A 56318-nucleotide genomic window follows, 5' to 3' on the forward strand; every position below is an offset into this window, starting at 1 on the left:
TGAGCGAGGGAAAGACGGGCAGCTTCGAATTCGCGAATCCCGTCATGGGCGACAAGCGGATTGCCGGCCGTTGCCGCGCTTTATTTGACGCCATGACGAAGGGTGATGAAGCGACCACCTCGGTGCAGCGTGAGGAACTGATGCTCATCCTGCTTGCGACCTTGCGGCCGAAAGCCATCGACACGAGCCGGGCGGTTCCCGATGCCATCCTTGCGGCGAAGAGCATGATCGATGACGATCCGGCGCGTCCGGTGACCCTGGCAGAGCTGGCGCGGGCGGCGGGCTTGAGCAAGTTCCAGCTTCTGCGCGGCTTCTTCCGCAATACCGGCTTCACCCCGCATGCCTATCTGATGCAGCGCCGCATCGACCGCGCCCGCCGGCTGATCACCGGGCAACTAACCCTCGCCGAGGCCGCATTGGCGAGCGGTTTTGCCGATCAAAGCCACATGACCCGCATCTTCGTGCGCAAATACGGCCTGTCGCCGGGGCTTTATGCCCAGGCCATGACCGGGCCAAAGCGGGTTCCACTCGGAAGACAAGTCGGTTGATAAGAATTTTATCTTACAAATAATCTTGTGAGATCTCTCATCCGAGAGGTCCATACAGCTTGCATATGCTGATTTACGCTTCCTTAGAGTCTGCCGGGCGAAATGAGACCTGACAGAACGGCAAGTCTTGCTTGGCCGGTGGGACGCGACATGACAAAGCTCATTATCCAGATTCCCTGCCTCAATGAGGCGCAAGATCTGCCCCGCACGCTGGCGGCGCTTCCCCGCAAGATAGCGGGTGTCGACAAGATCGAGATCCTCGTGATCGACGACGGCAGCACCGACAACACCGCGCAGGTCGCGCGGATGTGGGGCGTTCAGCATGTCGTGCGTCACCGCACCAATCGCGGGCTCGCCGCGGCATTCCAGTCGGGCCTCGATGAGGCCTTGAGGGCGGGTGCGGATATTATCGTCAACACCGACGCCGACGGCCAATATGCCGGAGAGGACATCGAAAAGATCGTCGCCCCGATTGTGGAGGGCCGGGCGGACATCGTGGTCGGCGACCGGGGCGTCGCCGACAATGCGCATTTCGGTCCGGTGAAGCGCCGGCTGCAGAGACTGGGCAGCGCGGTCGTCCAGCGACTTTCCAACCTGCGCGTGACCGACGCCGTCAGCGGCTTTCGCGCCATCAGCCGCGAGGCGGCCCAGCGCATCAACATCACGACCGAATTCAGCTACACCACCGACATGCTAATCCAGGCCGGCCGCAAGCGTCTCGCCGTCATCAGCGTGCCGATCAGGACCAATGAGACCAACCGGCCCTCGCGCCTGTTCAAGTCGATACCGCGCTTCATCATGAACACCGGCATTACGATGGCGCGCGCCTACGCAACCTACAATCCGCTGCGCACCTTCGTCACCCTGGGCGTTGCCATCACCCTTCTCGGCCTCTTGCCGATCCTCCGCTTCCTGCTGTTTTACGTGCAGGGTCATGGCGACGGGCATATCCAGTCGCTGGTGATTGGCGGCGCGCTCCTGGTTCTGGGCACGATCGTCGCCGTGATGGGAGTGCTCGCGGACCTCATCTCGTCGAACCGCAAGCTGATCGAGGCGAGTCTCGCCCGTCTCCGCCGGATCGAGGACCGGCTGGAAGCGATGGATCACCCGGGGCAGGCGCAGTTCTCCGAAGAAAAGAAGCCGGCGCCGAGGCGCGCCGTTTGAGCCAGGCCGCGACGATCTCCGTTCCGAAGCTGGAGCGGCTGAGCTGGCTGGCGGCCGCCTTTGCTTTCGCGGTCCTGCTCCAGCTCGAGCTGGTCATCAACCGGCCGATCAACTGGGATGAATTCTTCCACCTCAGCGAGGCGCATGCCTTCCATGAGGGACGCCTTGCCGAAGTGCTGCAGGTATTCTACGCCCGCGCCTTCTTCTGGCTGCCGATGCTTCCGGTCGACGCGGTCGACCAGATTCGCATCGCCCGCCTCTTCATGTTCGGCTGCGAGCTGTTCACGACCTATGCCATCTATGCGATGGCCGGCCGCTTTGTCGGAAGAATGCCCGCCGCTCTGGCCGCACTCGCTTATCTCACCGGCGGCTATGTCTTCCAGCACGGCTTCTCCTACCGTGCCGATCCGATGGCCGCGGCCTTCCTGATGGGCGCGCTGTGGATAATCCTGGCGAGCCGGCTCGACACCAGGGCCATTCTGCTCGCCGCGATACTTGCGGGACTTGCCGTGCTGACCACGATCAAGGTCGTGTTCTATGCCCCGGCCTTCGCCGGGATCGCCTGGCTGCGCTGGAGCGAGGCAGCGGACCGTAAAGGAATGTTGCTGCGCCTCGCCGCCTTCGCCGGCGCGGCGGTGGCATTCGCGTTGCTGCTGATCGGCGCCACGATCCTGACCCTGCCGGATGCAAATGGCGGCAGTGCGGCTAGGACCGTATCGACGTCAGTCACGATGATGTTCGACCAGGGCCTGTTCCCGACCGGCATCTACGCGCTCAGGGGCATGCTGTTTGCGCCGTTCATGGCGTTGCTGGTGCTGGCCACGCCTTTCGTGCTGGCCCGGGCGCAGCTGTCACGACCGCAATGCGTTGCGCTCATTGCGCTCCTGATGCCGCTGGTGAGCATCGTTTTCTATCGCAACAGCTATCCCTATTTCTACGCCTATATCCTGCCTCCGGTGATGGTCGGCGCGGCCATCGCGGTGAAAGCGGTGCAGGCTCACATCTCGGCCGGCATCCTCTCCCTGGCGCTTCTTGCCAATGCCGCGACCATCAGCCTGACCACGTCGCGCCCGGTGCTCCCGGCGCAGAAGCAGGTGCTCGCCGCCGCAGGCGAGATCTTCCCCGAGCCGGTTGCCTATTTCGACTATCCGGGGATGCTTGCGGACTTCCCCAAGGCGAATTTCTTCATGACCAACTGGGGCATGCGGAAGTACCGCATCGGGCAGGAGGCGTCTTTCGTCGATGCCATGTCGCGCGAGACGGTGCCGTTGCTTGTGGTCAACCACGTCATACTCGCAAGCAACCAGACCGGCCCCGCGCCGTCCGAGGCTTTGTTGCCGGAAGACGGCAGGGCGCTGCGGGAGGCCTTCATCCCGCATTGGGGCCCGCTCTGGGTCGCGGGACGGCGCTTCTCCGCCGCGACGAAGGAGCAGACTTTCTTCATTCATGCGCCTGGCATCTATACGCTCGAGAAGACGTCCGCCCGCATCGATGGCCATGTCTATGCGCCCGGCCAGACGCTCACGCTGGCGCGGGGCGCGCATCGCTTCGAGCAGAACAGTGCGGGTGAGGCCGTCTTGCGTTGGGGAAGCCACCTCACGAGGCCGTCCTGGAGCTTTGCGGACGGACCGATCTTCGAAGGCTTCTGACAGAGCGCCGATCAGGCCGATCGGGACATGAGCGCGACAAGACCGTAAGCCAGATCTCCGGCGATGGAGGCGACCCGCAAAGCGAGCGTCGCCGCCAGGATGCTTGCGGCAGGCAGGCCGGCGCCGGCCAGCGCCAGCAGTGCTGCCTCGCGCACACCAAGGCCGCCCGGAGCCACCGGGACGACGAATCCGGCGAGCCAGGCCAGCAGGAACAGGGCTGAGAAGTGGGCGAGGTTGCTGTCGGCGGGCAGGATCGCCGCGCCGATCAAGGCCGCGGCCAACGCAAAGGCGCCAAAGGCGACGATCTGGAGCGCGAGCGAGATCGACACGGGACGGCGAGCCATCAGGCATCCGCCGATCAGCACGGCCGCGGCGAGCGCCGCGGCGGAGGGCGAGCGCTCGAAAAGCAGGCAGAGGCCCGCGACAGCCAGGCTGCTGACGAGGTGCAGGCCGACCTCGACCATGCTCGAACGAGCGAGGCGCATATGCGCGAGGCCCGCTTTCCTTCCCCCGATATGACGGCTGACATACTGGAATACCGACCCCGGCAGGTACTTCGTCAGGACGCCGCGGCCGTAGATGTGCAACACCTCGGATTTGGAAAGTCTGCCTTCGGGATCGACCGTCGCGGCCCAGGCCCTTGCGAGCGCATGGTCGGCGGCGGCGAACAATGCCAGAGCGGCAATCAGCGCGCCGGACAGGCTCCAGGAGGCATGCGGCTGGAGCGCCGACCAGTCCAGGCGCCAGAGCCGCTCGCCGATGAAAGCGAGGCTGCCGGCCAGCACCACGAACCCGCCCCATTGGCCCAATCTGCGAAGGAATAGCTGACGCGGCGCAGTGACCGGATCAGCCATGGAGGATGCTGCTGAAGTCGGGATAGGGCACGCAATAGGAACGGCCGAAGAAGCGACGCTCTTTCAGGCCGCAGCCTTTGATCCCGGAGCGATAGCGGCGGCGGCCGGAATCGTCGAACAGGATGATGCCGCCCGCCGCGAGATGCGGGATGGCCCGCTCCAGGCAGTCTATCCGTCGGCGCCCGTCGATCACGATCAGGTCGAACTTGCCGCCGGCTTCATCGATCGCGCCCACATAGTTTTCGCCGGCCAGGTCCCGCTGCCAGAGGCTTGCATTGGCGAAGCCCCGCACCATGGGCGAGATCCGCTCGTGCCAGTCGGGATGATGCTCGACCGAGACGACCGTGCCCGCGCGCCTGGCAAGCCATGCCGTGCTGGCCCCCGCGCCATACTCGAACACCCGCGGGCTGCGGCGCGACGCGAGGTGCTTTTCGACCTCGCGCGTGGCCGACACGTTCCACCAGGGCAGCCCGAGCGCGATCATCCGCTCGACATCATGGATCGCCAGAAGCGACGCGCCCCAGCGCCGCCAGCCATAGGGCTCGCTCGCCCGCGCGTCCTCGGTCAGCCTTTGCAGCGGGCCGAATTCGGCAATGACATGCATACACCCGGCATAGAATCGCTTGACCAACTGCATGCTCCCTCCCGCATTGGAACGGACGATGGGATTTACTAGCCGAAGGATACCTGTCGAAAGGTTAATTCCGCCGGCGCGGCAGGCTCGGAGACAGCCGGCGGAACGGGTTGCGAAGGATTCAGGGCTGTCCAGGCCTGCTCCGGCAGGACTCCCGCAATTCCGTTCAAGACGCCCCTGCCGCGATCAGCTGTCCTGCGGCCATGTCACGCAAGCTTCAGGGCTATGTTCTGCTCGCCGCCGCCATGGTCCTTGTCGGCAGCACCGTCATCGCGAGCAAGATCATCGGCGGCGGGTTGCCGCCATTCACCGCCGCGGCCTTGCGCTTCGCCATGGCGCTGCCGCTCTTCATCATCCTCATGCGGATGAGCGCCGTGCCCTGGCCGCGCCCGGGGCGGCGCGATTGGCTCCTGCTCGTCATTCAGTCGGCGGCCGGCAGCGTGGGCTACACGACCTTGCTCATCTCAGGACTGCGCTTCACATCGGCTGCCGATGCCGGCGTCATCATCGGCACCTTGCCGGTGGTCTCGGCGGCGATCGCCATCCTCATCCTGGGCGAGCGGCCGCGTCCTTCGGTGCTCTTGGCGATCGCGCTCGCGGCCATGGGCGTCGTCATCATCGCCTTCCAACCCGATGCGGCGGCAGCCGGGTCCCTGCTCGGCAATGCGCTGATCTTCGCCGCCGTCCTGTGCGAAGGCCTCTTCATCCTTCTCAACAAGAGGCTCGCCGTGCCGATCGCGCCCCTGGCGCAATCGGCGCTGATGACCGCCATTGGCCTTGCTGTCGCGGCAATACCGGCGGTCTTCGAATGGCCGTGGACCGGCGGCATCGCGTTCAATTCGCTTTTAGCCGTGCTCTACTATGCGCTGGTTCCGACGGTGGGCGGCTATCTTCTGTGGTATGGCGGGCTGGCGCGGGTCTCGGGCTCAGAGGCTGCCCCCTTCACCGCCATGGCGCCGGTCTCGGCGGTCCTGCTCGCCTTCCTCTTTCTCGGCGAGGCGGTGAGCCTTCATCAGATGGCCGGCATCGGCTGCGTGCTGGTCGCCGTGCTGAGCCTTGGCGTCACGCGCCGGTGACTTATTTCAACAGCCCCTTCTGTTTCAAGACTGCCCGCGAAACGCAGCCGCCGAAATTGCGGCCCGGCTGGACGACTCGGGCGAAGCACTTGCCGCCGCCGAGCCTGACCCGGATGCGGCCCTTGACGCGGATCGACCCACCACCCTCATTGAAGCCGAAGGTCGGCTTGGGCACATCGCCCGTGACCGGGAAGCCCACGCTCGCCAGATGGTTGCGCACCCTCTTGCAATAGTTGACGGATTTGACCGAGAAGCGCGTCTCGCCATGGCCGGCGCGATACTTCATCACCGTGGTGCAGATGTCCTGGCCCGACAGCCGCCAGGCTTCCGCCAGATATTGCGTGCCAAAGGCGATATTGGTCTCCGGCTGCGAAAGAGCCGAGGCCGGTCCCTTGAAGCCCATCATGTCGGCGGTTGAGGGCAGGATCTGCATCAGTCCCACTTCGCCGACATCGCCCCGCGCCTGCGGGTTGTAGCCGCTCTCGACCCGCATCACCGCATCGACGATCGCGAAAGGGATGTTGTTGCGCTGCGCCTCGGCCTTGCCGATGCGCTGATAGAGCGCCTTGCCGTTCTCGAGCTCGTCCAGCGGCGGGCGCGCCCGCGCGGCATCGGCGCAGGCGAGTGCGATGGCAACTGTCATGATTCTGAAAGCCCAGTTCCGCATCATGGCATGTTCCGGCCTCGGTCCGGCTCTGTCATCGTCTTTCGGGGAGACCTGCTTATGCCTGGTCTGTTGAAAATCAAGGGGTTTATCGATCTCGAGCAATTCTGGCCGGCCGGCAGCTCGGATGCCGATACGTCCAAGGTCAAGGTCACCGTCGCACCCGATTCGTTCGAATTTGCGGCCGATCGCAAGACCTTCAAGCGCACCAGGGTTTTTAATGAAGCCTATGTGAGGGGCGCCAGCCACAGGAAGTTGATCGACGCGCAAAGCCGCATCACCGTGCGCCTGCAGGGCATCGATGCGCCCGAGCTGCATTACCGCGCCAGTCCGCTCGATCGCAACCGCCCGGAAGTCACCGAGGCCAGGCGGCAGAAATACAACGAGCTCAATCGCACCGAGCGTCGGCAGTATCTGGCCGAATCCGCCACTATCGCCTTGTCCAAAAAGCTCAAATCCATCCACAAGAAAACGGTCGAATGCCGCGTCTATTCGCTGGTCGATCGCCCCTATGAGGTGGTCGACACCTATGGCCGCTTCGTCGCCAATATCATGGTCGGCAAGGGCTTCAGGCTCGACGTCAATATCTGGCTCACGGAGGCGGGCTGGGTCTATCCGACTTTCTATTCCTCGATGGAAAAGGAAGAGATCGAGGCGCTGCTGACGGCGATGAAGGAGGGCCAGAAGGCCAAGCGGGTATGGAAATATTATTCGCTCGATACCGGCAAGTTCGAGGCGAGGCTCATCTATCGCGGCGAAGGCGCCGAGCCGGATCCAGCTGCCGACAAGGGGCCGGTCCTGATGCCGAAATTATTCCGCCGCCAGGTCGGCTTCCAGATGGAGAAGAGGGCCCAGGTCTCATCTGGCGCCTTTGTCGACTTCCTCAGGCGATCACCGGATGACTGCTACACGCTGGCGGATTTTCTCAAGGCCGGGCCGAATTCCGCCGCGACGCGCAAATTGCATGAGTTCATGAAGGGCACGAAATTCACCCTCAAGCCGCATGAGCTGGTGTTCCGCGAGAAATTCTCGACCGTCGTGACCGAGACCGGCAAGGTGATCGAGGCGTTCTGACGGTTTGATTCAGGCTGGCCGTCAGTTCTCGTCCATCTTGAGGGCGGCAATGAAGGCCTCCTGCGGGATCTCGACCTTGCCGAACTGGCGCATCTTCTTCTTGCCTTCCTTCTGCTTGTCGAGCAGCTTGCGCTTGCGCGTGATGTCGCCGCCATAGCATTTGGCGGTGACGTCCTTGCGCAGCGCCGACAATGTCTCGCGCGCCACGATCTTGCCGCCGATCGCCGCCTGGATCGGGATCTGGAACATGTGGCGCGGGATGAGCTCCTTGAGCTTCTCGCACATCACCCGTCCGCGCTGCTCGGCGCGGCCCCGGTGCACGATCATCGCCAATGCGTCGACCGCCTCGGCATTGACCAATATGCCCATGCGGACGAGGTCGCCCTCCTCATAGCCGACCATCTTGTAGTCGAAGCTCGCATAGCCGCGGCTCACCGATTTGAGCCGGTCATAGAAGTCGAACACCACCTCGTTGAGCGGCAGGTCATAGACGACCATGGCGCGCGTGCCGGCATAGGTGAGCTGCTTCTGCCGCCCGCGCCGGTCCTCGCACAGTTTCAGGATCGAGCCCAGATATTCGTCCGGCACCAGGATGGTCGCCTCGATCCACGGTTCCTCGATCGAGGTGATGTGGTTGGCGTCCGGCAGATCGACCGGATTGTGCAATTCGATCTGGCTGCCGTCATTGAGATTGACCTTGTAGATCACCGATGGCGCCGTGGTGATCACGTCGACATTGAATTCGCGCTCGATGCGCTCGCGGATGATCTCGAGATGGAGGAGGCCCAGAAAGCCGCAGCGGAAGCCGAAGCCGAGCGCTGCCGAGGTTTCCATCTCGAAGGAGAAGCTCGCATCGTTGAGCCTGAGCTTGCCCATCGCATCGCGCAAATCCTCGAAACGCGCCGCATCGACCGGGAAGAAGCCGGCGAAGACGACGGGCTGCGCCGGCTTGAAGCCGGGAAGCGGCGTGGTGGCTGGATTGCGCTCATCCGTCACCGTGTCGCCGACGCGCGTGTCGGCCACCTGCTTGATCGCGGCGGTGAAGAAGCCGATCTCGCCGGGACCGAGCTTGTCGACCATCTCGCGCTTGGGCCTCGATATGCCGACGCGCTCCACCTGGTAGGAGGCGCCCGTCGACATCAGCTTGATCTTCTGGCCCTTGCGGATCTCGCCGTCGACGATGCGCAGCAGCACGACGACGCCCAGATAGGGGTCATACCAGCTGTCGACGAGGAGGGCCTTGAGCGGCGCCGAACGGTCGCCCTTGGGCGCGGGCAGGCGATTGACGATCGCCTCCAGCACATCCGGCACGCCGAGCCCGGTCTTGGCCGAGATCTCGACCGCGTCCGAGGCATCGAGGCCGATCACATCCTCGATCTGCTGGCGGATGCGCGCCGGTTCCGCAGCGGGAAGATCGACCTTGTTGAGGACGGGGATGATCTCGTGGTTGTTGTTGATCGCCTGATAGACATTGGCGAGCGTCTGGGCTTCCACCCCCTGGCTCGCATCGACGACGAGGAGCGAGCCCTCGCAGGCGGCGAGCGAGCGCGACACCTCATAGGCGAAGTCGACATGGCCCGGCGTGTCGATGAGGTTCAACACGTATTTCTCGCCCGATTTCGCGGTGTAATCGAGGCGCACGGTATTGGCCTTGATGGTGATGCCGCGCTCGCGCTCGAGATCCATGGAATCGAGGATCTGGTCGACCATTTCGCGGTCGGAAACGGCGCCGCAGAGCTGGATCAGCCGGTCGGCGAGGGTGGACTTGCCATGGTCGATATGGGCGATGATGGAGAAATTGCGGATATGGCGGAGATCGGTCATTTGGGGCGCTTGATGGCAGGCGCACCCCGCCCCGTCAAGCGTCCGCGATGCCCTGTCTGGCGCGGTCCCAGCGGACGAGCCAGCCCGCCACATACCAGCCGACGAGCGCCACCGCGGCCCCGGCATAGCCGTCTATGGCATAGTGCCAGGCGAGGTGGATGGACCCCAGGAAGATGACGGCCGTGAATGCCGAAAGACACCAGCCCAGCCGGCGCTTGCCGGCGGCGAAGGCGATGATGACGAGCAGCACCGAGCTCCCTACATGCATGGACGGCATCGCCGAAATGCCGGCGACCAGGCCTTGCCCGGCGATATAGCTTTCCCACAGCGCGTCCTGGGTATCGACCGCCCACAGGGGGAAGAGCTGCGCCGTCTCGCGCAGATAGGTCATCAGCGGCAGAAAGGGATCGGGCTCGCCCAGCAGGCGGCCGTAGAAGGTCGGGCCGACGGAAGAGAAGATGGTGCCGAGCACATTGGTGCCCAGGAACCAGGTGATGATGAAGGCGACGAGGAAACGCTGCCTGAGCGCGCTGTCCTCTTTGGCGAAGCACTGCCACATCCACACCGACAGCATCACGAAATACCAGAGATTATAGACGAAATTGACGCCGAAGGTGATCTGCGGGTGGCCGAGAAGCGGCTGCAGGATATCGTAGGGATGGACGCCGAAATGGACCAGCCGGTCCCATTCCATGAAGGTCGGGTCCCACTGGAAGGGGTTGAGTATCGGGATGAGGACTTTGAGCGTGTTGAACGCCGACATGAAGATGCTGAGCAGCATGGCGGCGTGGAATATGTTGGCGAGGCGTTGCGGCGCCACAAGATCGCTGGCGATCCGCCGCCCGAGCTCCCGGGTGGGACTGCCCTGATAGCCTGTCCACCACAGCAGGAACAATTCGCGGATGACGAACCAGAAGGCGCCCACCCCCATCAGGAAGATGACCGGAAGGGTGAACAAGAGCATCCACTTGGTGTCGAACAGCCGCCCGACGAGTGCTGCCGCGGCGACCGCAATGATGAGGGCGCCGGTCGCCAGCGCGTAAGCGAGCGCATGCAGCCGGAAGCCGGCCGTCACCGCGCGGCCAATGCCTGCCAGGTAACCCGAAAGCGGGCCGCGGCCGAGGCGCAGGGCAGTTGTATTCATGACGCTCTCCGGAGCCCGGATACGAGATTGGCTTTATAGGGTCCCGCTCCCTGGGAGGTCGCAATCTAGGCGGCAAGCCTTAATGAAGGGTTCTGTAAAATTGTAGGGATTTCGGGGTGGAAATCAGTTTAGAATTATTCTAAACGAGATTCCATGAAAGCATTCGCGGATCTCACGGAACAGGAAATCCTCGCCCTTGCCATTTCGAGCGAGGAGGATGATTCCAGAACTTATCTCACCTTCGCCCACCAGCTCATGGACAAGTTCCCGGCCTCGGCCAGGGTCTTTGTCGAGATGGCCGAGGAGGAGCAGTCGCATCGCCGCGCGCTCACCGATGCCTATCAGAAGAAATTCGGCGATTTCATTCCCCTGATCAGGCGCAGCGACATCAGGGGCTTCGTGCGCCACCCGCCGGTCTGGCTCATGAAACAGATGACGCTCGAAACCATGCGCCAGCGCGCCGAGGTGCTCGAGCTCGAGAATATGCGCTTCTATTCCAGGGCGGCCGAACAGGCGGGCGATCCCGCCATTCAGAAGCTATTGCGCGATCTGGCCGAGGCGGAGAAGGACCACACTTCGCTCGCCGATCGGCTCGGCCTCAAGCATCTGACCCCTGATGCGAAAGCCGAGGAAGCCGACGCCAGGCAGAAGCTGTTTCTGCTCCAGGTGATCCAGCCGGGCCTCGTCGGCCTGATGGATGGATCTGTCTCGACGCTGGCGCCGCTCTTTGCCGCGGCCTTCGCCACCCATGACACCTGGCAGACTTTCCTCGTCGGCCTCGCCGCCTCGCTCGGCGCCGGCATCTCGATGGGGCTTGCCGAAGCGCTCTCCGACGACGGCAAGCTCACCGGGCGTGGGCGGCCGCTCATCCGCGGCATCGCCTCCGGCCTCATGACGATGCTGGGCGGCCTCGGCCATGCGCTGCCTTATCTGATCCCCGATTTCTGGACCGCCACCTTCATCGCCATGATCGTGGTGTTCTTCGAATTATGGGCGATCTCCTGGATCCGCTGGAAATACATGGACACGCCCTTCCTGCGCGCCGCCTTCCAGGTGGCGGTCGGGGGCGCCCTGGTGTTCCTGACCGGCATCTTCATAGGAAGTGCATAGGCTTAGACCGAGCGCATTGATATAGTACGCTTCATCTTGATCCGGCTGCTCTCACTTTGTTGCTGAAATGATCACGCGGCTTGCCATATCCGGCTACCGGTCGCTGCGCGACGTCACGCTGGCCCTCGGCCGGGTGAATATCGTCACGGGCGCCAATGGCAGCGGCAAGTCGAGCCTCTATCGGGCGTTGCGCCTCCTGTCGGATGTGGCGCAAGGGCGCGTGGTCGCCTCGCTCGCCGCCGAGGGCGGCCTATCATCGACGCTCTGGGCCGGACCTGAGAAATTCAGCCGCGAGATGAAAAGCGGCCAGCATCCGGTTCAGGGAACGCGCCGCTCTGGCCCCGTCAGTCTCAAGCTCGGCTTCTCCGCGGAAGACTACGGCTATGCCATCGACCTCGGTCTGCCCCCGCCGTCGTCCTCGCGTTTCGCGCTCGATCCCGTGATCAAGGTCGAAGCAGTATGGACCGGTGAACTTCTCGGCCGCGCCAATGTCATCGCCGAGCGCCACGGCGCTCACAGCCGCTTGCGAGAGGGAAAATCCGGCGCCTGGCGCGACTGCACCGAACATTTGTCGCATTTCGACAGCATGATGACTCACCGCGCCGATCCTCTCGACGGCTGGGAGCTTCTTCTGCTGCGCGAGCGGATGCGCCGGTGGCGCTTCTACGATCATCTGCGCACCGACCGTGACGCGCCGGCGCGCCGGCCGCAGATAGGAACCTTCACGCCGATACTTGCCGCAGACGGCAGTGATATCGGCGCCGCCCTGCAGACGATCATCGAGATGGGTGACCGGGCCGCCCTCGACGCGGCGGTCGCCGACGCCTTCGACGGCGCCACGCTCGGCGTGAACGACCGTTTCGAGGTCGAGATGAAGCAGCACGGGCTCCTGCGCGAATTGAATGTCGCCGAGCTCTCCGAGGGGACGCTCAGATATATCCTGCTGATCGCGGCCCTTCTGTCGCCGCGCCCGCCCGAGCTCATGATCCTCAATGAGCCCGAAGCGAGCCTGCATCCGGATCTCCTGGGTCCGCTCGCCCGCCTGGTGACCAAGGCGGCCGAGCACTGCCAGATCGTCATCGTCTCGCATTCTTCCGAGCTCGTCGCCGCGCTCGACCGTCACCCGGAGAGTTTGCTGGTCCGCCTCGAAAAGGAGCTGGGCGAGACGATCCTGCCGGACCGCTCGGCGTCACCCTGGAAGTGGCCCACGCGATGAGGAATGTCCTGTTCGTCTGCAGCCAGAATCGCCTGCGCAGCCCGACGGCCGAGCAGGTCTTCGCGAAGCGTCCGGATATCGAAGTGGATTCGGCCGGCACCAACAACGGTGCCGACAACCCGCTCACCGCCGAGCTGGTCGAATGGGCCGACATCATCTTCGTGATGGAGAAGACGCATCGCAACAAGCTGCAGCAGCGCTTCCGCTCGTCACTGAAGCGGGCGCGCGTCATCTGCCTCGACATACCGGACGAGTATGGGTTCATGGACCCGATGCTCATCCGTCTGCTCGAGACGAAGGTGTCGCGCTTTTTGCCGTAACTCCGCCCACTCAATTTATCGTCATCCCGGCGAAAGCCGGGACCCAATGAATAAGCGAAATCTGGGCGGCGCTGCTCGCGTGGAAAGAATTTAATGGGTCCCGGCTTTCGCCGGGATGACCAATTGAGAATGTAGAGTCTCAGCTCCGCAGCACCCCACCGGTCGCCTTGTGGACCTGGGCCACGACCTTCTTGGAGAGTTCCTCGATCTCCTCCTCGGTCAGCGTCTTTTCGCGCGGCTGGATCGTGACCTCGATGGCGAGCGATGCCTTGCCGGCCTCGAGCGTCCCGCCGGCGAAACGGTCGAACACGATCACCTCCGAGATGAGCTGCTTGTCGGCGCCCCTGGCCGCCTTGACGATCTTTTCGGCCTCGATGCCGTCATCGACGACGAAGGCGAAATCGCGCTTCACCGTCATGAGATCGGAGGCCTTGAGCGCGGCGCGCGTCGATATCTTGCCGCGGCTCGTCGGAACCGCGGTCAGATTGACTTCGAAGGCGACCAGCGGGCCTTTCACATCCATCTGGGCCAGGATGCGCGGATGGATCTCGCCGAAGGTGGCGAGCTTGTTCTGCGGCCCCATCTGGATCGTGCCCGAGCGGCCGGGATGATACCAGGAAGGCGCTTCCGCCACGACCTGCATGGTCGCGACCGGCGCGCCCGCCGCCTCGAGCACCGCCAGCGCATCGGCCTTGGCGCTGAAGGCATCGACGGCGCGCTTGCCGCCCTGCCAGTTGCGCGGCACGTCGTCGCCGCGCCTGACGCCCGCGGCGCGCAAGGTCTCGTCCTCCGGCTTGTCGCCGGCATAGGCCTGCCCGACTTCGAACAGCGCGATATCCTGGAAGCCGCGCGCCATGTTGCGCCCGGTTGCCGCGATGAGATTGGGCAGCAGCGACGGCCGCATATCCGAAAGTTCCGACGAGATCGGATTGGCGAGCACCAGGTCGCGATTGCGCTGGCCGTCATTGAAGAGCCTCGCATGCGCTTCCGGCAGGAACGACCATGTCACCGCCTCATCGAGGCCGCGCGCCGCAAGCGTTCGCCGCGCCTGGATCATGCGCCGCTGCAGCGGGCTCAAGACCGGCTTGGCGATGGCCGACAGCCGCGGCATCTCGGCGAAGGGAATATTGTCGAGCCCGTAGATGCGGCAGACTTCCTCCACGAGATCGGCTTCGCCATGGACGTCGGGCCGCCAGGGCGGCACGGCGCAGAGCAGTCCATCCACTTTCTCGATGACCCCGAAACCGAGCGCGGTCAGGATCTCGGCCTGCCGCGCCTGCGAGACCTCGACGCCGCCGAGGCTCGCCACCCGGCCGCGGCGCAGCAGATAGCTGCGCGCCGTATCGGGCGCGCGCCCGGCGATGACGAGCTCGGAAGGCTCGCCGCCGCACAGATCGAGGATCATCCTTGTGCCGAGTTCGGCGCCCGTCTGGGTGAAGGAAGGATCGACGCCGCGCTCGAAGCGATAGCGCGCATCGGACTGGACGCCGAGCTTGCGTCCGGTCGCCGCGGTGCGCAGCGCATCGAAATAGGCCGATTCGAGGAAGACATTGACGGTCCTGTCCGAGCAGCCGGAATCTTCGCCGCCCATGATGCCGCCGAGCGCCAGCGGATGGCGCTCATCGGCGATGACAGTCATCGCGGCATCGAGCCAGTAGGTCTTCCCGTCGAGCGCCCGCAGATATTCGCCGCGCCGGGCGAGGCGCGCATGGATCGAGCCCTTGACCTTGTCGGCATCGAAGACATGCAGCGGGCGGCCATAGGCGAAGGTGATGTAGTTGGTGATGTCGACCAAGGCCGAGATGGGGCGCAGGCCGATCGCCTTAAGCCGCGCCTGCAGCCATTTGGGCGAGGGGCCGTTCTTGACGCTCTTGATATAGCGTCCGACGAAGAGCGGGCAGGGCGTCTCATCGCCGCCCTCGAAGATGAGCGAGACGCCGATCGGCGAGCGGAAGCTGCCCTGGATGCCCGGCGGCTTGATCGGCTTCAGCGTACCGAGACCCTTGGCGGCGAGATCGCGGGCGATGCCGTGGATGCCGAGCGCATCCGGGCGATTCGGCGTCACCTTGATATAGATCATCGGGTCATTGAGGCCGAGCGCCTCGGCCGCCGTCATGCCGATCTGCGCCGACTTGTCGAGCTCGATGATGCCATCATGCTCGTCGGAGAGCATGAGCTCGCGCTCGGAGACCAGCATGCCGTTCGATTCGACGCCGCGGATGACGCCTTTCTCGAGGAACAGCTTGGTGCCTGGAATATAGGAGCCGGGGGCCGCGAAGATCGCCTTCATGCCGGTCTTGGCATTGGGGGCGCCGCACACGACCTGCACGATGCCGGAGCGGGTGAGGACGTCGCAGACGCGCAGGCGGTCGGCATTGGGATGCGGCCGCGCCTCCTTCACATAGGCGACGGTGAAAGGCTTGAGCGCCTTCGATTTGTCCTCGACGGCCTCGACCTCGAGGCCGATGCCGATCAGGCCCTCGACGATCTGGTCGAGCGTGGCTTCGGTGTCGAGATGGTCCTTGAGCCAGGAAAGCGTGAATTTCATCAGGAAAGCCCTCCGGCCAGTGTCGGTACCTGTAAGGACCGGAAACCATAATGCCTGAGCCAGCGCAGATCCGCCTCGAAGAAGGCGCGCAGATCCGGGATGCCGTATTTCAGCATGGCGATGCGATCGAGCCCCATGCCGAAGGCCCAGCCCTGATAGCGCTCAGGATCGAGCCCACCCGCCTTGATGACTGAAGGGTGCACCATGCCGCTGCCCAGGATCTCGAGCCATGACGTGCCCTCACCGATCTTCACCTGCCCGCCATCCCATGAGCAGTTGATGTCGATTTCCATCGACGGCTCGGTGAAGGGGAAATGCGAGGCGCGGAAGCGCATCTTCACATCGTCGATCTCGAAGAAGGCCTTGCAGAATTCGGCGAGCGCCCATTTGAGATGGCCGAGATGGGTTTCCTGGTCGATGACGAGGCCCTCGATCTGGTGGAACATCGGCGTGTGGGTCTGGTCCGAATCCGAGCGGAAGGTACGCCCGGGCGCGATGATCCGGATCGGCGGCTTCCCTTCCAGCATGGTGCGGATCTGCACCGGCGATGTGTGGGTGCGCAGCAGCATGCGCGAGCCGTCGAGCTTCGGCTGGAAATAGAAGGTGTCGTGCTCCTGGCGCGCCGGGTGCTCGGGCGGGATGTTGAGCGCGGTGAAATTGTAGAAGTCGTTCTCGATATGGGGACCCTCGGCGACCGCGAAGCCGAGATCGGCCCAGATCTGCACCACTTCTTCCCACACCTGGCTAACCGGATGGATCGAGCCTTGCGCCTCGGGGCGCGCCGGCAGCGTGACGTCGATCTTCTCGGTGGCGAGCCGGGCCTCCAGCGCTTTCGCCTGCAGCGCGGCCTTGCGGGCCTCTAGCGCCTGGCCGATCTTCTCCTTCAGCGCATTGAGCTCTTGGCCGGCGGTCTTGCGCTCGTCCGGCGCCATGGCGCCGAGCGTCTTCATGCGCTCCGAGATCGAGCCCTTCTTGCCGAGCGCCGTGACGCGCAGCGCCTCGAGCTCGGTTTCATCGGCGGCGCTCGATATGCCGTCGAGCAGCGATTGTTCCAGGATTTGCAAACTCATTGCGGTCTGTCTTTCAACGAGAAAGGCCGGGCCGTTGACGCTTCGGGGAAGCGCCAGCGAAAGCCCGGCCTGAACCGATAGATACGCTACGAGGCTCAGAGAGCCGCTTTCGCCTTTTCGACGAGGGCGGCAAAAGCCTGAGGCTCGCGCACGGCGAGATCGGCCAGAACCTTGCGGTCGATCTCGATACCGGCCTTGCCGAGCCCGTTGATAAATCGGCCATAGGTGAGGCCGAGCTCGCGGCTCGCCGCATTGATGCGCTGGATCCACAAAGCGCGGAAATTGCGCTTCTTGGTGCGCCGGTCGCGATACTGGTATTGCTGCGCCTTCTCCACCGCCTGCACGGCGACGCGGAAGATGTTCTTGCGGCGGTTGAAATAACCGGCAGCGCTCTTGATGACTTTCTTGTGGGCGGCTCTGGCCGTCACACCACGCTTGACGCGGGACATGTTCTAAACTCCTTGCGGCGGCTTAGCGGGCATAAGGCATATGGATCTTGACCAGGCGCTCGTCGCCCTCGGCCAGGATCATGGTGCCCCGCTGGTTGCGGATCTGCTTGTTGCTGCGCTTGATCATGCCGTGGCGCTTGCCGGCCTGGCCGGACTTGATCCGGCCGGACGCCGTGACCTTGAATCGCTTCTTGGCCGACGACTTCGTCTTCATCTTGGGCATTTCGCTATCCTTTCGGTGCACAATAAAAGACCGCCCTGGCATGCCCTTTACAGGCCAGGCGGCTTGAACGGGCCGGGTTATGGCGGAAACCTTGCGAAAATGCAAGCGGGACGCTCAGCCTCGGCCTCCGGTAGGACTTAATCCCTCTTAACAAAGCGCCATGCGTGTTTTAAGAGCCTGCGGGCAGGGGGGCAAAATGACCATCGGATACAGGCCGGAGATCGACGGGCTGAGAGCTGTGGCCGTGTCGTCGGTCATCCTATTTCATGCCGGCATGCCCCGCGTCACCGGCGGCTTTGTCGGCGTCGATGTCTTTTTCGTCATCAGCGGCTATCTCATCACTTCCCTGATCCTGGCGGAGCTCGGGGGTGGGCGCTTTTCGCTCCTCGCCTTCTATGAGCGCCGCGCCCGGCGCATCCTGCCGGCGCTTTTCTGTGTCGTTCTCGTCTCAACTCTCCTAGCCTGCCTGTGGCTGACGCCGTCGGACCTGGTCAGTTTCTCCAAGAGCGTCGTCGCCGTTTCGGGCTTCGTCTCGAATCTGTATTTCCTCGAGGAGAGAGGATATTTCGACCCTGTCGCGGAATTGAAACCGTTGCTCCACACATGGAGCCTCGCGGTGGAGGAGCAGTTCTATCTGCTTTTCCCGCCGCTGGTGACGGTTCTTTGGCGCTTCGCGCGGCATCGGCTGGTCTGGATATTCTCGGCTTTGGCGCTGGCGAGCCTCGGCTTCGCGCAATGGGCCGCGGCCAGCGAGCCGAACCTCGCCTTCTTCATCCTGCCGACAAGGGCCTGGGAGCTTTTGATCGGCGCGATCCTGGCCGCCCATCTCGCCGGCCGCGAGATGTCGCCGGCCACGACGCGGCTCGATCAGGCGCTGAGCGGCCTTGGTCTCGTCCTCATCGTCTATGCGGTGCTCGCCCTCGACAGCGATACGCCGGTGCCCGGTGTCCAGTTTCTCGTGCCGACACTGGGAACCGCGCTCGTCATCGCCTTTGCACGGCCGGGCACGGTCGCCGGCGCCATCCTGGGCAGCAGGCCCTTCGTGGGCATCGGCCTCATCAGCTACAGCGCCTATTTGTGGCACTGGCCGCTATTCACCTTTGCCCGCTATCTCAGCCCGACCGAGCCGACGACCGCCCTTTTCATCCTTCTCATTGCGGCGACCTTCCTCCTGGCTTATGTGAGCTGGCGCTTCGTCGAGCAGCCCTTCCGGAACCGGACCCGCTTCAGCCGCCTCCAGATATTCAAGCTTGCCGGCGCCGGCACAGCGGTCACGCTGGCGATGGGACTGGTGGGCAACCTCTCTGACGGGCTTCCCGAGCGCTTCCCGTCCAGCATCGTCGCCAACAAGCACTATTCGATCTGTCGGGTCAGCAAGCACTTGCCTGAAAATCCCGAAATCAAATATTGCGAGTTCGGCGATGTGAATGCCACCCGCACGCTGGCTCTTTATGGCGACTCCCACGCCCGCGCTCTCAGCCGGGAGATCGACAGGCACCTCAAGGCACAGAAGATTCGCGGCATGCTGTTCGATCTCGACGATGATTGCCAGATCATTCCGCAATTCTATCTCAAGGACAGTCTGGGGGAGCAGGCCAAGTGCCGCAAGGTGTTCCAGGACCTGCTGGGCTATATGAAGGAGAAATCCTTCGGCATCATCGTCGCCATGCGCTGGACCATGCGTCTCTATCCGACCCAGGGCGAAATCGATGACCTGGCCTTCACCGCCGACGACGGTGCGGTGGGCCGGCTGCCTTATCGGAAATATCTTGCGCTGACGCCGGATGGCAAGGAGAGCATCGCAGCCAGCGACAAACGCGCAGGGTTACGGCAATTCGTCGACGGGTTCCTGTCAACTGGCGACAAGGTCTATATGGTCTATCCGATCCCTGAAATAGGCCGGGACCTGGAGCGGGTTAATCTGTGGCACTATGTGAGCACGGGTGAGATCCTCGATCAGCTGTCGATCGACACGAGCGACTATGACAGGCGGAACAAGTTCGTCATCTCGGTCCTGTCGGAATTCGAGCAGCGTCCGAATTTTGTCGCCGTCAAGCCGCGGTCCACCTTCTGCGACACCTTCATCAAGGGCCGCTGCGCCGCGCAATTTGCCGGTGTGCCTTACTATACCGATGACAATCATTTGTCGGACGCGGGCTCGCGATATCTGGTAGATAGTATTTTCTCCAACCTGCAATAGCGGCGGTGAGACTGTCGATGACCAAACCCCGTTTCGCCTCGGCCCTCATCATTGGCGCCGGTTCCGGCCTCAGCGCCTCGCTCGCCCGGCGCTTCGCCGATCAAGGCCTAAAGATCGGCCTTGCCGCCCGCAATCCGCAGAAGCTGGCGAGCCTGGCCGCCGAGACGAGGGCCCGGACTTTCGCCTGCGACGCTTCCTATCCGGACCAGGTCGAAGCTTTGTTCGCCGAGGCCGACCGGGCGATCGGTGAGCCCGATGTCGTCATCTACAACGCTTCTGGCCGCCTCCGCGGCGCGATCACCGATCTCGATCCCGTAGCCGTCGCCCAGGCCATCGGGGTCTCGGCCTTTGGCGGCTTCCTGGTCGCGCAACAGGCGGCGCGGCGCATGCTGAAGCGCCGTCATGGTGCCATCCTGTTCACCGGCGCCACCGCCAGCGTGAAGGGCTATGCGCTCTCCTCGCCCTTCGCGATGGGCAAGTTCGCTCTGCGCGGCCTCGCCCAGAGCCTGGCGCGCGAGCTTGGCCCGCAAGGCATCCATGTCGCCCATTTCGTCATCGATGGCGGCATCCGCAATCCCGGCCGCGACGAGCCGCCGGACCGTCCCGACAGCATGCTCGACCCCGATGCGATCGCCCAGACCTATCTCGACATATTGATGCAGGAGCGTAGCGCCTGGACGTGGGAAGTCGAGCTCCGTCCCTGGGTGGAGAAGTTCTGAGTTGATCCCCTCTCCCCCGATGGAGCGAGGGTATTACGCCGCGGGCCGCGTCTTCCAGCCCGAGATCCACAATTCCCGGAGCGCGTCGCCTTCATTGCGGAAATAGAGGCCCGTCGGCGCGCAGCTCTGCGTGCGGTCGGCGCGGAAATTGCGGATCGCCTGGCGCAATTCGCACCAGGCGACGATGACGGCCGCATCGAGATAATAGATCAGCGCCAGTGGTCTGATGATGCGCTCGGTGATGCGCCCCTCTTCGTCGCAATAGGCGATGGCGAGCTTCTCCTCATCGCGGATGGCGCGGCGGATCAGGGTGAAATCGGCGTTGCGGGGCTCGGGCGCGATTGGACCCCAGGCATGGAGCGAGCGCGCCGAGACGAGCTGACGCAACGGTTCAGGCACGGCGGCGGCGATCTTCTGCGCCACCTTCTTGGCGGCTTGCGTCAGCTCCTTGTCGCCGGTGCGCTCGATCAGCGCCAACCCCAGGACGACGGCTTCGGTCTCCTCGATCGAGAACATCAAGGGCGGCAGGTCGAAGCCGGGCCGCAATATATAGCCGATGCCGCGCTCGCCATCGATCGGCACGCGCATCGCCTGCAACGCCGCGATATCGCGATAGACCGAGCGCACGGCGACTTCCAGGCGCTCGGCGATCACCGCCGCGGTCACCGGCCGGCGCGCGCCCCGCAATATCTGGATGATCTCGAAGAGCCGCGATGCCTTGCGCATGATTCAACCGTCACAACTGACACAGCCTTGGCAGTTGGCACGCACTATAGCCCGACAAAGTCACATTTAAAAAGCGGCGGCAGCGGTCCGCCGGCGAGGATGCTGACATGACTTACCCTGAGGCGCTGTGGATATTCTTCGTTCTGCTGGCCGGCATCATCATCGTGCCCGGCATGGACATGATCTTCGTCATCGCCAATGCGCTTGCCGGCGGAAGGCGCGCCGGAATGACCGCGACCTTCGGCATCGTGACCGGAGGTGCCTGCCACACCGCCTTCGGCGCCTTCGCGGTCGTCGGCGCGAGCCGCCTGGTGCCGCAGCTCTATGCGCCGATGCTGCTGGCGGGAGCTGCCTATATGATCTGGATCGGCGTCACGCTCATCAGGAGCTCGATCACGGTAGCCCCGATCGAAGCCGGGAAGCTGCGATCACTGGCGGCGATCTTCGCCCAGGCGATCGTCACCTGCATCCTCAATCCCAAGGCATGGCTGTTCGTGCTCGCCGTCTATCCGCAATTCATCAAGCCGGCTTTCGGGCCTCTATGGGCTCAGGCCCTGGTGATCGGCATCATGGTGGCGGCCATGCAGTTCGCCGTCTATGGCGGTCTGGGCCTGCTCGCGGCACGAGGGCGCGATGCGATGGTGGGCAATCCGGCCTTCACCATCTGGAGCGGGCGCATCGCCGGTCTTTTGCTGCTATTGGCTGCCGCCTTCACTCTATGGCGAGGCTGGCAGGGAGTTTAGCCTAGTGCATCGGCCCGAAAACTGTTCGCGGTTTTCGGATAAGCCGATGCGCAAACAAGTCATGTCTCGTTCCCGCGCAAGGGCGTCCGCCTCGGCCGCTGGCGCACGGCGATCACGACGCCTGCGGCGACCACGAGCGCCACGCCGGCAAGTGTCGAGAAGCCCGGCAACTGGCTGAAGAACAGGAACCCCCACAGGATCGCCCAGGGCAGTGCGGTATATTCGAAGATGGCGGCGAGATTGGCTTCCGCGAGCCGATAGCCCTGGCCCAGGCAATAGATGCCGATGGTGGCCGCCACCCCGCAGCCCAGCATGAGGAGAAGGTCGTGGCCGGAAGGCCAGCTCCATGCTCGCAGCAGGAAGGCGAGGCTCGGATGGCTCCATTCCGCGAAAGCGCCGCTGCCGATGACGAGCCCCGCGAGCGCCGACAGGGCGAAGAACATGACATTCACATAGACGGACATCACCGAGGCTGATTCGGTTGCCCCGATATGCCGTCCGTGCAATTGCCCCAACGCGTAGAAGAGTGCGGATGCCGCGGGCAGCAGCACCGCCCATTCGAGCATGCCGAGGCCATCCTTCATCACGATGACGACGCCGAGGAAGCCGAGCAGCACCGCGAGCCAGCGGATGCGGCCGACTTTCTCACCGAGCAGGGGGCCCGCGAGGGCAGTGATGAAGAGGGGGGCTGCGAAGGAGATGGCGACCGCCATGGCGAGCGGCAGCGCCGCAATGCCGAGATAGTAGCTCGTGTAAGCGAGGAAGAAGACCGTGCCGCGCAGCAGATGGGCGCCGATACGCGGCGTCCTGAGCCGCGCGAGACCATTTTCGAAGTGAGCGATCAGCAAGGTGAAAGGCAGAGCGAGGAAGCTGCGGATGAAGACGATCTCATGCGCCGGATAGGTCCCGGAAATGCCCTTGATGATCAGATCCTGGAAGGTGAAGGCGAACACCCCGAAGCACATAAAGGCAACGCCCCACAGCTGGCGGCGGCGCGCGTCCAGTGCATCGAACATCGGAAGGGTGCTCCAAAATGAAGACCGCCCCATCGTGACGATGGAGCGGTCCACGTCTCCCCTTGCAATAACAGACGGGCTATTTCGGCGCCAGCACCATGACGATCTGGCGGCCTTCGAAGCGCGGCTCCGATTCGACCTTGGCGATTTCCGTGGTGTCGCCCTTGACCCGGTCGAGCAGCTGCCGGCCGAGTTCCTGATGCGCCATTTCACGGCCGCGGAACCGCAACGTGACCTTGACCTTGTCGCCTTCCTCGAAGAAGCGCTTCACCGCTTTCATCTTCACGTCATAGTCATGGTCGTCGATCATCGGGCGCATCTTGATCTCCTTGATCTCGATGACCTTCTGCTTCTTGCGGGCCTCGTTGGCCTTTTTCTGTTCCTGGTATTTGAACTTGCCGTAATCGAGGATCTTGGCGACCGGCGGCTTCGCATCGGGCGACACTTCGACCAGATCGAGACCGGCTTCTTCGGCCATCATGATCGCCTGGCGGGTGGGGACGACGCCGCGATTCTCGCCCTGGGCGTCGATGAGGCGGACTTCGCGCGCCTCGATGCGGTTGTTGATCTTGTGACCCTCTTCTTTGTTCGGCTGGGGCTGAGCCGAGCGGCTAGTGGCTGGCCGGCGGGGTGGTATGCTCAAGTGGTCGCGATCTCCTTTTAATGGCGCCGGGTTATCCCAAATTGTCCCCCGCGCGCCGTTGCGAACCCCGTATAGACCGTGAAGATGGCCTCCAAGTCAAGGCATAGGGAAAAGAATGCCACAATTCGAAATGGTGGAAGCCCGTCCGGGTGTGCGCATCGCGCTCGACATCCGCCGGCCGCGCAATATGAAGTTCCCGCATCCGGGATTCCTGTGGCTTGGCGGCTTCAAATCCGAGATGAGCGGGGCCAAGGCGTCCTATCTCGCGGATAGGGCAGGATGGGGCGGGCGGCCCTTCATCCGCTTCGACTATTCGGGGCATGGCGTTTCCGAGGGCCGGTTCGAGGACGGGACGATCTCGCTCTGGCTCGAAGAGGCTCACCTCGCGCTCGCTTTCGCGCAAGACTGGCCGATGATCGTCATCGGCTCCAGCATGGGTGCCAATCTGGCGCTGCTGCTGGCGAAGCGACGGATCGGCTCCATCAAGGGCCTGGTTCTGGTGGCGCCGGCCGTCGACATGACCGAGGCCTTGATGGCGCCGCAGATCGCCGCCGATGAGGAAGCGCGCCGCGCCATCGCGCGCGATGGCGTATGGATGCGGCCAAGCCGCTATGGCGATCCCTATCCGATCACAGCGAAGTTGATCGAGGACGGACGCAAGCATCTCATCCTGCCCCAGGGCCTCGATGTCGATTGTCCCGTGCGCATCCTGCATGGCGATGAAGACCGGGATGTCCCCTGGGAGCATGGTCTCGCTGCCTATCGCGCCATCCGCTCAGCCGATATCCAGTTCACGCTGATCAAAGGCGCGGATCATCGCCTGTCCCGGGACAGCGACATGCTGGCGATCTACAATGCGGCAGAGCGCCTGGCCCTGTAGGCGGCCATCAATGACGAGCCTCCGGAATTTGCAGCTGATCAGCCAGAGCCGTGAGCCCCTCGCGGTAAGTGGGATAGATCAAACGGTACCCCAGTTCGTCCTTGATGCGCTTGTTGGCGACCCGCTTCGATTCGGCATAGAAGCTTCGCGCCATGGGCGAAAGCTCGGCATCGTCGAATGCGATCTCGGGCGGCGCTGGGCGCTTGAGCAGGTCCGCGGCAAAGGCGACGACATCTTGCGGCGGACAGGGCTCGTCATCGCAGACATTATAGGCGCGCCCCGGATCGGGCCTGGTGATCGAGGCTTCGAGCACACCGGCAATGTCGGCGACATGGATGCGGCTGAAGATCTGCCCCGGCTTCACGATGCGCTTCGCCGTGCCGTCGAGAATCGAAACGAGCTGGTTGCGGCCCGGGCCGTAGATGCCGGCGAGCCGGAAGATGTGCAGCGGCAGGCCGAGCCGGCCCCAGGCCGTTTCGGCATCGAGACGGCGTTCGCCGCGCACCGTCGTGGGCGCAAGCGGCGAGGTCTCATCCACCCAATCGCCATGACGGTCGCCATAGACGCCGGTGGTCGACAGATAGCCGGCCCAGCGCAACTGCGGGGCGATCCGCCGCAGGTCGTCGGCATGGCATTTGAGCGCCGAATCGCCGGTCTCGCCGGGCGGTATCGAGATCAGGAGATGGGTCACGCCGTCGAAAGTGCCGTGTGGAAGGGGCGTGCTGCCGTCGAAGGCGATCGTGCCGTCGCCGCCCGCGCGGCTGGTGCCGGAGATGGTCCAGCCTTGCGGCATGAGGCGCCGGACCAATGTTCTGGCCGAGAATCCGAGACCGAAGCAGAAGAGATGCATGTCAGGCGTTTTGCCATTCCGTCAGGACGGCGTCATCTGTTTCCTGCGCCGCATGCCGCTCGCGCAGCCGCGCGAAGTCGCGCTCCGGCAAGAGCCGGCTGAGCGCCCACACCGCCATGGCGCGCACCAGCGCCGATTGATCGGCGAGCCGGCTTTCGGCTTCCGCGGCAAGTTCTGCATCGCCCGAATTGCCGATCGCGATCAGCACATTGCGGATGAAGCGATCTCGTCCCGAGCGCTTCACGGGAGAAGCGGAGAACAGCTTGCGGAAGGCCTGATCGTCGAGCCGGGCCAGCTCGGCAAGCTTGGGCGCGATGAGATCGGCACGCGCCTTGAGCTTCGCCTCATGCGCGACGCTTGCGAATTTGTTCCACGGGCACACCGCCAGGCAATCGTCGCAACCATAGATGCGGTTGCCGATGGCCGCGCGGAACTCTCGCGCGATATGCCCTTTATGCTCGATGGTGAGATAGGAGATGCAACGCCGCGCATCGAGCTGGTGCGGCGCCGGGAAGGCCCTGGTCGGGCAGATGTCGAGGCATGCCCGGCAGGTGCCGCAATGATCGCTTTCGGGCTCGTCGCGCCTGAGATGGGCCGCGCTCAGTATGGCGCCGAGGAAGAACCATGAGCCCAGCGTGCGCGAGACGAGATTGGTGTGCTTGCCCTGCCAGCCGAGGCCCGCCGCCTCGCTGAGCGGCTTTTCCATGAGGGGTGCAGTATCGACGAAGACCTTCACTTCCTGGCCGGATTCCTTCGCCAGCCACTGCGCCAGATGCTTGAGCTTGCCCTTGATGACATCGTGATAGTCGCGCCCCAGCGCGTAGGTGGAAATGACGCCGGTGTCCTTTGCCTCGAGCCGGGCGAGGGGATCGATCTCGGGCGCATAGCTCATGGCGAGCAGGATGGCGGAGCGGGCGTCGGGCCACAGGACGCGCGGATCGGCGCGCCGCGCCGCCGTTTCCCTGAGCCATGTCATGTCGCCTTCGTGTCCCAAGGCAAGAAACTCCCGGAGCCTGTCGCCGGCCTTCGCCGCCGCGCCGGGATCGGCGATGCGCAGACCGGCGAAACCCAGCTCGCGGGCCTTGTCGCGTAGTTTTTCCTCGAGCGCGGTCATGCGCGCATTATAACCTTTTTCCGTCATCCCGGCGAAAGCCGGGATGACGAATTGAAATAAGCACCTTTCGGGATTCTAAAAATCGAGGTCGGTATAGGATTGCGACGCCGGCATGCCGCGCACGCTGTCGGTGAGCAGCGGACGGTAGCAGGGGCGCGATTTGAGCCGCTGGAACCATGCCTTGGCGGAAGGAAAATCCGCCCACGGAACATCGCCGATATAGTCGATCGCCGAGAGATGCGCGGCGCCGGCGAGATCGGCGAGCGAGAGATGATCGCCGGCCAGCCAGTTGCGCCCGTCGGCAAGGCGCCCGACATAATCGAGATGCGCCTTGAGCAGATCGAGGCCCTTGCGCACCCGCGTCATCTCGGGCGATCCGCCGCCGAGTTCCTTCGGCATGAAGCGGCGCACGACCTTTTCGGTGAGCACGGGCTCGGCGACCTCGGCATAGAATTTGGTGTCGAACCAGCCGACGAGGCGGCGCACTTCGGCTCGGTCCCTGGCATTGCCCTGGATGAGGGAGCCCGTGCCATTGCGCGTCTCTTCCAGATATTCGCTGAGCGCCTCGACGCCGCTGACGGCGCCGCCGTCATCTTCGACGAAGACCGGAAGCGTGCCCGCCGGATTGAGCTGGAAGAGATCGGCCGACGGCGCCCAGGGCTCCTCGTCGCGCAATTCGGCCTCGGCGCCATATTCGTTCAGGGCGAGGCGCATGCGGCGTGAATAGGGATCGAGGGTAAAATGGTGGAGACGGGGCATCTTCTACCTTTGGCTAGAGAAATCCGCCCAAAGTTTGACCACCTGTGATCTTGGACGCTTCCATCTTAAATCATCGTAATAGAGCGGCGAAAGAGCGCGCCGCCATTGCCGGGCCGTCACGGCGCATATAGAACCCGTTCGGTGCGGGCGGCAAGCAATTCCGGGGAAGAACACTCACCATGCCGATTGAACAGATTCTCGTTCTCGCCCTGATCCAGGGCATCACCGAATTCCTGCCCATCTCCTCTTCCGGGCATCTGCTGCTGGTGCCGCTGATCACCGGCTGGCCGGATCAGGGGCTGATGACCGATGTCATGGTGCATATGGGCTCGTTCCTGGCGGTCGTCGCCTATTTCTGGCGCGACATCCTCAAGCTCATCGGCGGGACGCTCGACCTCCTGCGCGGTCGCATGACGCTGTGGGGCAAGCTCGCTCTGTTCATCGTCGTCGCCACCATACCGGCCGTCATACTCGGGCCGATACTCGACAAGATCGGCTTCATGGACGCGGCCCGCGGCATGCCGCAGCTCGTCGCCTGGAATGCGATCATCTTCGGCATATTGCTCTATCTCTGCGATCGCTATGGCCTGTGGGTGAAGCGCATGGAGGACATGACCCTGCCCCAGTCGCTGATCATCGGCACGGCCCAGGCGCTCGCCATCATTCCGGGCACCAGCCGCTCCGGCATCACCATGACGGCGGGGCGCGCCCTTGGCTTCGAGCGGCCGGAAGCGGCGCGCTTCTCCTTCCTTCTCGGCATCCCCGCCATTGCCGGCGCCGGCATCCTCAAGCTCGGCACGGCCGTCGCCGAAGGCCACATGATCTCGGGCGCCCAGCTCCTCACCGCCTTCTTTACCTTCATCGTGGCGTTGGTGACGATCGCCGTGCTCATGCGCCTGGTGAAGACGACGGGCTTCCTGCCCTTCACCATCTATCGCGTGGCGCTGGGCGTCATCCTTCTGGCCATGATCTATTCCGGCTACCAGTTCGGAGCCGTGCACTGATCCGTCAGCTCAGATCGGTGATCTCTTTCGGCTTCTCGCCGGTGCCGGAGAACTGGCCGGCCTTGCGGTAGCGATAGAGATAGGCGGGCACGATCGCTTCGATGCCGCGCGGCGTGATGCCGAGGCCCTGCAGCGTGCGCCGTTCATGGGTGGCCTCGGCGCTCACCACATTGTCGCTCTTCAGCAATTCGACCTGATCGCTGGTGAGCGGCGGCTTGGGCAGGAGGCCGAGGATCATGCCCTTGACCCGCGCCACCGGCCACGGCACCGGCACGAGCAGGCGCTTGCGCCCGATGGTCTGGAGCGTGAATTCGAAGATTTCGCGAAGGGTCATCACCTCGGGCCCGCCGAGCTCATAGGTGCGCCCCGAGGCGAGGCCGGCCTCGATGAGGCGGGTGGCGGCCTGGGCGATATCGCCGACAAAGACCGGCTGGAATTTCGTAGTCCCGCCGCCGATGAGCGGCAAAACCGGAGAGAAGCGGGCCATGGCGGCGAAACGGTTGAAGAGACCGTCTTCCGGTCCGAAGACGACGGACGGCCTGAGCACGATGGTGCCGGGAAAAGCCGCCTTGGCCCGCGCCTCGCCTTCCGCCTTGGATTTCGCATAGGCACTGGCCGAGTGGGCATCGGCGCCGATCGCCGAGAGCTGGATGAACACCCGGGCCTTGGCCGCCTTGGCTGCCTTGGCGGACGCCTCGGCGCCAAAAACATGAACGCCATCAAAGCTTTGAGCGCCGGCGCTAGAGAGGATGCCGGTCAGGTTGACGACCGCATGAGCGCCGTCGCACACCGCCATCAGCGATGCGGGATAGCGCACATTGGCCTGCACCGGCATGATCTGGCCCGGCACGCCCAAGGGCTGGACATGGCCCGCGAGATCGGGCCGGCGACAGGCCACCCTGATGCGATAGCCGCGCTTGGCCAGGCTGCGCACGATATGCCGGCCGAGGAAGCCTGAGCCGCCGATGAGGGTGATGATTGTGTCGGAAGGGGCGCTTGTCACGCTGGTCTTGCCCACCAAGTTGCCGGGATTTGGCCTTTTACCGGGGGGATACCGCCTTTGCAAAGCCCAAATCACCAGGCAGAGAGCGACGGTTGACACTCATGCACAGGGTCATTTATGAACCCCCGCAATGCCCAGATGGCGGAATTGGTAGACGCACTAGTTTCAGGTACTAGCGCTGAGAGGCGTGGAGGTTCGAGTCCTCTTCTGGGCACCAATTTGCACTCCCCGAGCTTCGGCTCGGCGAGCCCTCGATCTGACCGAAACAACTTGAACATTGGGCGGCCGCGGTCCCCAAGCATCGGACCGAAAAGTGCGAAGCGGTTTTCGGAGCGATCCGATGCGAAAGCGAAGACGGAGCCATTCGGCGATTTCGCCGGAAAGCTCACGGGCAAGCTTCAATGGCGACACGCGGCGATCGATTGACGGATGGCGATAAAGATCTACAAGGGCGATTTGCCGGCCGGGCTCGATCTCGGCGCTGAGATCGCCGTCGATACCGAGACGCTCGGGCTCAACCCGTTGCGCGACAAATTGTGCGTGGTGCAATTGTCGTCGGGCGACGGCAATGCGCATCTGGTCCAGCTCGACCGCACGACTTATGAGGCGCCCCGCCTCAAGGCGGTGCTCGAGAACCGGGGTGTTCTCAAGATCTTCCATTTTGCCCGCTTCGATGTCGCGACCCTGAAACATTATCTTGGCGTCGAAACGGGGCCCATCTACTGCACCAAGATCGCCTCCAAGCTCACCCGCACCTATACCGACCGGCATGGGCTGAAGGATCTCGTCAAGGAACTGCTCGGCATCGAGCTCAACAAGCAGCAGCAGAGCTCCGACTGGGGCGCTCATGTGCTGAGCGATTCGCAGAAGCAATATGCCGCCCAGGACGTGCTCTACCTGCATGAGCTGAAAGCGCGCCTCGACCAGATGCTGGAGCGCGAGGGCCGTAAGGGCATTGCCCGCTCCTGCTTCGATTTCGTGCCGGTCAGGGCGCAGCTCGATCTGCTGGGCTGGACCGAAGACGATGTCTTCGCGCACTGACGCCATTCACCGGGTGCCGCCGCGCCGCGCCGCGCGGATCGTGGCCCGCTCACGGCTGGCGCCTTATATTTCGGGCGCCTTCGCGCTCATCGTGCTCGCTCTCATCGGCATCTTCCTCTATCAGACCGGCACTTTCACCGGCCAGCCCAAGCCGGTGCTCGATGCCGATGTGCCGGCCGATCACGTGACGGTGACGGATTCGACCATCACCGGCCTCGACAGCCAGAAGCAGCCTTACGCGATATCCGCCACGACCGCGATCCAGGACAAGGATAAGCCGAATCTCATCAACCTGGACCATGTGTCGGGCTCGACGAACCGGACCAATGGCGAGAAGATCACCTTCCAGTCGCAGAAGGGCCTGTACAATTCCGACGGCAAGACCCTCGATCTCGACAAGGATGTGGTGATCATCTCCGCCGGCCGCTTCACGGCGCGCATGGAAAAGGCGCATGTGATCGTGGAGGAGAAGCGCCTCACCAGCGACGTGCCGGTGGCGGTCGACCTGTCGAACGGCACGATCAACGCCAACGGCGTGGAAATAAGCAATGACGGCAACAATGTTCTGTTCTTGAATGGGGTCAAGGCCCATTTCAGGAGCGCGAAATCCAAAGGAGACAGCACCCCATGATGTTCCGTGCCAGCCTCGCCGTACTGACCGTGCTTGCCGGCCTGGGCTTGAGCGGAATGCCGGCGCCGGCCCAGACCGTCGATGCCACCGCCGCCAGCAAGGAGGCGAAGACGCCGCAGAATGTCGATATCGAATCCGACACGATGGAGATTTTCGACAAGGACAAGAAGGCGATCTTCAAGGGCAAGGTGAAGGCGGTGCGCGGCAAGGTGACGCTCACCTGCGACACGCTCGAGGTTTCCTATACCGAAACGCCTGACGCGGCCGGCGAGAAGAAGACCGAGGTCACTTTCCTCGATGCCTCCGGCAATGTGGTGATCGTCAATGGCAGCCAGACGGTCACCGGCAAGACCGCCCATATGGACGTCAAGGCGAACAAGCTGTGGGTGAAGGGCTCAGCCAAGGTGGTGCAAGGCCAGACAGTGATGAACGGCGAGCAGCTTTTCGTCGATCTCAACAGCAACAAGAGCGAGATGACAGGCGGGCGCGTCAAGGGCAGTTTCGTCCCTGGTAAATGACGGGTTTCACCCAATATTAATCTAAATGGGCGGTAATCAGGTGACGCAGAACGGTGAGGCAATGACGGTCGCGCGGCCCCGCAAGTCGGACAAGGCTTCAGGTCGCGGACGGCGGACGACGGAGCAGGCTTCAGAGCCGCGCACCGTTGAGTCCGCGCCTGACGACGGTCTGGTCGCCATCGGGCTCCGCAAGAGCTTCGGGCGCCGGCCGGTGGTCAGGGGGGTCAACCTGTCCGTGAAGCGTGGCGAGGCCGTGGGGCTGCTTGGACCCAATGGCGCCGGCAAGACGACGGTGTTCTACATGATCACCGGTCTGATCGCGGCGGACCAGGGCACGATCAGCCTCGATGGGATGGATATCACCACTTTGCCCATGTATCAGCGGGCGAGACTCGGTATCGGATATCTGCCCCAGGAAAGCTCGATCTTTCGCGGTCTCACGGTTGAGGACAATATTCGTGCCGTGCTGGAGCTCATCGAGCCCAACCGCAAGCGGCGCGAAAGTGAGTTGCGTGAGTTGCTCGATGAGTTTTCCGTCTCGCATCTACGACATTCGCCAGCTGTGGCGCTATCTGGCGGCGAGCGTCGCCGCGTGGAAATCGCCCGCGCCCTCGCTTCCCGTCCGCAATTCATGCTCCTCGACGAGCCCTTCGCCGGAATTGATCCGATTGCGATCGGTGATATACGCCAGCTGGTGCGACAGCTTACCGCTCGGGGAATCGGGGTGCTTATTACGGATCACAACGTCCGTGAGACCCTCGAGCTCATCGATCGCGCGCTCATCATCCATGAGGGCGAGGTCCTGACCGAGGGCACGCCCACCGAAATCGTCAACAATGCCGATGTGCGCCGCTTCTATCTCGGCGAAGGTTTCAGCCTGTAACTTTTTGTTGTCTACGGGAGGTCCTCCAAGAGGAAGCTATTCCGCAGGCGCGTAGCCGGGCTTTAGTGCATTTTAAAACGAGCTATGCTACGCCCACCGCCATAAGGGCCTGTTTTCCGATGACGCGGAAGGGCCCGGACAGGAAGGCAGTGAAGGTGCGCTGAATGGCGCTGACTCCGAGGTTGGAACTCAGGCAGGGCCAGTCCCTGGTCATGACACCGCAACTGCAGCAGGCAATCAAGCTGCTGCAGATGTCCAACCTTGAGCTGCAGGCCTTCGTCGAAAGCGAGCTCGAGAAGAACCCGCTGCTGGAGCGCGACGAGAAGCGCGAGGTCCAGGCCGCGAGTGAGGTGTCCGAGGAGCGCGATGTCGCCAGCGCCCTGAAGGATGGGGCGAGCGCCGAAGAACGGCTCGCCACCCTCGATACCGATCTCGACAATGTCTATCAGGGCGAAAGCCGCGCCGACGCCGCCAATCGGGCCCCGGCGGGACCGGCGGATTCGGGCTGGTCGTCGCTCAAGCCGTCGCGCTCGGTGTCGCTCGATCAGGACGATCTCGATATCGGCGCGACCCTCACCCGTGAGGAAACTCTCGCCGAGCATCTGACCGAGCAGATGACGCTCGCTTTGGCCGATCCTGCCGATCGGCTGATCGGCCAGAATCTGATCGGCATGGTGAATGAGGCGGGCTACCTGACGAGCGATCCCTCCCAGGTGGCCGAGATGCTGGGCACCGGCACCGGCCATGTCGAGCGCGTGCTTGGCATTCTCCAGGGTTTCGATCCGCCGGGCGTTTTCGCCCGCGATCTCAAGGAATGTCTCGAGCTGCAGCTCAAGGAGCTTGACCGCCTCGACCCCGCAATGATGATCCTCCTCGATCATCTCGATCTCGTCGCCAAACGCGATTTCGCCGCACTCCGGACTTTGTGCAAGGTCGATGCCGACGATATCCGCGACATGATCGCCGAATTGCGCCGGCTCAATCCCAAGCCCGGCCACGTCTTCGGCTCGGAACCGGTGCAGCCGGTGGTGCCGGACGTGTCGGTGAGGCCAGCACCCGACGGCACCTGGCTGGTCGAGCTCAACAATGACACGTTGCCGCGCGTTCTCGTCAACAACCGCTATATGGCGCAGGTCTCGCGCGGCGCCGTGCGCTCGGAAGACAAGACCTATCTCTCCGAATGCCACGCCAACGCCACCTGGCTGGTGCGCAGCCTCGATCAGCGCGCCAAGACGATCCTCAAGGTGGCGCGCGAGATCGTGCGCCAGCAGGACGCCTTCCTCGTGCATGGTGTGCAGCAACTGCGCCCGCTCAATCTCAAGACCGTGGCGGAAGCGATCGAGATGCATGAATCTACGGTGAGCCGCGTCACCTCGAACAAATACATGGCGACACCGCGCGGCATCTACGAGCTCAAGTACTTCTTTACGACCGCGATCAGCTCGGCCGAAGGTGGCGAGGCGCATTCGGCCGAATCCGTCCGCCACCGCCTGCGCGAGCTCATCGAGCGCGAGACCAGGGGCAACATCCTCTCCGACGATACGCTGGTCGACATGCTGAAGGCGGAAGGCGTCGATATCGCCCGACGGACTGTCGCTAAATACCGGGAAACGCTTGGAATTCCGTCATCGGTGCAACGCCGGCGCGAGAAGAATGCCTTTGGCGCGTGAGGCCCTTCCGGAGCTGCCGAATAAGGTTGACTTCGCATGAGCCCGCGACTAGTTTCCGCGCCGTTTTGAGGGGGCTGGTCCTCTCTGTGACATAGCGGAAGCCGAAAGCCGGTATAAGGACCTTTCGGCAGTTGACGTCGGACGCCGCACCGCCCACATTGGATGGGCCAAGTCGATAAGCACTGTCAGGTAACATGCAGGTCAAGATCACTGGCAAAAATCTGGACATTGGCGCAGCATTACGGGCGCATATCGAGAATCGGATTTTCGATATCGCCGAGAAGTATTTCAACGGCACCGTCTCCGCCCATGTCACGCTTGAGAAACAGCGTTCGCAGTTCACCGCCGACTGCACCTTGCATCTGGCCACGGGACTGGTGCTGCAGGCGCATGGCCATGGTCCTGAAGCCATGCCGTCCTATGACAAGGCGGCGAGCCATCTCGAGAAGCAGCTCAGGCGCTACAAGCGCCGGCTCAAGGATCACAATGACAGCCGCGTCGAGCCTGTGCGCCGGCGCGCTGCCGCGGACTATGTCATTGCCAGCGCGGGAGAGCACGATGCCGAGGAGCCGAGCGATCTCAACCCGGTCATCATCGCGGAGAGCTCCGCCGATGTGCCGGAACTTTCGGTGGGTGAGGCCGTGATGCAGCTCGATATCTCCACCGGGCAGTTTCTGCTGTTCCGCAATGCGCGCGACGGCGGTCTCAATGTCGTCTATCGCCGTCCCGACGGCAATATCGGCTGGATCGATCCCCATCTCGGCGCGGCCTGAGCGGCCGCCGCTTGCCCCAGAGCGCAACAAGGAACAATGCGAAAATGAATTTAGCCGAGATCGTCGATTCCCAATCGGTCCTGCCGAGCCTCAAGGTGCAGAACAAGAAGCAGCTTCTGCAGGAAGTGGCGCACGCGGCGGGCAAACTCACCGCCATCGATCACCGGGTGATCTTCGAGACACTGCTGCAGCGCGAGAAGCTGGGTTCCACCGGTCTCGGCCACGGCATCGCCATCCCGCATGGCAAGATCCCGACGCTGACGCGCGTCTACGGCCTGTTTGCCAGGCTCGCTGCGCCGGTTGAATTCGACGCTGTCGACAACGAGCCGGTCGATCTGGTCTTCCTGCTGCTGGCGCCCGAGCATGCCGGCGCCGATCACCTGAAGGCGCTCGCCCGCATTTCACGCCTTTTGCGCGATCACGATGTCGTGGCCAAACTGCGCGGCACCGACACGGCCGAAGGCCTCTACGCCATCCTCACCGAGCCCGCCGCGACCCCGCACGCGGCGTGATTCCCGCGTCCGTCATCCCGGCGCAAGCCGGGACCCCCTGAATAAGATCAACCGGGCGGCGCTGCCCGCGCTTCAACGATTTAATGGGTCCCGGCTTTCGCCGGGATGACGGATTGGGGTGGGACGCCGCCCACAAACGAAAACGCCCTTCCGATTTCCCGAAAGGGCGTTCCGGTCTTCTTTGACAAACTGCTCAATGCACCGTGACGGGCGTCAGCTCATGCTCGCGCGCCGCCGCGAAAGCGGCCTCGAAGCTCGCCGAAATCGACATCGGCGTGCCGTCGGCGCCATAGAGGCAGTAGAGCCTGATATCGCCTGGCACGTTGATCTTCTGCGGACCGAGCAGCTTGGCGGCATTGCCCGGCTCGATTTCGCGGATATAGCCGAGCGCGCCATTGCCCAGCACCGCCAGCTCTTCGGTGGCGATCTCGAATTTCTTCTCGGTTTCGGGTCCGGTCATGGCTCAGACTCCTTTGATGTCGATCTTACGCACGATCCTCTGCGGTTCCGGCCGCTCGAGATCGATGGCGAGCAGACCGTTCTCCAGTTGGGCGCTTTTCACTTCGACACCCTCCGCCAGGACGAAAGCCCGTTGGAACTGGCGGGCGGCAATGCCGCGGTGGAGGTAGGCCCGGGAGCCGTCATCCACTTGCCGGCCCCTTATAATGAGTTGGTTCTCTTCGATCGTGATTTCAAGCTCGTCACGCGAAAAGCCGGCGACCGCCAGCGTGATGCGGAATTTCTCAGGCGCGTTGTCGGCCCTGGCGACGCGTTCGATGTTATAGGGCGGATAGCCGTCATTCGCCGATTTGGCCGCGCGGTCCACGATGCGTTCGAAATCGTCGAATCCGAGCAGATACGGGCTGGAGAACAGCGACAGGCGAGTCATGACGGGCCCTTCAAAAAGCAGCTCACTTGCCCGGCCCCCGTGAGGCACCGGACGGTTATGGCTAATATGTTGCGGGAGGCGCCTTATTTCAAGGCATTGCAGCCGTGGGTTATTCTTCAGGCTCCTTGCAAATGACGCGAGTCTGGCGTCAAACTGGGGCAATCCTGGTGCCGGGTGGCCCGGGTCGAAGGCTTGAACGCCGGGCCGGAGGGGCAGGTTCCTCGATCGCCGGTTCCGCGCTCAAGCTGGAGCAAAGATAAAACCCTCAGGGAGGTTCTAAATGATCAGGAAGCTGTTTGCGGCCGTTGCCATGACGGCATTGATGGCGGGCGCGAGCTTGGCGGCCGAGGTGAAGCCGGCGGTCGTCTACGATCTCGGCGGCCGCAACGACAAATCCTTCAACGAAAGCGCTTATGTGGGGGCCGAGAAGTTCAAGGCCGACACTGGCATCGCTTTCCAGGATTTCGAGATCCAGAATGACAGCCAGCGCGAGCAGGCCCTGCGCAAATTCGCCGAGCGCGGATTTTCGCCGGTCGTCGCCATCGGCTTCAGCCATGCCGAGGCGGTGAAGAAGGTCGCGGCCGAGTTCCCCGATACGCATTTCGCCATCATCGACATGGTGGTCGATGCGCCGAATGTCGCCTCCATCGTGTTCAAGGAGCATGAAGGCAGCTACCTGGTCGGCGTGCTGGCGGCACTTGCGTCGAAGACGGGCAAGGTCGGTTTTGTCGGCGGCATGGACATCCCGCTCATCCGCCGCTTCGCCTGCGGCTATGTCGGCGGCGTCAAGGCCACCGCCAAGGATGACGAGGTCTTCCAGAACATGACCGGGACCACGGGTGCTGCCTGGACGGATCCGGTGAAGGGCGGTGAGCTCGCCAAGTCGCAATTCGACCGTGGCGCCGATGTCGTCTACCACGCGGCCGGCGGCACCGGCATCGGCGTGCTGCAGGCGGCGGCGGATGCCGGCAAGCTCGGCATCGGCGTCGATTCGAACCAGAACGGCCTGCATCCGGGCAAGGTGCTGACCTCGATGCTGAAACGCGTCGACGTAGCGACCTACAATGTCTTCAAGGCCGGCCAGGACGGTACCTTCAAGGCTGGCGTCACGGTGCTCGGCCTCGCCGAAGGCGGCGTCGGCTGGGCGCTCGACGACAACAACAAGCCGCTGATCACCCCCGAAATGAAGGCGGCGGTGGACAAGGCCGAGGCCGACATCAAGGCCGGCACGGTCCAGGTCCACGATTACATGTCGGATTCGGCCTGCCCCTATTGACCGGGTCCGGATAATGGCATCCACCAAGGCGATGGCGGCACCTCCCGCCATCGCGCTTGCCCATATCGACAAGCGCTTCGGGCCTGTCCACGCCAACAGGGACATCTCGCTCGAAATCGGGAAGGGCACCATTCACGGCATTGTCGGCGAGAATGGCGCCGGCAAGTCGACCTTGATGTCGATCCTGTTCGGCTTCTACCAGGCCGATTCCGGCGAGATCAGTGTCGACGGCGAGGTGACGCGCATCATGAGCCCCACCGATGCCATAAAGGCCGGTATCGGCATGGTGCATCAGCATTTCATGCTGGTCGGCAAGTTCACGGTGCTCGAGAATGTCGTTCTCGGCGCCGAGGGCGGCTTCGTCCTCAATAGCGGGCTCGCCAAGGCGCGCCGCGAGCTGGAGCGTCTCGAGAAGGACTATGGTCTGCAGGTCGACCCCGATGCGGTCATCGATGATCTTCCCGTCGGGTTGCAGCAGCGTGTCGAGATTCTGAAGGCGCTTTATCGCGGCGCCGACGTGCTCATCCTCGACGAGCCGACCGGCGTGCTCACCCCCAGTGAGGCCGATCATCTCTTCCGCATCCTCAGGCAGCTCAAGGCGCAGGGCAAGACCATCGTCCTCATCACCCACAAGCTCAAGGAGATCATGGCGGTCACCGACCGTGTCTCGGTCATGCGCCGCGGCGAGATGATCTCGACGGTCGCGACCGCGGACACATCGCCCGAGCAGCTCGCCGAGCTCATGGTCGGAAGACGCGTGCTGCTGCGGGTCGTCAAATCCGAGCGCGAACCCGGCCGCACGGTGCTTGAAGTGAAGAATCTCGTGGTGAAGGATGCCTCCGGCACGACCAAGGTCAACGGCGTGTCTTTCGTGGTGCGCGCCGGCGAGATCGTCGGCATTGCCGGTGTGGCGGGCAACGGCCAGAGTGAATTGCTGGAAGCGATCACCGGCATCAGGCCGCCTTCCTCAGGCGAGATACGGCTCAATGGCAAGCCTCTGCCCTGCGATGCGGCGGAAGCCCGCGCCCAGAAGCTCGCCCATGTGCCGGAGGACCGCCACCGCCTCGGTATCGTGACATCCTTCGATGCCTGCGAGAATGTGATCCTGGGCTATCACGGTGATGAGCTCTACCAGAAGGGCATCTTCCAGGATCGCCGCGCCATCAGATCCGATACCGAGAAGAAGATGCAGGATTTCGACGTCAGGCCGCAGGACCCCAATCTGCGTCTCGGCCTGTTTTCCGGCGGCAATCAGCAGAAGATCGTGCTGGCACGCGAGATCGAGCAGGACCCCGATCTCCTGATCGTCGGCCAGCCGACGCGCGGCGTCGATATCGGCGCCATCGAATTCATCCACAAGCGCCTCATCGCCATGCGTGACCGCGGCAAGGCGGTGCTGCTGGTTTCCGTCGAGCTCGACGAGATCAGGGGGCTTGCCGACCGCGTGCTGGTCATGTGCGGCGGCGACATCACCGGCGAATGCGCGCCCGAGACGCCGGAGAAGCAGATCGGCCTGATGATGGCAGGGGCGGCGGCATGAGCGGGCCGTCGCGAGAATTGCCGCGCTGGGTCGATCTCGGCCTCATTCCGCTGATCAACCTCATCGCCGCCTTCCTCGTCACCAGCCTTGTCTTCCTCGCCATTGGCGAATCGCCGATCGAAAGCGTCGGCATCATGCTGAACGGCGCCTTCGGCTACGGTTCGGGACTGGGCTACACGCTGTTCTACACGACGAACTTCATCTTCACCGGGCTTGCCTTCGCCGTCGCCTTCCATGCCGGCCTGTTCAATATCGGCGCCGAAGGCCAGGCCTATCTGGGGGGCTTGGGCGTGGCGCTGGTCTGCTTGCCGCTCGGCTTCCTGCCGATGGTGATCGTCATCCCGCTCGCCATCATAGGGGCGGCGCTGTTCGGCGCCGCCTGGGCCTTCATCCCGGCCTATCTGCAGGCGAAGCGCGGCAGCCATGTGGTGATCACCACCATCATGTTCAATTTCATCGCCTCCGCCTTGATGATCTATCTGCTCGTCAATGTGATGTCACCCAAGGGATCGATGAATCCCGAGACCCGCACTTTCGATCCCAATGCCCATTTGCCGCTCATCCACGATGTCTTCGCCGGCCTCGGCATCGAGATCGCCCGCTCGCCGCTCAACCTGTCCTTCCTCTGGGCGCTGATCTGCGCCGTCGTCATCTGGCTGATGCTCTGGCACACGACGCTCGGCTATCAATTGCGCGTGCTCGGCGCCAATCCGGCCGCCGCCACCTATGCCGGCATGAAGCCGCCGCGTCTCATCATCATCGCCATGCTGATCTCGGGCGCGCTGTCGGGCTTCCTGGCGCTCAACGAGATCATGGGATCGCAGAACCGATTGCTGCTCGAATTCACCGCCGGCTATGGCTTCGTCGGCATCGCGGTGGCGCTGATGGGCCGCTCGCATCCTTTCGGCATCGTGCTCGCCGCCATTCTGTTCGGCGCGCTCTATCAGGGCGGCGCCGATCTTTCCTTCGACAAGCCGACTGTCACCCGCGACATGATCGTGGTCATACAGGGCCTCGTCATCCTCTTCGCCGGCGCGCTCGAGCACATGTTCCGCCCGCAGATCGCGCGGCTCTTCCAGGGCTCACGCTTCAAGGCGAGGGAGGCTTAGTGATGCGATGGAAAGATTGTGGATACCCCACTCTACCGTCATCCCGGCGAAAGCCGGGATCCATTGATTGGGTAATTGAACGGGTTTGGGAGCTGAAACAGTAACGCCATGGAATGGCTCGATCTCATAGCCCAGGTGTCAGGCTCGGCGATCCGCTTCTCGGTGCCGCTGCTCTTCGCTTGTCTTGCCGGTCTCTATTCCGAACGTGCCGGGGTGTTCGATATCGGCCTCGAAGGCAAGATGCTGGTTGGCGCCTTCACCGCCGGCACCATTGCCGCCCTCACCGGCTCCGCCTGGCTGGGTCTTCTCGCCGCCATCCTGGCTTCGGTATTGTTCGCGCTGATCCACGGCTTCGCTTCGATCACCCATCGCGGCAACCAGATCGTGTCCGGCGTGGCGATCAATTTCATCGCCGCCGGCCTTACTGCGCAATTGGGCGAGACCTGGTTCAAACTCGGCGGCCAGACGCCGCAGCTCACCAATGACGCGCGCTTCATGGGCTATGCCTGGCCTTTCGCCGACGCCTTGCGCGGCGTGCCGGTGCTCGGACAGATCTATTCGCAGATCCTCTCCGGCCAGAACATCCTCGTCTATCTGGCCTTCCTCGCCGTGCCGATCACCTGGTGGCTGCTCTACCGCACCCGCTTCGGCCTCAGGCTCCGGGCGGTGGGCGAGAATCCCGCCGCCGTCGACACCGCCGGGATCTCGGTGCCGTCCATGCGCTATGCCGCTGTCGCCTGTTGCGGCATTCTCTGCGGCTTCGCCGGCGCTTATCTCTCGATCGCGCAGAGCGCCGGCTTCATCGAGCATATGACGGCGGGCAAGGGCTTCATCGCGCTGGCGGCACTCATCTTCGCCAAATGGCGCCCCGTTCCGGCCATGTGGGCCTGTCTCCTGTTTGGTGTGCTGGATGCCATCTCCATCAGATTGCAGGGCGTGCCGATTGCCGGCATCGGCACCGTGCCGGTGCAGCTCATGCAGGCAGTGCCCTATATTCTGACCGTCGTCTTGCTGGCGGGCTTCATCGGCCATGCTGTCGCTCCCAAGGCCGGCGGCGTGCCCTATGTGAAGGAAAAATAATGGCGGACAAACCCCTCATTGCCGCGGCCGTCGCAGCGCGGTCAAAGGCTTACGCGCCCTATTCGCGCTTCCTCGTAGGTGCGGCGGTGAAGGATGAGACGGGTGCCATCCATGCCGGCTGCAATGTCGAGAACGCCGCCTATCCGCAAGGCACCTGCGCCGAAGCCGGCGCCGTCGCGGCGATGGTCCTGGCCGGTGGTCGCAAGATCGTCGAGGCGGCCGTGGTCGGCGCAGGCGAGGGGCTGGTGACGCCCTGCGGCGGCTGCCGGCAGAAATTGCGCGAATTCGGAAGCCCCGGTCTCGCCATCCATGTCTGCGACGAGACGGGCATGGTGAAGAAGAGCTTCACGCTCGAGGAATTGCTGCCATCCTCCTTCGGGCCGGAGAATCTCGCATGATCAGGGCCGTCGACATATTGCGGCAAAGGCTGGGAACGCTGCGTCCAGAGACTGCGATCGTCCTGGGGTCGAGCCTGGGGCCGGTGGCCGACGCGGTGACGGCACCACTGCGCATTCCCTATCGCGACCTGCCGGAATTCCCGCAGCCGAAAATCTCCGGACATTCGGGCGAAGTCTTCGCCGGTCTGCTCGCCGGCAAGCCGGTGCTCGTGCTGCGCGGGCGCGGCCATCCCTATGAGAAGGGGGACGCCGCGGTGATGCGCCCGGCGATCGAGTCGCTGCAGTTGCTGGGCGTCACCCAAATCATCCTCACCAATGCCGCGGGCTCGCTTCAGCCCAAGATGCGGCCGGGCAGCATCATGCTGATCACCGATCACATCAATTTCTCCGGCATGAATCCGTTGATCGGCGAAGAGGGCGACAAGGGCTTCGTGCCGATGACCGCGGCCTATGACGTGAAGCTCGCCGATGCCTTGCGCGCCGCCGCCAGGGCCGAAGCCATCGAGCTTCACGAGGGGGTCTATGTCTGGTTCTCGGGCCCGAGCTTCGAGACGCCGGCCGAGATCCGCATGGCGCAATCCTGGGGCGCCCATGCGGTGGGCATGTCGACGGTGCCGGAAGTCATCCTGGCGCGCCGTTTCGGCCTCAAGGTTGCGGGCCTCTCGGTCATCACCAATCTCGGCGCGGGGATCGAGGGCGCCAGCCCCAGTCACGAGGAAACCAAGAGCGAAGGCGTCAAGGCGGTGGATGACATGGTGAAGCTGCTGACACGCTTCTGTGCTGCAGGAGAGGGTTCGTGACGACTTCGCTCAATACCCTCGCCCCGCGAAGCGGGGAGAGGGAAGGGGCCAGCCGCAAAGCGGCGGGAAGGGTGAGGGGCCTGTGCGAAGTCTCATGCTGTTCTCTCATCCTACGCGACACAATTCCAACGAAGCCCCTCACCCTCCCATTGCTGCGCAATGGGTCCCTCCCTCTCCCCTCTTCGAGGGGCGAGGGTAAGGATCCCATCTGATGCTTGCCCAGGAATTCATCCGCCAGAAGCGCGACGGCAGGGAGCTTGCTTCTGCCGATATCGCCGAATTCATTTCCGGCCTGACCCGCAATGAAGTCTCGGAAGGCCAGGCCGCCGCCTTCGCCATGGCGGTGTTCCTGCGCGGCATGACGCGCGCCGAAGCGGTGGCGCTCACCCGCGCGATGCGCGATTCTGGCACCGTTCTGTCGTGGAAAGACATCGGCCGGCCCATCGTCGACAAACATTCGACCGGCGGCGTTGGCGACAATGTCTCGCTCATGCTGGCGCCGATGCTGGCGGCGGCGGGTGCGGCGGTGCCGATGATCTCCGGCCGTGGCCTCGGCCATACCGGCGGCACGCTCGACAAGCTCGATTCCATTCCGGGCTATGTCTCGCAGCCCGATATCGATCTGTTCCGCAAGGTGGTGAAGGAAGTGGGCTGCGCCATCATCGGCCAGACCGCCGATCTGGCGCCCGCCGACAAGCGCCTCTATGCTATTCGCGACGTCACCGGCACGGTGGAATCGGTGCCGCTCATCACTGCCTCCATCCTGTCGAAGAAACTGGCGGCAGGACTGGAAGAGCTCGTCCTCGATGTGAAGACCGGCACCGGCGCCTTCATGGCGACGGCCGAAGCGGCGCGCGAGCTGACCGAGAGTCTGGTCAGCGTCGCCAATGGCGCCGGCCTCAGGACCTCCGCCCTCATCACCGACATGAACGAGCCTCTGGCAAGTGCTGCCGGCAATGCCGTCGAGGTCGCCAATGCGCTTGATTATCTGACCGGCGAGAAGCGCGATGCGCGCCTCCATGCCGTGACCGTGGCGCTCGGCGCCGAGCTTCTGGTCCTGGCCGGCCTGGCGAAAAATGCCGCTGAGGGTTCGGTTTCTCTGGAGAAAACGCTGACCTCAGGCGCTGCCGCGGAGCGTTTCGCCGCCATGACCCGCGCTCTGAGGGGGCCTAAGGATATTCTCGAGAAGCACAAATCGCTGCTGCCCAAGGCACCCATCATCCGGCCGGTGATGGCGGAGGCCGAAGGCATCGTCAGCCATATCGATACGCGCGCGCTTGGCATTGCGGTGATCGAGCTCGGTGGCGGCCGCCGCGTGGCGAGCGACAGGATCGATCACGCCGTCGGCCTGACCGGCCTTGCCGGCCTTGCGGCACCTGCTGGCCGCGATCATCCATTGGGTCTCGTCCATGCCCGCGACGAGGCTTCATTTGCGCGCGCCGCCGATATGGTCCGCAAGGCCTATCGCTTTGGCAAGGCGCCGGCCGTATCATCGCCGGTATTGACCCGCATCGGGCCTGAGACCCTATGAGCCGCGCTTTTCTTTTCATCCTCGATTCCGTCGGCATAGGCGGCGCGCCCGATGCCGAGCGCTTCGGCGACAAGGGATCGAACACGCTGGGCCATATCGCGGCGCAAGTCGGGCTTTCTTTGCCGAACCTCGCATCCCTGGGCCTTGCTCACGCCGCCCAAGCGGCCAGCGGTCATATGCTGAAAGGTTTCGATGCCGGAACGCCGCTCAAGGGCCAATGGGGTTTTGGCGTCGAGAAATCCAACGGCAAGGACACGCCGTCCGGCCACTGGGAGATTGCCGGTGTGCCGGTGACCTTCGACTGGGGCTATTTCCCGAAAACCGTGCCGTGCTTCCCCAGGACGCTCACCGATGCGATCATCGCGCGCGCCGAATTGCCGGGACTTCTCGGCAACACACATGCATCGGGCACCGATATCATCGCCGAATTCGGCGAGGAGCATATGGAGACATCGAAGCCGATCATCTACACCTCGGCCGATTCGGTGATCCAGATCGCAGCACATGAGGAGACCTTCGGCCTCGAGCGTCTTTATGAAGTCTGCGAGATCGCGCGCGAGCTCTCATATGAACTGAATATCGGCCGCGTGATCGCCAGACCCTTCGTCGGCGCCGATGCGCGCGATTTCACCCGCACCGGCAACCGCAAGGATTATTCGATCCCGCCGCCCTCGCCGACCTTGCTCGATTGCTTGAGCGCGGCCGGGCGCGAAGTAATCTCGATCGGCAAGATCGGCGACATCTATGCCCATTCCGGCACCGGCACCGAGATCAAGGCGGTGGGCAATGACGCGCTGTTCGAGGCGACGCTTGCCGCCATGCCCGATCTCAAGGAAGGCGGCCTCGTCATCACCAACTTCGTCGATTTCGACATGCTCTATGGCCATCGCCGCGACGCACGCGGTTATGGCGCGGCGCTCGAGGCCTTCGATGCCGAGCTGCCGCAGGCGCTGGCGCGGCTGAAGCCGGGCGATCTCCTTATCATCACCGCCGATCATGGCTGCGATCCGACCTGGCGCGGCACCGACCACACCCGCGAATGCGTGCCCATCCTCACTTTCGCGCCGGGCGCAGCACCGGGAAGCTTCGGCCGCCGCGATGGCTTTAGCGATATCGGCCAGACGATTGCGAAGCATCTAGGGATCGCGCCGCTGGAGCACGGCAAATCCTGGCTCTGACAACAACCAAGATCGTCACCCCGGCTTTCGCCGGGATGACGAAATTGGAGTGAGCGGATCGCTGGCCTAATTCTTCAGCCGGTATCCCGTCCTGAAGATCCAGGTGACGATGGCGAGGCAGGCCACCAGGAACAGCAGTGTGATGGCGAGGCTGATCTGGATCCCGACATCGGCGGTGCCGAAGAAGCTCCAGCGGAAGCCGCTGACCAGATAGACGACCGGATTGGCGAGCGAGATCGTGCGCCAGAGAGGCGGCAGCATGTCGATCGAGTAGAAGCTGCCGCCCAGAAAGGCGAGTGGGGTCACAATGAGGAGCGGGATGAGCTGCAACTGCTCGAAATTCCTGGCCCAGATGCCGATGATGAAGCCGAACAGGCTGAAGGTGATGCAGGTCAGGAACAGGAAGGCCAGCATCCACACCGGATGCTCGATATGGAGCGGCACGAAGAAGGCGGCGGTGGCGAGCGTGATGAGGCCGAGCATGGCGGATTTGGTCGCCGCCGCCCCCACATAGCCGATCACGATCTCGAGCGAGGAGACCGGCGCCGAGAGCAGTTCATAGATCGTGCCGATGAATTTCGGGAAATAGATGCCGAAGGAGGCGTTCGAGATGCTCTGCGTCAGGAGCGACAGCATGATGAGGCCTGGCACGATGAAGGCGCCATAGGTGACGCCGTCGATCTCGGCGATGCGCGAACCGATGGCGCCGCCGAAGACGACGAAATAGAGCGAGGTCGACAGCACCGGCGAGACGACGCTCTGCAGCAGCGTGCGGAAGGTGCGGGCCATCTCGAATTTGTAGATGGCGCGGACGGCGTGGAGATTCATGACCGTTCCCTCACCAGATTGACGAAGATCTCTTCGAGCGAACTCTGTTTCGTGTTGAGGTCGCGGAAGCGGATGCCGGCCTCGGCCAGGTCATGCAACAGTGTCGTGATACCGGTGCGCTCGCCCTGCGTGTCATAGCTGTAAGTGAGCTCATGGCCGTCGGCGGAGAGATCGAGCTTGTGATGGGCGAGTGCATCGGGGATCCTGTCGAGCGCCTTCGCCAGCTCGAGCGTGATCTCCTTCTTGCCGAGCTTGCGCATCAGCGCCTTCTTTTCCTCGACCAGGATGATCTCGCCTTTGTTGATGACGCCGACACGGTCGGCCATCTCTTCCGCCTCGTCGATATAATGCGTGGTGAGGATGATGGTGACGCCGCTCTCGCGCAGCGAGCGCACCAGATTCCACATGTCGCGCCGGAGCTCGACATCGACGCCGGCGGTCGGCTCGTCGAGGAACAGGATGGTCGGCTCGTGGCTCAGCGCCTTGGCGATCATCACCCGCCGCTTCATGCCGCCCGACAGCGTCATGATCTTGCTGTCTTTCTTGTCCCACAGCGACAGGTCCTTCAGCACCTTCTCGATGTAAGCGGGATTGCTGCTGCGCCCGAACAGGCCGCGGCTATGCGTTACCGTCGCCCACACCGTCTCGAAGGCATCCGTCGTCAGCTCCTGCGGCACCAGGCCGATCTTGAAGCGCGCCTGGCGGTATTCGCCGATGATGTCATGTCCATCGGCGATCACGCGCCCGGTCGAGGCGCGCACGATGCCGCAGATGATGCTGATCAGCGTCGTCTTGCCGGCGCCATTGGGGCCGAGCAACGCGAAGATCTCGCCTTTATGGATGTCGAGGGTGACGTGCTTGAGCGCTTCGAAGCCCGTGGCATAGGTCTTCGAGACGTCGGATATGGAGACGATCGGTTGCATGGGAAATTCGCAGCTGGTGGAGCGGTCGGGCCTATATGGGGATGGGAGCCGTGACCTTTTATAGGGTCAGGCGCCATTTGGCGAATTTTCCTTTGTGGGGCCTTCAGCCCGCCGCGCCTATGGCCCGGCCGTAACGGAAGGTGATGGCGAGGATCTGCACGGTTTCGGGAAGCTCGATCAGGAATTCGGGATCACGCGGCAGGTGATGGATCTTGCGCGGGTCCTTGCCGGCAAAACGCGACATCGCCTCGATATTTTCCCAATAGGAGATGGTGATGAATTCGCTCTCTGTGGCGCGATCCTCGCGCAGCTGCTCGACGCCGAGGGCTTTCTCCTCCAGCGGCCTGATGCCGGCTTCATAGAGATAGCGTGCATATTCGTCGGCTCTCGCGGCTGCGACGCGACCGCGCCAGATACGGGCGATGGTTGGAGATTTTTCCGCCATGTGAGTCTCCTCTGGCGGGCATTATGCCGGATAACAGAACCATAAACTGTCAGCAGGTGCCGAGGGTTCCGGCAGTCAGTCGAGGAGACGTCTCGCACCCATCCACAATCCGTCATCCCGACGCAAGTCGGGATCCATTGAATTGGCGAAGCGCGGGCAGCACCGCCCGGTTGATTCTATTCAGGGGGTCCCGGCTTTCGCCGGGATGACAAAATGATGGGGCTAATTCACCTGCTATCGTACTCGGTTGGGCTTCACCGCCGGCGTGTTGAGCGGGTCTTCCGGCCAGGGATGCTTGGGATAGCGCCCGCGCATCTCCGATCGCACCTGCGGATAGGCATTGGCCCAGAAGCTTTTCAGGTCCTGCGTCACCGCCAGCGGTCGCCTGGCCGGCGAGAGGAGCTCGATGCGCAAGGCGGCCCGGCCATCGGCGATGCGCGGCGTGTCGGCGAGACCGAACATTTCCTGCAGCCGTGCCCGCAGGACAGGATCGCCGTCACTTTCATAGTCGATCGTGATTTCGGCGCCTGAGGGAATGGCGACATGCCGGGGCGCCAGCCTGTCGATCCGCCGTTTCAGCTCATGCGGGATGAGGCCCTGGATGATGGCGAACATGTCGAGCCGTTCGAGATGCGCTCGCCGCGTCATGCCAGCGAGATAGGGGGCAAGCCATTCATCGAGCGTTGCGAGCAGGGCGTCGTCGCCGAGATCGGGCCAGCCATCCTCCGGAAAGATCCGCCGCAGGAACCTTGCCCGCGCCCGGAGCGTCTGGGCGGCATCGCTCCAGGGTAGCGACGGCAGGCCCATCTCTTCGACACCCTTGGTCATGGCGGCGGCGATCGCGTCCGGATCGGGCGAGGCGAGCGCCCGGTCGTCGAGGACAAGCGCGCCAAGCTTGCGCTGGCGGTTGGCGACGACGACGCCTTGCCGTCCGTCCCAGCGCACGATGTCGCTGGTGGCGATGTGACCGGCAAAGAGGCTCTCGATCTCATCGCGCGAAAGCGCCGCGGCGAGGAAGATCTTCTGATCGCCCGTCATGCCATCGGTCGTCGCCACGGCAAGGAAATCCTCGCGCGCCAGGGGATCATGCTCCGCCAGGATGGCGCCGCCGCCGCCCGACAGGCGGAAGCGGCCCCGCGCGCCTCGTGCTTGCGCGACGCGGTCAGGCCAAGCGAGTGCGACGAGCGCGCCGGGCGACAGATCGGGCTGACCGCCCTCGGCGATGCCGGCAATACCGCGGATCTGCCGCGCCGCCGCCCTGATGCGCTCGCGCAGAGCTTTGTTGATCGTGCCGCGACGGAGCGCATTGAGCCGCTCGCCGATATCGGCGCCGGCATCGCGGCCGAGAAGATCGCGTTCCGACAGCAAGGCAGCGAGATCGGCGGCGAGCGCGCCTGAATTGAGCTCCCTGGCACGCGCGATCATATGGGCAAGGCGCGGATGCAGGGGCAGTTTCGCCATCAGCCGGCCCATCGGCGTGATGGCGCCTTTGGCATCGAGGGCATCGAGGGCGATGAGCAGGTCGCGCGCCTGCGCCACGGCGGCCGGAGGCGGCGGATCGAGGAAGCGCAAGGCGGAGGCGTCGCTGACCCCCCAGTTGGCGAGCTCGAGCATCAGGGGCGAGAGATCGGCAATCAGGATTTCCGGCTCGTCATGTGCCTTGAGCGCCCGCATCTCCTGCTCGGGCCACAGCCTGATGCAGATGCCGGGGCCTTGCCGCCCGGCGCGCCCGCGCCGCTGATCGGCGGAGGCTTGCGAAACGCGCACCGTGGCGAGTGCCGTCATGCCCGTGGCGGGATCGAAACGTGGCGCCCGCTTGAGGCCTGAATCGATCACCATGTCGATGCCGTCAATGGTGAGGCTCGTTTCGGCGATTGTCGTCGCCAGCACCACCTTGCGCGTGCCATCGCTTGAGGGCTTGAGCACGGCGTCCTGGTCGGCGAGAGCCATCGCGCCATAGAGCGGCATGACCTTGGCCGGGAGCGGCGTCTCGTTCAGCGCATCCTCGGTGCGCCTGATCTCCGCCTCGCCGGGCAGGAAGGCGAGCACGCCGCCCTTGGCTTCGCTGAGATTGCTGCGGATGGCGCGCGCCACCTCACGCGACAGTGCTGCTCGTTCGGAGCGCTCGCCATAGCGCGTCTCGACCGGAAAATGCCGTCCGGGCGCCGAGACAACCGGCGCATGGCCCAGATGTTTCGACAGCCGCGCCTCATCGAGGGTTGCCGACATGACCAGGATCCTCAGATCCTCGCGCAACGCCGCTTGCGCATCGAGGGCCAGTGCGAGGCCCAGATCGCCATCGAGGCTCCTTTCATGGAACTCATCGAAGATCAGGAGGCCGACATCGCTGAGCGCGGGATCGGCCTGTAGCCGTCGTGTCAGGATGCCCTCGGTGACCACTTCGATGCGGGTCTGGGCTGAAACCTTGCGGTCGAGCCGCACCGCATAGCCGACCGTGGCGCCGACCTGCTCGCCCAGCGTCTGCGCCATGCGGGAGGCGGCGGCGCGCGCCGCCAGCCGCCGCGGTTCCAGCATCACGATCTTTGCGGTGCCGAGCCAGGGCTCGGCCAGGAGGGCCAGGGGGACGCGCGTCGTTTTACCGGCCCCTGGTTCGGCCGCCAGGACGACATTCGCATGTCCGGCTAAGGCTTGGGCCAGGCTTGGCAAAATGGCTTCGATGGGCAGGTCGGGCACGGTCACGGGTCAAACAGGCTTAAGGCTGTAACGTCAAGGGTAGATCACCGATCACTTCAGCTCATTTAGACCTGATGCGATCAGCGTGATCGGATTCTTTCATTTAGCGCGTGCTCGGACGGAAAACCGGCCTCCACGCCCCTTTATTGTTGTCTGTGGCGGTTCCAGAGACTAATACAGTCAGCTCGCTTTATATTGCACTGCACAAAAAATGACCACGCGTATCATTCCTGTCGATATTTTCGATTTGGCAGTCTTCGGCGCGACGGGCGACCTGGCCCAGCGCAAGATTCTGCCCGCCCTTTATCACCGCGACCAGGCCGGTCAGATCCCGCCGGGCGCCCGCATCCTCGCCGTATCGCGCCGCGCCATGAGCGATGACGACTACCGGGCCTTCGCCCGCAAGGCGCTCGAAGCTCATATAACGGAGAAGGAACGCAGCGCGGCCGAGATCGACACATTCCTCAAGCGCGTCTCCTATGTCACGCTCGATGCCACCCAGGACAAGGGATGGGAAGGGCTCGCCAAGGCGCTGAAATCCGGTGAAGACCGTATTCGGGTCTTCTATCTCGCGACCTCGCCCGATCTTTTCGGGCCGATCTGCGAGCGGATCGGCAAGAACAATCTGGTGACGCCGAAGAGCCGCGTGGTGATCGAGAAGCCGATCGGCAAGGATCTCGAATCGGCGCGCGCCGTCAATGATGCGATCGGCAAGGTGTTCCCGGAGAGTCGCGTCTATCGCATCGATCATTATCTCGGCAAGGAGACCGTCCAGAATCTGATGGCGTTGCGTTTCGCCAATGCGCTGTTCGAGCCCTTGTGGAACGCCGATCACATCGATCACGTGCAGATCACGGTCGCCGAGACGCTGGGTGTCGAGGGCCGCGCCGGCTACTACGACACGGCAGGCGCCTTGCGCGACATGGTGCAGAACCACATGCTGCAGCTGCTCTGCCTCGTGGCCATGGAGCCGCCGCGCTCGATCGACGCCGATGCGGTGCGCGACGAGAAGCTGAAGGTGCTGAAATCCCTGCGCCCGATCGTCGCCCATAATGGCGCCAACATGACGGTGCGCGGCCAGTATCGCGCCGGCGCCTCTGCCGGCGGCGCCGTTCCGGGCTATCTCGATGAGTTGGGCTCGCCGGCGAGCAAGACCGAGACATTCGTGGCGCTCAAGGCCGAGATCGGCAGCTGGCGCTGGAACAGCGTGCCCTTCTATTTGCGCACCGGCAAGCGCCTTCCGTCGCGCGTCTCCGAGATCGCCGTCACCTTCAAGCCCATCCCGCATTCGGTCTTCGACGACAGCGCCGGGCCGATCGAGACCAACCGGCTGGTGATCCGTCTGCAGCCCGATGAGGGTGTGAAGCTCTGGCTCATGATCAAGGATCCGGGCCCGGGCGGCATGCGTTTGCAGCACGTACCGCTCGATATGAGTTTTGCCGAAGCCTTTGGCGTGCGGAACCCGGACGCCTATGAACGTCTTATCCTCGATGTGGTGCGCGGCAACCAGACTTTGTTCATGCGCCGCGACGAGGTCGAGGCGGCGTGGAACTGGATCGATCCCATTCTCGACGAATGGGCGGAATCGGCGGATCTGCCGAAACCCTACACGGCGGGCACCTGGGGTCCCGCGGCGGCGGTGGCGTTGATCGAACGTGACGGCCGCACCTGGCATGAGGATGATGCGCGTTGATATCCGAACGTAAGCTGTTCGCGACCAGGAAGGAACTTGCCGCCGCTTTGGCCTCCGATGTGGCGGCCTATCTCTCGGGCGTCATCACCGATCGCGGTTCGGCGCAGCTTGCCGTTTCCGGTGGCACGACGCCCAAGCTCTTCTTTCACTTCCTGGCGCGCAGCAGGATCGACTGGGCGCGCGTCACCATCACGCTGGTCGACGAGCGTTGCGTGCGCTCGACCGATGAGCGCTCCAACGCCAAGCTCGTGCGCGATTATCTCATGCAGGCCAAGGCTGCTTCGGCGCGTTTCGTGCCGCTCTATGAGAATGTCGATACGAGCGGTCTCGGGCCGTTCGATGTGGTCGTCCTGGGCATGGGCACAGACGGCCATACGGCGTCGTTCCTGCCCGGCGGTGATCACCTGACCCAGGCGCTCGATATTGTCGGCAAGGAGCGCCTCGTCACCATGACGGCGCCGGGCTATCCGGAAAAGCGGATCACCTTCACTTTGCCGATCCTGCTCGACAGCAATTTCGTGGCGCTCCACATCGAGGGTGACGAGAAGCTCAAGGTGCTCGAAGCGGCGGAGAAGCCCGGCCCGGTGAAGGACATGCCGATCCGCGCCTTCCTGAAATCGCGCGAGCCCGTCATTCTCTACTGGAGCCCCTGATAGGAGGCCATCATGCCGGTCACCGAAAAAATCGCGGCAATCACAGACAAGATCGTTAAGCGCAGCAGCGCCTCGCGCCGGCGCTATCTCGACCGTATCGAAAAGGCGCGGGAGAACACGCCACGCCGGGCGCGCCTTGGCTGCGCCAATCTCGCCCATGGCTTCGCTGCTTGCGGTCCCTCGGACAAGGCGATGCTGCGCGAAGGCGCTGCCGCCAATCTCGCAATCGTCACCGCTTACAATGACATGCTTTCGGCGCACCAGCCTTTCGAGCGCTTCCCCGAGATCATCCGCGCGGCCGCGCGTGAAGCCGGCGCCACGGCCCAGGTCGCGGGCGGCGTTCCCGCCATGTGCGACGGCGTCACCCAGGGCGAGGCCGGCATGGAGCTCTCCATGTTCTCGCGCGACGTGATAGCGCTGTCAGCGGCGGTGGCGCTCTCGCATCAGATGTTCGATGCGGCCGTCTATCTGGGCGTATGCGACAAGATCGTGCCCGGTCTTATCATCGGCGCCCTGAGCTTCGGCCATCTGCCGGCGGTCTTCATTCCGGCAGGGCCGATGACATCGGGTCTTGCCAATGACGAGAAGTCGAAGATCCGCCAGCTCCACGCCGAGGGCAAGGTCGGCCGCGCCGCGCTCCTCGAAGCTGAGGCGCAATCCTATCATGGGCCCGGCACCTGCACCTTCTACGGCACCGCCAATTCGAACCAGATGCTCATGGAGATCATGGGCCTGCATCTGCCGGGATCGACCTTCGTCAATCCCAATACGGCGCTCAGGGACGAGATCACCCGCGCCGCCACGAAGCGCGCGCTCGCCATCGCGGCGACCGGCAATGAATACACGCCGATCGGCCAGGTCGTCGATGAGAAGACGGTGGTGAACGGCGTCGTCGGCCTCCTTGCCACCGGCGGCTCGACCAACCATACGATCCATCTGATCGCCATGGCGGCGGCGGCGGGCATCCATCTCACCTGGGAAGACATGGCGGAGCTCTCCGCCATCATTCCCTTGCTCACCCGCATCTATCCCAATGGCAAGGCCGATGTGAACCACTTCCATGCGGCGGGCGGCATGGGCCTGCTCATCCGCGAGCTCCTGGGCGCCGGCCTTTTGCATCAGGATGTGAAGACGGTATGGGGAACGGGCCTCGACGGCTATCTCGTCGAGCCGCAGCTCAGGGAGGAGGGGCTCGCCTGGAACGCGGCGGTGAAGGTGAGCGGCGACAGAGCGATCCTGCGCGGCTGCGATGAGCCTTTCGATCGGACCGGTGGCATCGCGGTGCTCGATGGCGATATCGGCCGCGCCGTCATCAAGAGCTCGGCGGTGCCGAAGGACCGTCATGTGATCGAGGCGCCGGCGCGCGTCTTCCATTCGCAGGAGGAGTTGCAGAAGGCCTTCAAGGCGGGAGAGCTTGCGGGCGATGTCGTGGCGGTGGTGCGCTTCCAGGGACCCAAGGCCAATGGCATGCCCGAGCTTCACAAGCTGATGCCGCCGCTCGGTGTCCTGCAGGATCGCGGTCACCGCGTCGCACTCGTCACTGATGGGCGCATGTCGGGCGCCTCCGGCAAGGTGCCGGCCGCCATCCATGTGACGCCGGAAGCCGCTGATGGCGGCGCCATCGCCAAGATCTGCAATGGCGACACGATCAGGCTCGATGCGGTGGCGGGTCGCCTCGAAGTGCTGGTCGATGCGGCCGAATGGGCATCGCGCTCGGCTGCCACTGCCGATCTCTCCGGCAATGATCACGGCGTGGGACGTGAGCTCTTCATGCCCTTCCGCTCACAGGTCAACCGCGCCGATGAAGGCGCCACTATCTTCAGGGTGAATTGATGCAGGAACGTCAGAAGGGCCTTGCGGCCGTGCTTCAGCAGGCGCCGGTGGTGCCGGTGCTGGTGATCGAGAATGTCGCCGATGCGGTGCCCTTGGCAAAGGCCCTGGTCGAAGGCGGCCTGCCGGTGCTCGAGATCACCTTGCGCACCAGGGCGGCGCCCGACTGCATCCGCGCCATCAAGGCGGAGGTGAAGAATGCGATCGTGGGATCGGGCACCGTGCTCGATGCCGCCTCGCTGAAGCTCAGCGCGGAACTGGGCTGCGCCTTTGCCGTGTCGCCTGGTGCGACGCCCGCCCTTCTTGCCGCGGCCCAGTCCATCGCTACGCCGCTCCTGCCCGCTTCACGCTCGCCGAGCGAGACGATGATGCTGCTCGAGCAGGGTTACGCTTTGCAGAAGTTCTTTCCCGCCGAGCAGTCGGGAGGTGCTCCCTATTTGGCGGCGCTGATCTCGCCCTTGCCGCAGGTCAGGTTCTGCCCGACCGGCGGCATCACAGCGGACAATGCAGCGAGCTATCTCAAGCTCACAAATGTGATCACTGTCGGCGGGTCGTGGATGGCGCCGAAGACCATGATCGCCGGCCAAGACTGGGCTGGCATCACCAGGCTTGCGGCGAGCGCATCACATTTGGAGCAAGCCGCATGACAGCGGCATAAGCGGGTTGCGCCAGCACGCCGGGCCAACTACCATCCTTGCCAGTTAGGGAGTGATGATGTCTGGTGTCGCAATCTTGCCGTTGAACAAGCCGGGGCATAATGGCCTGCCCCGCAATGCGGGCATGCCGCTCGCTCTCGATCTCATCGATGATATCCGTCTGAACTTTCCCGCCGCCGAGCGGCGCATCGCCGCTCTTCCCGGGCGCCGTACGGTGAAGAAGGATGCGCAGGCAGCCTGGCTGCTCAAGGCCATCACCTGCATCGATCTGACGACGCTCGCGGGCGACGACACGCCCGAGCGTGTGCGCCGGCTCTGCGCCAAGGCGATTAACCCGGTGCGTCCCGATCTCCTCGAAGCGCTCGGCATGGCGGACCGCCACATCACCACCGGCGCCGTCTGCGTCTATCACCGCTTTGTCGCGACCGCGGTCGAAGCCCTGAGAGGTTCCGGCATTCCGGTCGCCGCCGTCTCGACCGGCTTTCCGGCCGGCCTCGTTCCGCATGACGTGAAGCTGAGAGAGATCGAGGCTTCCGTCGCCGATGGCGCCAAGGAGATCGACATCGTCATCACGCGCGAATATGCGCTGACCCAGAACTGGCAGGCGCTCTATGACGAGATGCGCGATTTCCGCGCCGCCTGCGGCGACGCGCATGTGAAGGCGATCCTCGCCACCGGCGATCTCAAGACCTTGCGCAATGTCGCCAAGGCCGCGATGGTGTGCATGATGGCGGGCGCCGATTTCATCAAGACCTCGACCGGCAAGGAAGCGGTGAATGCGACGCTGCTCGTCACGCTCGCCATGCTGCGCATGATCCGGAGCTATCAGGACCAGACCGGCTTCAAGGTCGGCTTCAAGCCGGCGGGCGGCATCTCGGCGGCGAAGGACATTCTCAACTATCAGATCCTCATGAAGGAGGAGCTGGGCCGCGAATGGCTCGAGCCCGATCTCTTCCGCATCGGCGCCTCTTCGCTGCTCGCCGATATCGAGCGTCAGCTCGAGCATCACGTCACCGGCCGATACTCGGCCTTCAACCGCCACGCGGCCGGATAAAGCTGGATCAAGAATGAGCGTTGCACATTATTTCGATACGATGGATTACGGCCCGGCGCCGGAGAGCGATGCGGAGGCGCGCGCCTGGCTTGCCAGACACGACAAGGGCTTTCGCCATTTCATTGGCGGCGAATGGGTCAATGGCCGGAGTCACTTCGACACGCTGGAGCCCGCGACCGGCAAGGTCCTGGCGAAGCTCTCGCAAGGATCGGGCGGCGACATCGACGCGGCGGTGAAGGCCGCGCGCAAGGCGCAAGCCGGCTGGGCCAGGCTCGGCGGTCATGGCCGGGCGCGTTACCTCTATGCGCTCGCCCGCCTGATCCAGCGCCATGCGCGGCTCTTCGCGGTGATCGAGAGCCTCGACAATGGCAAGACGGTGCGCGAGACGCGCGATCTCGACGTGCCTTTGGCGGCGCGCCATTTCTATCATCACGCCGGCTGGGCGCAGCTGCAGGAGTCTGAGTTTGCGGGCTATCAGCCGGTCGGCGT

Annotated in this window: 56 protein-coding genes and 1 tRNA gene (2 of these 57 running past the window's edge); 35 read left to right on the forward strand and 22 right to left on the reverse strand. The window is 63.7% G+C overall.

Translation table 11 applies throughout. The features are described from left to right. The 3 genes from DT068_RS04680 to DT068_RS04690 form a co-directional block, all read left to right on the forward strand. Positions 1-548, forward strand: partial view of a helix-turn-helix transcriptional regulator gene (locus DT068_RS04680; protein WP_368904433.1) — the 3' portion only. The gene continues 259 nt to the left of window position 1, outside the view; only the last 548 of its 807 coding nucleotides appear in the window; its start codon lies off the left edge, out of view; its stop codon occupies positions 546-548. Positions 549-698: 150 nt separating this feature from the next. Further along, positions 699-1712, forward strand: coding sequence for a glycosyltransferase family 2 protein (locus DT068_RS04685; protein WP_119388616.1), 1014 nt, complete (start codon positions 699-701; stop codon positions 1710-1712). Further along, the gene (locus DT068_RS04690) at positions 1709-3361 is read left to right on the forward strand and encodes a hypothetical protein (protein WP_119388617.1); all 1653 of its coding nucleotides are present in this window, start codon (positions 1709-1711) and stop codon (positions 3359-3361) included. Before DT068_RS04685 ends, DT068_RS04690 begins: the two co-directional genes overlap by 4 nt. 11 nt (positions 3362-3372) lie before the next feature. On the opposite strand, the gene DT068_RS04695 is transcribed toward DT068_RS04690, so the two are convergent. Beyond that, positions 3373-4215: a hypothetical protein gene (locus DT068_RS04695; protein ID WP_162914001.1), complete on the reverse strand. Its 843-nt coding sequence runs from the start codon at positions 4213-4215 to the stop codon at positions 3373-3375. Then, complete coding sequence (locus DT068_RS04700) at positions 4208-4852, reverse strand: class I SAM-dependent methyltransferase (RefSeq protein WP_119388619.1); 645 nt, start codon at positions 4850-4852, stop codon at positions 4208-4210. Before DT068_RS04700 ends, DT068_RS04695 begins: the two co-directional genes overlap by 8 nt. Positions 4853-5052: 200 nt before the next feature. Between DT068_RS04700 and DT068_RS04705 the strand changes: the two genes are divergently transcribed. Further along, positions 5053-5925, forward strand: coding sequence for a DMT family transporter (locus tag DT068_RS04705; protein WP_119388620.1), 873 nt, complete (start codon positions 5053-5055; stop codon positions 5923-5925). Between the two features lies 1 nt (position 5926). Here DT068_RS04705 and DT068_RS04710 read toward each other — a convergent pair whose 3' ends face one another. Then, positions 5927-6568, reverse strand: coding sequence for a lytic transglycosylase domain-containing protein (locus DT068_RS04710; protein ID WP_368904434.1), 642 nt, complete (start codon positions 6566-6568; stop codon positions 5927-5929). Between the two features lie 81 nt (positions 6569-6649). Between DT068_RS04710 and DT068_RS04715 the strand changes: the two genes are divergently transcribed. After that, positions 6650-7663 (forward strand): thermonuclease family protein, encoded by a 1014-nt coding sequence (locus DT068_RS04715; protein WP_162914002.1) that lies wholly within the window; start codon positions 6650-6652, stop codon positions 7661-7663. Positions 7664-7684: 21 nt separating this feature from the next. Here DT068_RS04715 and lepA read toward each other — a convergent pair whose 3' ends face one another. Together lepA and DT068_RS04725 are read right to left on the reverse strand one after the other, a co-directional pair. Beyond that, entirely contained in the window at positions 7685-9487 is a 1803-nt protein-coding gene (lepA, locus tag DT068_RS04720; protein ID WP_119388623.1) for a translation elongation factor 4, read from the reverse strand. Positions 9488-9521: 34 nt separating this feature from the next. Then, on the reverse strand, positions 9522-10631 hold the full coding sequence (locus DT068_RS04725) for a phosphatase PAP2 family protein (RefSeq protein WP_119388624.1): 1110 nt from the start codon (positions 10629-10631) through the stop codon (positions 9522-9524). Between the two features lie 153 nt (positions 10632-10784). Here DT068_RS04725 and mbfA point away from each other — a divergent pair, with 153 nt between their 5' ends. The 3 genes from mbfA (at position 10785) to DT068_RS04740 (ending at position 13277) form a co-directional block, all read left to right on the forward strand. Continuing rightward, positions 10785-11741 (forward strand): iron exporter MbfA, encoded by a 957-nt coding sequence (gene mbfA / locus DT068_RS04730; protein WP_119388625.1) that lies wholly within the window; start codon positions 10785-10787, stop codon positions 11739-11741. Between the two features lie 67 nt (positions 11742-11808). Then, positions 11809-12957 (forward strand): AAA family ATPase, encoded by a 1149-nt coding sequence (locus DT068_RS04735; RefSeq protein ID WP_119388626.1) that lies wholly within the window; start codon positions 11809-11811, stop codon positions 12955-12957. Next, positions 12954-13277, forward strand: coding sequence for a low molecular weight protein tyrosine phosphatase family protein (locus DT068_RS04740; RefSeq protein ID WP_119388627.1), 324 nt, complete (start codon positions 12954-12956; stop codon positions 13275-13277). The genes DT068_RS04735 and DT068_RS04740 overlap by 4 nt, the downstream gene beginning before the upstream one ends. A 139-nt stretch (positions 13278-13416) precedes the next feature. Here the strand turns inward: DT068_RS04740 and pheT are convergent, their stop codons facing one another. The 4 genes from pheT to rpmI all read right to left on the reverse strand — a co-directional run bounded on the left by pheT (position 13417) and on the right by rpmI (position 17567). Further along, on the reverse strand, positions 13417-15825 hold the full coding sequence (gene pheT, locus DT068_RS04745; protein WP_119388628.1) for a phenylalanine--tRNA ligase subunit beta: 2409 nt from the start codon (positions 15823-15825) through the stop codon (positions 13417-13419). Continuing rightward, positions 15825-16895, reverse strand: coding sequence for a phenylalanine--tRNA ligase subunit alpha (pheS, locus tag DT068_RS04750; RefSeq protein ID WP_119388629.1), 1071 nt, complete (start codon positions 16893-16895; stop codon positions 15825-15827). Before pheS ends, pheT begins: the two co-directional genes overlap by 1 nt. A 95-nt stretch (positions 16896-16990) precedes the next feature. Next, entirely contained in the window at positions 16991-17344 is a 354-nt protein-coding gene (gene rplT / locus DT068_RS04755; RefSeq protein ID WP_119388630.1) for a 50S ribosomal protein L20, read from the reverse strand. A gap of 22 nt (positions 17345-17366) precedes the next feature. After that, positions 17367-17567 carry a 50S ribosomal protein L35 gene (gene rpmI, locus DT068_RS04760; RefSeq protein WP_119388631.1) on the reverse strand — a complete coding sequence of 67 codons (201 nt, stop codon included), beginning with the start codon at positions 17565-17567 and terminating at the stop codon, positions 17367-17369. Positions 17568-17763: 196 nt separating this feature from the next. Between rpmI and DT068_RS04765 the strand changes: the two genes are divergently transcribed. After that, a complete protein-coding gene (locus DT068_RS04765) occupies positions 17764-19767 on the forward strand; it encodes an acyltransferase family protein (RefSeq protein ID WP_162914003.1) in 2004 nt (667 codons plus the stop codon). A gap of 17 nt (positions 19768-19784) precedes the next feature. Then, positions 19785-20486, forward strand: coding sequence for an SDR family NAD(P)-dependent oxidoreductase (locus DT068_RS04770; protein WP_119388633.1), 702 nt, complete (start codon positions 19785-19787; stop codon positions 20484-20486). A gap of 33 nt (positions 20487-20519) precedes the next feature. Here the strand turns inward: DT068_RS04770 and DT068_RS04775 are convergent, their stop codons facing one another. Further along, the gene (locus DT068_RS04775; RefSeq protein ID WP_119388634.1) at positions 20520-21212 is read right to left on the reverse strand and encodes a helix-turn-helix transcriptional regulator; all 693 of its coding nucleotides are present in this window, start codon (positions 21210-21212) and stop codon (positions 20520-20522) included. Between the two features lie 107 nt (positions 21213-21319). On the opposite strand from DT068_RS04775, the gene DT068_RS04780 reads away from it, so the two are divergent. Further along, the gene (locus tag DT068_RS04780) at positions 21320-21955 is read left to right on the forward strand and encodes a LysE family translocator (RefSeq protein ID WP_119388635.1); all 636 of its coding nucleotides are present in this window, start codon (positions 21320-21322) and stop codon (positions 21953-21955) included. 59 nt (positions 21956-22014) lie between these two features. On the opposite strand, the gene DT068_RS04785 is transcribed toward DT068_RS04780, so the two are convergent. Together DT068_RS04785 and infC are read right to left on the reverse strand one after the other, a co-directional pair. Next, positions 22015-22971, reverse strand: a complete 957-nt coding sequence (locus tag DT068_RS04785; RefSeq protein WP_162914004.1) for a DMT family transporter — start codon at positions 22969-22971, stop codon at positions 22015-22017. A 79-nt stretch (positions 22972-23050) separates the two neighbouring features. Then, entirely contained in the window at positions 23051-23608 is a 558-nt protein-coding gene (gene infC / locus DT068_RS04790; RefSeq protein WP_119388816.1) for a translation initiation factor IF-3, read from the reverse strand. Between the two features lie 121 nt (positions 23609-23729). Between infC and DT068_RS04795 the strand changes: the two genes are divergently transcribed. Beyond that, the gene (locus tag DT068_RS04795) at positions 23730-24494 is read left to right on the forward strand and encodes an alpha/beta hydrolase (RefSeq protein ID WP_119388637.1); all 765 of its coding nucleotides are present in this window, start codon (positions 23730-23732) and stop codon (positions 24492-24494) included. Between the two features lie 7 nt (positions 24495-24501). Here the strand turns inward: DT068_RS04795 and DT068_RS04800 are convergent, their stop codons facing one another. The 3 genes from DT068_RS04800 to DT068_RS04810 all read right to left on the reverse strand — a co-directional run bounded on the left by DT068_RS04800 (position 24502) and on the right by DT068_RS04810 (position 27217). Beyond that, positions 24502-25344, reverse strand: coding sequence for an SDR family oxidoreductase (locus DT068_RS04800; RefSeq protein WP_119388638.1), 843 nt, complete (start codon positions 25342-25344; stop codon positions 24502-24504). A 1-nt stretch (position 25345) separates the two neighbouring features. After that, the gene (queG, locus tag DT068_RS04805; RefSeq protein ID WP_119388639.1) at positions 25346-26458 is read right to left on the reverse strand and encodes a tRNA epoxyqueuosine(34) reductase QueG; all 1113 of its coding nucleotides are present in this window, start codon (positions 26456-26458) and stop codon (positions 25346-25348) included. 75 nt (positions 26459-26533) lie between these two features. Next, positions 26534-27217, reverse strand: a complete 684-nt coding sequence (locus tag DT068_RS04810) for a glutathione S-transferase family protein (RefSeq protein ID WP_119388640.1) — start codon at positions 27215-27217, stop codon at positions 26534-26536. Between the two features lie 179 nt (positions 27218-27396). Here DT068_RS04810 and DT068_RS04815 point away from each other — a divergent pair, with 179 nt between their 5' ends. Continuing rightward, positions 27397-28221, forward strand: a complete 825-nt coding sequence (locus DT068_RS04815) for an undecaprenyl-diphosphate phosphatase (protein ID WP_119388641.1) — start codon at positions 27397-27399, stop codon at positions 28219-28221. Between the two features lie 4 nt (positions 28222-28225). Here DT068_RS04815 and DT068_RS04820 read toward each other — a convergent pair whose 3' ends face one another. Further along, positions 28226-29224: a complex I NDUFA9 subunit family protein gene (locus DT068_RS04820; RefSeq protein WP_368904435.1), complete on the reverse strand. Its 999-nt coding sequence runs from the start codon at positions 29222-29224 to the stop codon at positions 28226-28228. A 132-nt stretch (positions 29225-29356) separates the two neighbouring features. On the opposite strand from DT068_RS04820, the gene DT068_RS04825 reads away from it, so the two are divergent. The 8 genes from DT068_RS04825 (at position 29357) to ptsN (ending at position 35252) form a co-directional block, all read left to right on the forward strand. Further along, positions 29357-29441: transfer RNA gene (locus tag DT068_RS04825), tRNA-Leu, on the forward strand. 212 nt (positions 29442-29653) lie between these two features. After that, a complete protein-coding gene (locus tag DT068_RS04830) occupies positions 29654-30265 on the forward strand; it encodes a ribonuclease D (protein WP_119388642.1) in 612 nt (203 codons plus the stop codon). Continuing rightward, positions 30249-30896, forward strand: a complete 648-nt coding sequence (lptC, locus tag DT068_RS04835) for an LPS export ABC transporter periplasmic protein LptC (RefSeq protein ID WP_119388643.1) — start codon at positions 30249-30251, stop codon at positions 30894-30896. The genes DT068_RS04830 and lptC overlap by 17 nt, the downstream gene beginning before the upstream one ends. Next, entirely contained in the window at positions 30893-31414 is a 522-nt protein-coding gene (locus DT068_RS04840; RefSeq protein ID WP_119388644.1) for an LptA/OstA family protein, read from the forward strand. Before lptC ends, DT068_RS04840 begins: the two co-directional genes overlap by 4 nt. A 25-nt stretch (positions 31415-31439) precedes the next feature. Next, complete coding sequence (lptB, locus tag DT068_RS04845; RefSeq protein WP_119388645.1) at positions 31440-32297, forward strand: LPS export ABC transporter ATP-binding protein; 858 nt, start codon at positions 31440-31442, stop codon at positions 32295-32297. Positions 32298-32461: 164 nt separating this feature from the next. Further along, positions 32462-33967: an RNA polymerase factor sigma-54 gene (gene rpoN, locus DT068_RS04850; RefSeq protein WP_119388646.1), complete on the forward strand. Its 1506-nt coding sequence runs from the start codon at positions 32462-32464 to the stop codon at positions 33965-33967. Positions 33968-34161: 194 nt separating this feature from the next. Continuing rightward, positions 34162-34740 (forward strand): ribosome hibernation-promoting factor, HPF/YfiA family, encoded by a 579-nt coding sequence (gene hpf, locus DT068_RS04855; protein ID WP_119388647.1) that lies wholly within the window; start codon positions 34162-34164, stop codon positions 34738-34740. Between the two features lie 44 nt (positions 34741-34784). Next, a complete protein-coding gene (ptsN, locus tag DT068_RS04860; protein ID WP_119388648.1) occupies positions 34785-35252 on the forward strand; it encodes a PTS IIA-like nitrogen regulatory protein PtsN in 468 nt (155 codons plus the stop codon). A 193-nt stretch (positions 35253-35445) separates the two neighbouring features. On the opposite strand, the gene DT068_RS04865 is transcribed toward ptsN, so the two are convergent. Further along, positions 35446-35712 (reverse strand): DUF1150 family protein, encoded by a 267-nt coding sequence (locus tag DT068_RS04865; RefSeq protein ID WP_119388649.1) that lies wholly within the window; start codon positions 35710-35712, stop codon positions 35446-35448. A 3-nt stretch (positions 35713-35715) separates the two neighbouring features. Then, positions 35716-36141: an Hsp20 family protein gene (locus tag DT068_RS04870; protein ID WP_119388650.1), complete on the reverse strand. Its 426-nt coding sequence runs from the start codon at positions 36139-36141 to the stop codon at positions 35716-35718. Positions 36142-36421: 280 nt separating this feature from the next. Here DT068_RS04870 and DT068_RS04875 point away from each other — a divergent pair, with 280 nt between their 5' ends. The 8 genes from DT068_RS04875 (at position 36422) to DT068_RS04910 (ending at position 45053) form a co-directional block, all read left to right on the forward strand. Then, positions 36422-37417, forward strand: a complete 996-nt coding sequence (locus DT068_RS04875) for a BMP family lipoprotein (protein ID WP_119388651.1) — start codon at positions 36422-36424, stop codon at positions 37415-37417. 31 nt (positions 37418-37448) lie between these two features. Continuing rightward, complete coding sequence (locus DT068_RS04880; protein WP_119388652.1) at positions 37449-38957, forward strand: ABC transporter ATP-binding protein; 1509 nt, start codon at positions 37449-37451, stop codon at positions 38955-38957. Then, positions 38954-40066, forward strand: a complete 1113-nt coding sequence (locus DT068_RS04885; RefSeq protein WP_119388653.1) for an ABC transporter permease — start codon at positions 38954-38956, stop codon at positions 40064-40066. The genes DT068_RS04880 and DT068_RS04885 overlap by 4 nt, the downstream gene beginning before the upstream one ends. Positions 40067-40174: 108 nt before the next feature. Next, positions 40175-41146: an ABC transporter permease gene (locus tag DT068_RS04890; RefSeq protein ID WP_119388654.1), complete on the forward strand. Its 972-nt coding sequence runs from the start codon at positions 40175-40177 to the stop codon at positions 41144-41146. Continuing rightward, complete coding sequence (locus DT068_RS04895; protein ID WP_119388655.1) at positions 41146-41544, forward strand: cytidine deaminase; 399 nt, start codon at positions 41146-41148, stop codon at positions 41542-41544. Before DT068_RS04890 ends, DT068_RS04895 begins: the two co-directional genes overlap by 1 nt. Further along, positions 41541-42344, forward strand: a complete 804-nt coding sequence (locus tag DT068_RS04900) for a purine-nucleoside phosphorylase (protein ID WP_119388656.1) — start codon at positions 41541-41543, stop codon at positions 42342-42344. Before DT068_RS04895 ends, DT068_RS04900 begins: the two co-directional genes overlap by 4 nt. A gap of 208 nt (positions 42345-42552) precedes the next feature. Then, positions 42553-43875: a thymidine phosphorylase gene (gene deoA / locus DT068_RS04905; RefSeq protein ID WP_438816414.1), complete on the forward strand. Its 1323-nt coding sequence runs from the start codon at positions 42553-42555 to the stop codon at positions 43873-43875. Then, positions 43872-45053: a phosphopentomutase gene (locus DT068_RS04910; protein WP_119388658.1), complete on the forward strand. Its 1182-nt coding sequence runs from the start codon at positions 43872-43874 to the stop codon at positions 45051-45053. Before deoA ends, DT068_RS04910 begins: the two co-directional genes overlap by 4 nt. A gap of 66 nt (positions 45054-45119) precedes the next feature. Here DT068_RS04910 and DT068_RS04915 read toward each other — a convergent pair whose 3' ends face one another. From DT068_RS04915 to hrpB, 4 genes are all read right to left on the reverse strand, one after another. After that, on the reverse strand, positions 45120-45881 hold the full coding sequence (locus DT068_RS04915; RefSeq protein ID WP_119388659.1) for an ABC transporter permease: 762 nt from the start codon (positions 45879-45881) through the stop codon (positions 45120-45122). Beyond that, complete coding sequence (locus DT068_RS04920; RefSeq protein WP_119388660.1) at positions 45878-46804, reverse strand: ABC transporter ATP-binding protein; 927 nt, start codon at positions 46802-46804, stop codon at positions 45878-45880. Before DT068_RS04920 ends, DT068_RS04915 begins: the two co-directional genes overlap by 4 nt. A gap of 103 nt (positions 46805-46907) precedes the next feature. Continuing rightward, entirely contained in the window at positions 46908-47249 is a 342-nt protein-coding gene (locus tag DT068_RS04925; RefSeq protein ID WP_119388661.1) for a hypothetical protein, read from the reverse strand. 234 nt (positions 47250-47483) lie between these two features. Next, on the reverse strand, positions 47484-49949 hold the full coding sequence (hrpB, locus tag DT068_RS04930; protein ID WP_368904438.1) for an ATP-dependent helicase HrpB: 2466 nt from the start codon (positions 49947-49949) through the stop codon (positions 47484-47486). 205 nt (positions 49950-50154) lie between these two features. Here hrpB and zwf point away from each other — a divergent pair, with 205 nt between their 5' ends. The 6 genes from zwf to DT068_RS04960 all read left to right on the forward strand — a co-directional run. Then, positions 50155-51636: a glucose-6-phosphate dehydrogenase gene (zwf, locus tag DT068_RS04935; protein WP_119388662.1), complete on the forward strand. Its 1482-nt coding sequence runs from the start codon at positions 50155-50157 to the stop codon at positions 51634-51636. Further along, a complete protein-coding gene (locus DT068_RS04940) occupies positions 51633-52289 on the forward strand; it encodes a 6-phosphogluconolactonase (protein WP_119388663.1) in 657 nt (218 codons plus the stop codon). Before zwf ends, DT068_RS04940 begins: the two co-directional genes overlap by 4 nt. Positions 52290-52301: 12 nt before the next feature. Then, complete coding sequence (edd, locus tag DT068_RS04945; protein ID WP_119388664.1) at positions 52302-54122, forward strand: phosphogluconate dehydratase; 1821 nt, start codon at positions 52302-52304, stop codon at positions 54120-54122. Continuing rightward, positions 54122-54766, forward strand: a complete 645-nt coding sequence (gene eda, locus DT068_RS04950; RefSeq protein WP_119388665.1) for a bifunctional 4-hydroxy-2-oxoglutarate aldolase/2-dehydro-3-deoxy-phosphogluconate aldolase — start codon at positions 54122-54124, stop codon at positions 54764-54766. Before edd ends, eda begins: the two co-directional genes overlap by 1 nt. 67 nt (positions 54767-54833) lie before the next feature. Then, on the forward strand, positions 54834-55829 hold the full coding sequence (gene deoC, locus DT068_RS04955; protein ID WP_119388819.1) for a deoxyribose-phosphate aldolase: 996 nt from the start codon (positions 54834-54836) through the stop codon (positions 55827-55829). A gap of 13 nt (positions 55830-55842) precedes the next feature. Next, positions 55843-56318: the 5' end (the start) of an aldehyde dehydrogenase family protein gene (locus DT068_RS04960; RefSeq protein WP_119388666.1), read on the forward strand. 1903 nt of this gene lie beyond the right edge of the window; the window shows 476 of its 2379 coding nt (coding positions 1-476); it begins with the start codon at positions 55843-55845; the stop codon falls past the right edge of the window.

Source organism: Taklimakanibacter lacteus, assembly GCA_003576695.1.
In the GTDB taxonomy this organism is placed as follows: Bacteria; Pseudomonadota; Alphaproteobacteria; order Rhizobiales; family Aestuariivirgaceae; genus Taklimakanibacter; species Taklimakanibacter lacteus.

Bases quoted from the DNA above. Each gene is read 5' to 3' on its own strand.
- DT068_RS04685 (WP_119388616.1), top strand. From the start codon at position 699: ATGACAAAGCTCATTATCCAGATTCCCTGCCTCAATGAGGCGCAAGAT.
- DT068_RS04695 (WP_162914001.1), bottom strand. From the start codon at position 4,215: ATGGCTGATCCGGTCACTGCGCCGCGTCAGCTATTCCTTCGCAGATTG.
- DT068_RS04700 (WP_119388619.1), bottom strand. From the start codon at position 4,852: ATGCAGTTGGTCAAGCGATTCTATGCCGGGTGTATGCATGTCATTGCC.
- DT068_RS04705 (WP_119388620.1), top strand. From the start codon at position 5,053: ATGTCACGCAAGCTTCAGGGCTATGTTCTGCTCGCCGCCGCCATGGTC.
- DT068_RS04710 (WP_368904434.1), bottom strand. From the start codon at position 6,568: ATGACAGTTGCCATCGCACTCGCCTGCGCCGATGCCGCGCGGGCGCGC.
- DT068_RS04715 (WP_162914002.1), top strand. From the start codon at position 6,650: ATGCCTGGTCTGTTGAAAATCAAGGGGTTTATCGATCTCGAGCAATTC.
- lepA (WP_119388623.1), bottom strand. From the start codon at position 9,487: ATGACCGATCTCCGCCATATCCGCAATTTCTCCATCATCGCCCATATC.
- DT068_RS04725 (WP_119388624.1), bottom strand. From the start codon at position 10,631: ATGAATACAACTGCCCTGCGCCTCGGCCGCGGCCCGCTTTCGGGTTAC.
- mbfA (WP_119388625.1), top strand. From the start codon at position 10,785: ATGAAAGCATTCGCGGATCTCACGGAACAGGAAATCCTCGCCCTTGCC.
- DT068_RS04735 (WP_119388626.1), top strand. From the start codon at position 11,809: ATGATCACGCGGCTTGCCATATCCGGCTACCGGTCGCTGCGCGACGTC.
- DT068_RS04740 (WP_119388627.1), top strand. From the start codon at position 12,954: ATGAGGAATGTCCTGTTCGTCTGCAGCCAGAATCGCCTGCGCAGCCCG.
- pheT (WP_119388628.1), bottom strand. From the start codon at position 15,825: ATGAAATTCACGCTTTCCTGGCTCAAGGACCATCTCGACACCGAAGCC.
- pheS (WP_119388629.1), bottom strand. From the start codon at position 16,895: ATGAGTTTGCAAATCCTGGAACAATCGCTGCTCGACGGCATATCGAGC.
- rplT (WP_119388630.1), bottom strand. From the start codon at position 17,344: ATGTCCCGCGTCAAGCGTGGTGTGACGGCCAGAGCCGCCCACAAGAAA.
- rpmI (WP_119388631.1), bottom strand. From the start codon at position 17,567: ATGCCCAAGATGAAGACGAAGTCGTCGGCCAAGAAGCGATTCAAGGTC.
- DT068_RS04765 (WP_162914003.1), top strand. From the start codon at position 17,764: ATGACCATCGGATACAGGCCGGAGATCGACGGGCTGAGAGCTGTGGCC.
- DT068_RS04770 (WP_119388633.1), top strand. From the start codon at position 19,785: ATGACCAAACCCCGTTTCGCCTCGGCCCTCATCATTGGCGCCGGTTCC.
- DT068_RS04775 (WP_119388634.1), bottom strand. From the start codon at position 21,212: ATGCGCAAGGCATCGCGGCTCTTCGAGATCATCCAGATATTGCGGGGC.
- DT068_RS04780 (WP_119388635.1), top strand. From the start codon at position 21,320: ATGACTTACCCTGAGGCGCTGTGGATATTCTTCGTTCTGCTGGCCGGC.
- DT068_RS04785 (WP_162914004.1), bottom strand. From the start codon at position 22,971: ATGTTCGATGCACTGGACGCGCGCCGCCGCCAGCTGTGGGGCGTTGCC.
- DT068_RS04795 (WP_119388637.1), top strand. From the start codon at position 23,730: ATGCCACAATTCGAAATGGTGGAAGCCCGTCCGGGTGTGCGCATCGCG.
- DT068_RS04800 (WP_119388638.1), bottom strand. From the start codon at position 25,344: ATGCATCTCTTCTGCTTCGGTCTCGGATTCTCGGCCAGAACATTGGTC.
- queG (WP_119388639.1), bottom strand. From the start codon at position 26,458: ATGACCGCGCTCGAGGAAAAACTACGCGACAAGGCCCGCGAGCTGGGT.
- DT068_RS04810 (WP_119388640.1), bottom strand. From the start codon at position 27,217: ATGCCCCGTCTCCACCATTTTACCCTCGATCCCTATTCACGCCGCATG.
- DT068_RS04815 (WP_119388641.1), top strand. From the start codon at position 27,397: ATGCCGATTGAACAGATTCTCGTTCTCGCCCTGATCCAGGGCATCACC.
- DT068_RS04830 (WP_119388642.1), top strand. From the start codon at position 29,654: ATGGCGATAAAGATCTACAAGGGCGATTTGCCGGCCGGGCTCGATCTC.
- lptC (WP_119388643.1), top strand. From the start codon at position 30,249: ATGTCTTCGCGCACTGACGCCATTCACCGGGTGCCGCCGCGCCGCGCC.
- DT068_RS04840 (WP_119388644.1), top strand. From the start codon at position 30,893: ATGATGTTCCGTGCCAGCCTCGCCGTACTGACCGTGCTTGCCGGCCTG.
- lptB (WP_119388645.1), top strand. From the start codon at position 31,440: ATGGGCGGTAATCAGGTGACGCAGAACGGTGAGGCAATGACGGTCGCG.
- rpoN (WP_119388646.1), top strand. From the start codon at position 32,462: ATGGCGCTGACTCCGAGGTTGGAACTCAGGCAGGGCCAGTCCCTGGTC.
- hpf (WP_119388647.1), top strand. From the start codon at position 34,162: ATGCAGGTCAAGATCACTGGCAAAAATCTGGACATTGGCGCAGCATTA.
- ptsN (WP_119388648.1), top strand. From the start codon at position 34,785: ATGAATTTAGCCGAGATCGTCGATTCCCAATCGGTCCTGCCGAGCCTC.
- DT068_RS04865 (WP_119388649.1), bottom strand. From the start codon at position 35,712: ATGACCGGACCCGAAACCGAGAAGAAATTCGAGATCGCCACCGAAGAG.
- DT068_RS04870 (WP_119388650.1), bottom strand. From the start codon at position 36,141: ATGACTCGCCTGTCGCTGTTCTCCAGCCCGTATCTGCTCGGATTCGAC.
- DT068_RS04875 (WP_119388651.1), top strand. From the start codon at position 36,422: ATGATCAGGAAGCTGTTTGCGGCCGTTGCCATGACGGCATTGATGGCG.
- DT068_RS04880 (WP_119388652.1), top strand. From the start codon at position 37,449: ATGGCGGCACCTCCCGCCATCGCGCTTGCCCATATCGACAAGCGCTTC.
- DT068_RS04885 (WP_119388653.1), top strand. From the start codon at position 38,954: ATGAGCGGGCCGTCGCGAGAATTGCCGCGCTGGGTCGATCTCGGCCTC.
- DT068_RS04890 (WP_119388654.1), top strand. From the start codon at position 40,175: ATGGAATGGCTCGATCTCATAGCCCAGGTGTCAGGCTCGGCGATCCGC.
- DT068_RS04895 (WP_119388655.1), top strand. From the start codon at position 41,146: ATGGCGGACAAACCCCTCATTGCCGCGGCCGTCGCAGCGCGGTCAAAG.
- DT068_RS04900 (WP_119388656.1), top strand. From the start codon at position 41,541: ATGATCAGGGCCGTCGACATATTGCGGCAAAGGCTGGGAACGCTGCGT.
- DT068_RS04910 (WP_119388658.1), top strand. From the start codon at position 43,872: ATGAGCCGCGCTTTTCTTTTCATCCTCGATTCCGTCGGCATAGGCGGC.
- DT068_RS04915 (WP_119388659.1), bottom strand. From the start codon at position 45,881: ATGAATCTCCACGCCGTCCGCGCCATCTACAAATTCGAGATGGCCCGC.
- DT068_RS04920 (WP_119388660.1), bottom strand. From the start codon at position 46,804: ATGCAACCGATCGTCTCCATATCCGACGTCTCGAAGACCTATGCCACG.
- DT068_RS04925 (WP_119388661.1), bottom strand. From the start codon at position 47,249: ATGGCGGAAAAATCTCCAACCATCGCCCGTATCTGGCGCGGTCGCGTC.
- zwf (WP_119388662.1), top strand. From the start codon at position 50,155: ATGACCACGCGTATCATTCCTGTCGATATTTTCGATTTGGCAGTCTTC.
- edd (WP_119388664.1), top strand. From the start codon at position 52,302: ATGCCGGTCACCGAAAAAATCGCGGCAATCACAGACAAGATCGTTAAG.
- eda (WP_119388665.1), top strand. From the start codon at position 54,122: ATGCAGGAACGTCAGAAGGGCCTTGCGGCCGTGCTTCAGCAGGCGCCG.
- deoC (WP_119388819.1), top strand. From the start codon at position 54,834: ATGTCTGGTGTCGCAATCTTGCCGTTGAACAAGCCGGGGCATAATGGC.